The organism is Mammaliicoccus sp. J-M41, assembly GCF_022385935.1.
Lineage (GTDB): Bacteria > Bacillota > Bacilli > Staphylococcales > Staphylococcaceae > Mammaliicoccus > Mammaliicoccus sciuri_A.
Genome location: NZ_JAJNIR010000015.1, coordinates 1 through 55,570, shown reverse-complemented (window position 1 = coordinate 55,570; position 55,570 = coordinate 1). Strand labels below are relative to the sequence as shown.

Here is a 55,570-nt window from a genome sequence, read left to right as displayed (position 1 = left end):
ATAGTAAGCGATAGCGCGCTAGATTATATAAAAAATAAACTGTGAAGTAGAGTCGTACGTTCTCTACTTACACAGTTTATTTTACACTCCCGTTTATTACCACTTTAACTCACATGTTTCTCTATCTTGTGAGTTTACTACCTCTTTAACTCACATCTTTCCTAATCCCAAGACTCTAACCTACACCACACCCACACTACTACTTCTCACTTTTTACCATTTCTGCATATTCGGTATCGGTTATGGCATAAATGACATCGTCTACTACTTTTTCTTTATGAATTCTATTTTTAGGCATGATCCCTATTTTTTTCATGCCGAGTCTTTTCATCACTTCGCCTGATTTAGGATTAATTATACTGTGCATTGCTTTTACTTGATTAAGTCCTAATGTTTCAAATGATAGTGATAGCAATGCTAATCCCGCTTCTGTCATATAGCCATTACCTGTATATTTTAAATTAAGGGCATAACCGAGTTCTCCTCGTTTATGTTCTTGCTCAACTCTTAAATCAATTGTACCTATTAATTTATCTTCGGATTTTAATTCGATACCGTACTTTCCTAATGGTGCTGTCATATAATGTTTTGCAATTACACTTTTAGTTTCTTCTTTAGATAAGTGTGTTGGAAATACATGTGTTGTATTTTCAACATCAGATGCATATTCGAATAATGATTCAACATCATTTAAATTAATAGGTCTTAAAATAAGTCTTTCTGTTTCCAATATTTGATTTTCTGCTAATTCGACTAATACATCCATACTTAACACCTACTTATGATTGATATTCGTTCAACGCTAATGCTAGACAACCGATTATACCTTGGTCATCATTTAAACTTGGTGTAACAATATATTCTTCTACTGGTGGAACTGCAATATAGTTGTTATTTAATCGTTCAAATTGCTCATGCACTTTTTTTAATAAATGTGTTTGATGCATCACACCACCGCCAAAAATGATTTTTTCAGGCGACAACATTAATGCTGTATTTAGTGCTGCTTGCGCAATATAATAAGCAACGAAATCCCAGTCTTGAGCATTTTCATGAATTTCTTTGGCAGAAATACCTGCTCTTTTTTCGATTGCTGGTCCTGAAGCTAAACCTTCTAAGCAATTACCGTGGTACGGACAATTACCTTCAAAGTCTTGATCATCTTTATGAATTTTAATAGACATATGTCCCATTTCAGGATGACTTAACCCTTGTACAATTTTCCCTTTAACGATTGCACCGCCACCGATACCAGTACCTACTGTATAGTAAACCGCTGAGTCAATATTTTTGGCGATTCCTTTTTTATACTCACCGTATAAAGAGGCATTTACATCTGTCGTAAATGCTACAGGTACATCGAAATGTTCTTGAACTGCTCCTTTAAAATCAAAATTTTGCCACGCAATTTTTGGTGTCGAAGTGATATATCCATATGTATCAGAATCTTTATTGATATCTATCGGTCCAAATGATCCTATACCTATACTACTAATTTGATATTTTTTAAAAAATTCTATAACTTTAGGTAATGTTTCTGACGGCTCAGTTGTTGGTATAGAGATGCGTTCTATTACATTTAAATCTTCATCTCCAACTGCACATACAAATTTCGTTCCACCCGCTTCAATCGCTCCTAGAAGTTTCACTTATATCACACTCTTTCCCTTTTTATTTATTTTTCATAAGTCATATTCTGAATCATAACGCATACGTTCATTAGAACCATCTCTTCTTCTTGAAGACGATTAACATAATAATTGCTATAACGGCCATAATGACGAGAACAATATAATAGCCATCATGCCATTCGAGTTCTGGCATATTTGTAAAGTTCATTCCGTAAATACCTGCAATTAAAGTTAAAGGCATAAACACAACAGAATAAATGGTTAATATTTTCATTATATTGTTCATCTTGAATGAGTTCAAAGAAATATAATTATCTCGTATATCACTCGTCATTTCTCGTGATGAATCTACCATTTCCATTTGTTTCATAAGGTGGTCATTAATATGCGTAATATATAAAAATTGTTGTTCATTAAGATGCAACACTTTACCTTCACGCATTCTATATACTAAATCCTTCATAGGTTGAACAGTTCTTTTAATAATCAGCAATTCTTGTCTTAAATCAAATGTGTCATCGATTAACGTCTTAGTTGTAATATCTAAATTATGACGATCTTCGAAATTAAACACCTTATCTTCAATGTCGTAAATAAACGGAAAATAGTTATCTACTATATCATCTAGAATATGTAATAGTATATCTTTAGGTTCATTTATTTCGATTGTTTCATTAAATAACTTTCTCTTGATTGTATCGATTTCTTCATAACGTTCTCTATGGAATGTCACAATAAAATCATCACCGATAAAGATATCCACTTCTTCAGATTCTAAAGTCTTTAGATCCAATGCATGGAATACAATAAATTGATAATCATCATATTGTTTAAACTTCGGTCTTTGTTGAACTTGCGTTGCGTCTTCTACTGATAAAGGATGAAAATTAAAATAATCAACTAATATTTCAGATTCTTCTTTAGTTGGTTCATTTAAATCAACCCATATCCATTTTTTCTCTTCTGAAATATCTTTAGGTGAATTGGTTTCCTTTAGTTCGCCATTTAAATTGACATAATAAGTTTTAATCATTTTTTTTACACCATTTTTCGCTTTACTTTATTTCATATTATACAACTAAAAAAGCAGTGAGCAAATATACTCACTACTAAAAATAAATTATGAAAATACTACTGTCTTATTACCATTTACGATGACTTTATGTTCACAATGCCATTGCACCGCTCTCGCTAATACTTGAGATTCAACATGTCTACCTGTATGTTTCATATCTTGTGCAGTATATCTATGATTAACTCTTACAACATCCTGCTCAATAATTGGTCCTGCATCTAAATCTTCAGTCACATAATGACTCGTCGCCCCTATTAATTTAACACCTCTTGTATAGGCTTGTTTATAAGGGTTCGCACCAATAAATGATGGTAAGAATGAATGGTGAATGTTAATAATTTTCAAGTGATGTCTATCAACAAATGTCGGTGATAATATTTGCATGTATTTCGCAAGTACTAGTAAATCAACATTGTAGCTTTCACAAATGCTTGTAATTTCATCTTCACTTTCACGCTTTGTTTCTTTTGTTACGCTGACATGATAAAAAGGAATGCCCATATCCTCCACAAATTTGCGATTATTCTCGTGATTGCTGATGACACAACTGATTTCGATTGGAAATTCTTGTCGATTCGCACGTAACATAATTTCACTTAACGCATGGTCTTCTTTAGAAACAAGTAATGCTGTTTTCACTTTTTCTTCAGCATCAAAGATTTGAAAATTAATCTTTCTATTTGTCAGTTCATTCTCTAAAAGCGATTTAACTTCATCGTTTTTATCAAATTCTATACGTAAATATAAATGATTTTCTTCTTCTTGAATGTCTGTATAATGATCTAAATGAAATATATTTGAATTTGTATCTTTTATAATAGTGGATATTAATGATGTAATGCCAATTTCATCTTTACAATCAGCCAATAATATATAATGCTTACTCATGTGCCTCATCCTTTGATTAATTTTGGAAATATTCTTACAATATCAACTATTATAAAATTTAATTTAAAAGAAAACAATAGATTACATCATCAGATTCTAATGTAAACGTATTCATTTATTGTTTTTCCCAATACATGAATTGGTCTAGTTGTAATGATGCTAACGTTTCACGAATTAATCTTTTGCGGTCATAGTAATTAAGACCATGAGATTTAAGTTTTGTAATCTTTCCTTCTTGAACATATTCACCTTTATACAATTTTTTATCCTTTGATACTTTAATGGTCGACTTAGCACCTTCTTTAGGAGAAATAAATAAAGGATCAAATATTTTATAAACTAAGTTCCCAAATGTTTGATTATATTTTGTTTTTCCTAAATTAGTTGAAACAGCACCGGGATGCACTGCCGTAACATGTAAGCCATCTTTCGAAAATTTCTCATGTAATTCTTGCATAAAATATAAAGTCGCAAGCTTAGATCTTCCATAAGACTTAATCGGATTAAATCTTAAAGGATACTTAAAGTTTCGTCTTCCAAGATGTGCAAATAAATATGCACCAGATGATACGATAATAATTTGTTTGTCATGGCTATTCATAATTGAACCAAATAATATATGCGTTAACATAAAATGTCCTAAATAGTTCGTACCAAACATTAATTCGTAACCATCTACAGTTTTTTGTCTTGTTAAAGACATGACGCCTGCATTATTGATGAGACAGTCGACATAAGGATATCGTTCTAAAACAAGTGTCGCAGCTTTCATAACATTTGCTAAATCTGATAAATTACACTTAATAACATCTACTGTTATATGTTGATGTTCCGCTTCTAAAAGCTTTTTTAAGTCATTGCCTTTATCAACATTTCTACATAATAAAATAATAATGTCATAATCGTGTGCTAATTCAATAACTGTTGATTTCCCTATTCCTGAAGTTGGTCCAGTGATTGCTAGAATTCTATTCGACATTGTTTATCTCCTTATTTTTATTGCTTTTTCACATAATTTTGATGTACATAAATCAGTTCTTTAGCCATCTCTTTAATGACTTCAGTAGAAATAAGTTGATCTTCAGCATGAGACAATAACAAATTTAAAGGAACCGGCTCACCTGAAGCTTCTGCTTGGATCAGATCCTTATGCACTTTATGTCCTTCAACTAAAAATTGATTCCCTTCAGAAACTAAGTTCTCAGCTGTTTCAAAATTGCCTTCTTTTGCTTCTTGAATTGCTTGCATATAATTACTTTTTGCCATTCCTACATTTGTAATAATTTGAAAGGCAATTTGTTCATATTTTTCCATTTCCTCACCTTATTTCATTAAGCTTTCGGCATGTTTCAATACACCTTCTCCATCCATCATGCCATATTGTTGCATATCAATTACATCTACTGGTACTTTTCCATTTGCTACTTTTTCTACTTGTGCTTTTTGAAATCTTACTTGTGGTCCTAATAGAATAACATCTACTTCATCAACTTTTGTTTCTGCTTCTGATAAGGCTAACGCCTCAACTTCGTATTCTTTACCTTCTTTATTTGCAGTATCTTGCATTTTTTTAACTAACATACTTGTAGACATACCCGCTGAGCAAACTAATAATATTTTTTTCATGTTAATCTTTCTCCTTTATATTAAATTTAAAATGTGCCCAAGGTTTTAAATAGTTGAGCAGTGGTAAATCATGTGGCTCAATTCTGCCAATCACATTGACTTTTCCAGTATTGAGCATCGGCTTTAATGCAATTTGTAATTCACCTTTATATTGACCATATTCTTCATTGTCTATTAATATGTCACCACGTTTAATGGCAACTGTATGATGTGCTGGAAATGATTCATTTTTATACTTTACACGACTTTGTGTTGAACGAATCATATACTCACTGACATCACCTCTATAAAAATGTGGCTCTTCGATTGCAATTTTCTTCTCTAAATCAGAAATTTCATCAAATAACTTTGCATCAAATGTAATAGGTTCATTTATCAAACGACTCAAAATCTCTAATTCCGCTTCTGAAGGGTAACAATTACTGATGATGACATCATCTATCAACCCAGTAGCCCATAAATGTTGAGCTTGGGTCGTTACTGGTAAACCTCTATGATCTTCTAAAGTTGGCAAACCTTCAGTAACTGGCCACGGTCCAAATTCAGCTACTTTACTTGAAACAAATGCTGCTGTTCTTAACCCGTATTTTTTGAATTTTTTACTACCTTCTAAAAAGAATGATTCGGATATTCCTGCATATCGATGAGGATAAAAATTATGGCATCCTACTAAACAAGCGCGATTCGGCTCAAAATCCATCACATTATCAATATAGTGATTCATCACACTCATATTCAGCTCAACCTTAATGCCATAAGGATTATAGGTCATATCACTTGTTTCTTTCGCACCTACCCCTTCATCAAGTCTTATACCATCTACACCTAAATCATTGAAAAAAGATAAATCATTTGGTTCGATACCGAGTACTTTGAATGTGCGAGGTGCCACATCTATAAAAATTTCAAAGTTTAAATTTTTAGCATAACGAATTGTTTTTTCAATGACTGGTAACAATGTCGCTTTATTTTCATCGGTAAGTTGCAATAAATTTGTAAATATTCTCGTAAAACCGTATTGATGGGCTTTTTCGATATATTGAATATCTTCATTTTCATTTGATTTTCCTGGATATAAAGAAATTCCTAACCGTTTCATCAAACTTCACTTCCATTCGCAATATATTTCTTTTTTTATAATTTTGAATATTTTATCTATTTAGTTTATACTATAACAAAATTGAAGCGCTTACAAACGAAGGGGGATTTTTTATGAATAACTTTGCGACATGGATAGAAGGCAAACTTTCAGGTCCAATGACAAAGCTTTCTAACCAGCGTCATTTACTCGCCATTCGTGACGGGGTTATTTCAGCACTTCCATTTATTATATTCGGCTCATTCTTCCTAATATTTGCGACACCACCGTTACCAGAGTCGTGGGCAATTACTCAGTGGGCAACAGAACACGCTGAGCAAATTTTAATTCCATATAGAATGACGATGTTTATCATGAGTTTGTATATTGTGTTTGGTATAGGTTACAATCTCGCCAAATCCTATGACTTAGATCCATTGTCAGCAGCACAACTTTCCACCGCTGCATTCTTATTAACAATCGCACCAACTATGGATAAAAAATTAGGTTTCGTGTTACCAATGACCAATTTAGGTGGTCATGGACTATTTGTTGCAATGTTTGTTGCGATATTCTCAGTAGAAATATATCGATTATGTAAAAATAAAAATATTACGATCAAGATGCCACCTCAAGTACCGCCATCAGTAAGTCGCTCATTTGAATCTTTAATCCCAGTAGTATTTGTACTCGGTGCGATGAGTATCATTACAGTAGTATTCCAACTTGATTTACATACACTCGTTGATAAAATCGTAGGTCCGCTTGTCTTTGCAGGTGATACATTACCTGGTGTACTAGTACCTGTATTCTTAACAACGTTCTTCTGGGCATTTGGTATTCATGGTATGTCAATTGTCGGGACAATCGAACGTCCACTATGGGAAGTATATTTAGCTAAAAATGCAGAAGCACATGCTGCCGGTGAACCATTACCGCATATAGCACCAGAAACATTTTTCCAATGGTTTGTTTGGATAGGTGGCGCAGGTGCTACATTAGGACTTGTCATTTGTATATTATTATTTGCAAAATCTCAGTTCTTAAAGAAATTCGGTAAAGCTGTATCAATACCATCATTATTTAATATTAATGAACCAGTAATATTTGGATTGCCAATCGTATTAAATCCAATCATGGTTATACCATTTATTATCATTCCATTAGTATTAACCGTCATAACCTACTTAGCAACATTATTTGGACTCGTAAATGCCACAAGCGTAATGGCACCATGGACATTACCAGCTCCAATAGGTGCATACTTAGCAACAGGAGGCGATTGGCGAGCAATCGTACTCGTACTATTTAATATCGCCGTATCAGTCGTCATCTATTTCCCATTCTTCAAAATGTACGACCGTAAAATGGTCTTAGAAGAAAGCGGCGAATCAAAAGAACAAATCGAACAAGATATGAAAGAAGGCAAATAGTAAGAAAATTTGTTTATTATCTATATCAAGACGACACTTTTCATCAAACTTACGTTGCCAATTGGCAATGATAATAGGATTAATAATCCTAAAGTGATTCGCAGTATCTTGATAAGACAGCATATTATCTTGTCTAAATTTTAAAACAGATAATTTAAATTCGCTAGTATAAACAGTGTTTCTACTTTTTAATTCTAAACCTTCTTCTCCGAACTCTTTATATTGATTGACCCATATCCGAAGGACAGACCAACTTGAAACCCCATATTTTAAAGCAATTGCTCTATAACTTTGATGTCCTTCTAAATATTCCTTTACAAGTTTTAGTTTGAATTTGAATTCATATTTTTTCCTCATAAAAATGCACCCCAATAATTTGATTTGTTTAGGTCAAATATTTGGGTTCACATCACTCGTGAGTTTACTACCTCTTTAACTCACATGTTTGGCAATCTTATGAGTTTATTACTTCTTTAACTCACATCTTTCCGAATCCACATCCATACTCAATACACCTTCTCTCCCCATACTCCATATTCAACAACACTCCACACCTAAATCAAACTTCCACTCCCCATATTCCTCATTCCAAAAAAAGCCTGGTACAGCTATTGAACTGTACCAGGCCGGTCCTTCTACATTAAATAATAATATCAATAAAGAACCATATGATCATGACTACCATAATCAATGCTTTTGCTATTGAGCTTGTTAAGAATCCAAGTAATGATCCTACGCTTGCATTTGTTGCGGCTGCGATATCACCTTTTTGAATGATTTCTGTTACAAATACTAATACAAATGGAACGATTATAATTCCAAATGGAGGAAATACGAAACAACCGATGATGACACCGACTGCTGCCATTGTTTCTCCTAATTTAGAACCTCCAAATTTCTTAACGAAATAACTATTCATAATGATATCTGACAAGATCATAAATATTGTAAATACAATCATTACTACCCAAAATACCCAAGACAATTTGCTTGAATCAATTGCAAAGTGATAAATGAAATACCCTACCCATATAAATAATACGGATGGAATAATAGGTTTCACTAATCCTATAAATGCAATTACAAACATTAAGATAATTAATATCCAACTTATTGCTGTCATTTTTATATCTCCTAACTTACTTTAGTTTCGTTATGTGTCGTATGTTCTACTGTGAATATAAGTAATACAAATGCTACTGCTATTGATAAACTTGAAACAAAGAATACATTCCCTAGTCCAACGAGATCACTCATAATACCACCTAATAAATTTCCACCTAACTGACCGATTACCATAGCATTGGCAAACAATGTTGATGCGTAACCTGGAAATTCTGGTAAAATATCTTGGAAATAACTAATACCTAAGCCTAGTAAAATAGCTAAGAAGAATGCTAATGCTAGTTGTCCTATCAACATTGCTACGAAACTATCAAACACTCCGATGCTAAAGTAATATCCGAATCCAAAAATTGACCCTACCATTAATAATGTTTTTGTTTTGAACTTACTTGCAATAATACCAAGTATAATCATAAACGGAACTTCTAATCCCGCACATAAACTTGCTAAATAGCCGACATGTGATTCATTATCTTTAAGATATTCTGTTACATATAACGGCATATTCAACGTATACATCCACTGACCAACATGTAACAAAATGAATGCTAAGAATGGTATTAATAATGTCGGTTCTTTCATTAAGTTTGGTGCTTTCTTTTCTGTAAAATTACCGATAGCATTTTTAATAACTTTTTTCGGCTCTTTATAAAATATAATTAATAATACTAAAACTGTTAAAAATAGTGCCACTGTTCCACCAAACAATCCATCATATCCAAAGGCACTTAACAATACTGTCCCAATTAAAGGACCAAATAAAAATCCTAATGAAAATGTAGAACGTAGAACTGTATTAGCAAATATACTTCTATCTTTATAAGCTGATTCATTAATTGATTCACGTGCTGAGGCATACATTTGAGGCATTGCTGGTGCAGCTAAACCTTGGAACATTGCGTAAAGTGCGATAAACACCCAAATTGTATGTATGTAGAAATAAATGGAGAAACATAGTGCACCCATAATAAGTGCGGTAATGATAAGATATTTACGATTAATTTTGCCACTATCTGAAAATCTAGCAACAATAGAGTTTACTGTAAATGATGCCCCTGCTGCAAGCGCCATTAACAAACCATATTGCCCTTTCGTCATGCCTAAATGCTGTGTCGCATACAACACTAGGAATGGAACAGTAATCGCAACTGCCATACCAAGTAAACCCATATTTGCGGTAAAGAGTTTATAATTTTTTATTTGAAATAATTTCAAAAACATGAATTCACAACTTCCTATATTTTATTATATGCTTGTACTTTAAAGCTTATCCTCTGCTACGTCAATGCTTTATTGCTATAATTCACATTAACCGGTAAAATCATTATTAAATATTGTAAAAAGGAGTCATTCTCGTGGATTACAAAGTAGATTATATATCAGTCGGAAAAATTGCTAATATCACATTTAGCGATCAAAAATCAAAAAAGACTGCCATTTTCAAAGAACCTTTTAAAGATAAGATGTACTTAACACATACAGGCTTTGTTGAAGACGAACAGCAATACAAAGGACATGGTGGACCTGAAAAAGCACTCTGTTTTTACAGCAAAGATAATTATGCATATTGGGATGACATTATTGATTTGTTACCAAAGTATGCAATTTTCGGAGAGAATATAACCGTTTCAGGTTTAACAGAAGAAGATTTAAACATTGGTGACACGTACGAACTTGGTGAAGCGATCATTCAAGTTTCATGTCCAAGACAACCTTGTGCTACAATTGCACAACGTTATGGCATTAAAGATTTAGTTAAACACATGGCTGATAGTTATCGAACAGGCTGTTACTTCAGAGTATTAAAAGAAGGATACGTTTCACAGAATGACAATATGAGATTAATTAAGCAAACTGAGCCTAAACTATCGATTTATGAATTGAATGAAACACGATTTAAAGATAGTAAAAATCTACAACGTATCGACAATATTTTAAATCACGAAGCGATTAATGATGAAACTCGAGAAATATTTACGAAGTTAAGAAAGCGCCTGTCATAGAAATCAATATAACGAAAGCAGAAAAGAAATCCGTAAAGATTTCTTTTCTGCTTATTTTTTTCCTATTTCAAGCTGATTAATATAATTCTTTAAGACTTCTATGAATGATTTCACTTGTGGTAATTGTAATACGTTATGTTCATAACATATATATGTAGACCTTGTCAGCGGTTTACGCATGACATTCAATTTCTTGATTTCAAATTTATCTGTATCGATATCACCTATAACGAGTTCAGGTAAGACTGTTACACCTACACCATTTAATAGTAATGCTTTACATGTAGCAATTTGATCGACTTTAATCAGTGCATGATATTCTTGTTGTAAATAATCTGAATACCACTCTTCTATTTGTTTTAAGTAAATTGGTTCTGCTTGAAACTCGATCATTGGTAAAAGGTGTAGATCTTGTTTTCTATTTTTAGGATATATAAAGTAATGCTGCTCATTAAGTAGAAGATCATTTTGAACATTCATGACTTCGTTTCCTCTTACGACCATGATATGAAAGTCATTCTGATATTGTTTAATGTGTTCACTTGAACCGATTTGTAATTGTATATCCACATTAGGATATAAGTGCGTGTATTCCCCTAATACTTGCGGGAGAATAGTCTGTCCGATTAATGAAGATACACCTATTGAAATGCTACCATTTACTTCGCCTATTTTAGAACTGATTTTATCTAATAATAAACGTTCTTCTTTTAACATTTTTCGAGCGTGCTCAATTACAAGTGAACCTTCATTTGTTGTTATCAATTGCTTCTTTGTTCTTATAAAAATATCTATACCGAAAAAGTTTTCAATTGTTTTTAACCTTTGACTCACTGCCGGCTGAGATATATAGAGAATGTCTGCTGCTTTCCTTAATGTCTTTACGTCTTCTAATGTTACCAGTAACTTATAATCGTCTACTTTCAATTGACACACACTCCTTACTTTCATTATATTATAACACGATTTGCCTACACGACCATTCCTACAACTTTAGACCGAAATATAAATTTTTTTATTTCATAAATTGAAAGTCGATTCATAATTCGTTATAGTTGAGCATGTACATTAAATAGGAAGGATCATATCATGCTTATTATCGAAATTATTAAATATGTTTTTCTTGGGCTACTTCAAGGTGTAACTGAACCGATTCCGGTTTCTTCAAGTGGACATCTCGTTATGGCACAAGAATTTTTAGGATTACATACGGACGGTTTAACTTTTGAAATTGTTGTGAATACCGCTTCATTAATTGCCGTCCTTATCTTATTTAGAAAAGATATTATCACGCTTATTGTTGATACACTTAAATATATTAAAGGTGACCGTACCGAATCTATTAAGAAAAATTTCCAACTTGCGATGTACTTAGTCATTGCAACGATTCCTGCAGGTGTTCTAGGTATTATCTTTAAAGATATTATTGGGGATACTAAAAGTGTGATTATGGTAGGTATCATGCTTATCGTCACTGGTATCGCATTGTGGTTTATTAAGAATAAACGTGGACAAAAGCTTGAAAAAGATTTGTCTCTTAAAGATGCTATTATCGTAGGTCTATTTCAAGCAGTTGCTTTAATACCTGGACTAAGTAGAAGTGGTGCAACGATTGTTGGTGCATTAGGTGTAGGTATGAACCAAAAAACAGCATTTAAATTCTCATTCTTACTATATATTCCAGTAAGTCTAGGTACAGCTTTACTTGGTATTAAAGATATTGTTGAAACACCACCCGATACATCATTGATGATTTCATATGTATTTGCATTTATTGCATCTCTTGTAGCAAGTTATTTCTCACTTAAATGGTTACAAGGCATTATGGAACGTGGTCAATTAGGTATCTTTAGTAAATATTGTTTCATCGTAGGTCCATTAGCAATCATACTTGCGCTAATCTTCCTATAATAAAAAAACGGGGAATTCCAACTTTAAAGGGATTCCTCGTTTTTATATAGAAATATGCCATAACATTGTAGTTAAATCACTTCGCATTCATAATTTCGTGAAAACAATATCTGATTTTCTTTTCAATTCCTTTGAAATCCGTCTCTAATTTAAACATAATTTCATGAGCTGTAACATATGCCTTATGGAATTGGGCTTTGGATATTTTCTTCTCTTTGAGCATTCTTTCTAAATCATCTTCATCAACAAGTTCATATTCACCCGACTTCGGTATCACTAATACATCAAGACATAAATCTAATGTTCTAGCATTGCCAAGTTGTGTGATATTCCTCAAATTCACATCAAAGTAGTATTGTACTGGTTTATTCTGTTTATCGTACATTACAGTGATACTATATGGCTTCTTTTCAGGTAAGATTTGCATCCACTTATATCCATTATCCGCAACTGTAATTTCCCTGCCGACCACATTTACTTGTAAAGGCTCTTTTACTTGTACCATTGTTACTAATCCAACTAGCCCTTTAAAATGATTGGTGTCCAATACAACTTCTTTATATTCGCGATTAAGGAGACGTCGCCAATGACGTTTGTCAATATACTTAACTTTCATAAGTTACCAACTCCTTTTTTACATTATATAAAAAACCATGTCTAATTCAAAGCATTCAATATAGAATTTCATAAATTAAATTACTATTCTAAAAAAACACTACAAGAAACTTCACTGTTTCTTGTAGTGTTTAAACAATTAAACATTAATATATAATTTAAAAATACAAAATGAATTTATATTTTTATATCTAGGAGTTCTTACTATTCTTTTGATAAATAATGAGATTTACCTTTTAAGAATAAACTTAAAATTAAAGCAATCACACTGAATAATGTTGCTATCCAGAATGCATCGTTAATACCTTGTACTGTTGCAAGTTTATTGAAGTAAGTAAATAGTGCAGTTGTACCTGCTTCTTGACCGCCAACAGAATCTGATAAAGCTTTAATTTGTTCTTGGATCATAGGATTTGTTGAATCCATATTATCTGACATATTTGCTAAATGTGATGTCGTATTTTGAGTCATTACTGTAACAAGAATGGCAGTACCGATTGACCCTGCTAATTGTCTTACCGTATTACTAATTGCATTACCATGCGGAATTAATCGTTGTGGTAATGAATTCATACCTGCTGTCATAATTGGCATCATGATGAAACTCATACCAAATGAACGGACAATATAAATAACAAGTATTGTTGTATATGGTGTATCCATATTTAACTGTGTCAATTCCCAAGTAGCGAATGTCATAATTGTTAAACCAATTAAAGCGAGTGGTTTAATACCAAATGAGTCTAACATTTTACCAGCTATAGGACCCATGAAGCCCATTATAAGTGAACCTGGTAATAGTAATAACCCTGAATCTAGTGGTGTAAAACCACGTAAGTTCTGTAGGTAGATTGGTAATAAGATCATACCACCGAATAAACTCATTGTTACGATAACGTTAATGATCGTAGTTAATGTAAAGCCTGAATATTTTAATGCTGACATATCAAGCATTGGATTTTTCATTCTCACTTCACGAATAACGAATAATGCTGTGAAGATAATACCGATAATCAATGATAATGAAACTGTTAATGAAGTCCATCCATCGTTACCCGCTTCACTAAATCCATAAAGTAATAATCCAAATCCTAAAGTACTAAAGATAATACCTTGAACGTCTGGTTTTGGATTAGAAGTTTTTTGATAAATTCTAAACCAGAAGAAACTAATAAATATTGCAACTAAACCAATTGCAAACATACCATAGAACATGACATTCCAATGATAGTTTTGTACGATCCAACCTGATAATGTTGGTCCGATTGCTGGTGCTAAAATAAATGCAATACCTAAAGTACCCATTGCCGCACCACGTTTTTCTGGTGGGAATATTGTCATAAATACGTTTGAACCTAATGGCATTAACACACCTGCACCAACTGCTTGGATAACACGACCTGTCATCATCATTGGGAAGTTAAATGATAAAGCACATATAATTGATCCAATTGTAAACAACGTCATTGCAATAAGAAATAGTCTTCTGTATGAATATTTACTTATTAGAAATGCACTGATTGGTATTAAGATACCATTCACTAACATAAATCCTGTCATTAACCATTGTCCTGTAGACGCTGAAATACTGAACTCATTGTTAATAACCGGTAAAGCAACATTTAATAATGTTTGGTTTAAAATAGCAATAAACATACCAAACATCATCGCAACTAAAATTTTGTTTCTTGAAATACCTTTGCCATATACGAAATTGACATGATGTTTCTTAATTTGTTCATTAATTGGTTCGTCTTCATTTAATTCCATACCACGATCAGATAATTCAGTATGCTCATGTGATTCACCTGATTCTTCATCATGATCTTCAGAAGACGTATTAATAGAAGTTGTTTCGTTCACCTCTGAGTTAGATGACTTATGTTCAGCTTCCATTTTTTCAATATTTGAACGTTCTGGTTGATGATTGATATTATCATCTTTTGATTTCAATTGTGTTTCTTTGTTTTCTGTTGTTTCATCAGTTACTTGCTTAGAAACTGATTTACTTTTTTTGCGTTTTAAAACAAATGCATTAATTCCAATCCATAATAGGATTGCTACAATTATATAAGCCACCGTAAAGGTTGATGTCATAATACACCCTCCTTAATTCTTGTGGATTCGAACTTCAACATTCATTCCTGGAACAACATTTGTTGATGGCTTAGAATTAAATGTGATTTTCACTGGAACAACTTGTGTCACCTTTGTATAGTTTCCATTACTATTTGATGAAGGCATCAATGAGAAACTTGATGCAGTTGCTAATCCAACTTGAGACACTTTACCTTTAACACTAGCTTCTTGTCCGTCGATATACACGTCAACAGCTTGTCCTTTTTCAACATCTTCTACATCTGTATCGTCAATGTTTGCAGTTACATATAAATCATCAAAGTTATATGCATATGCGATTGGTGATCCAGCTTGAACTAAACTGTTTTCTGTTGCAGAAGTTTTTACGATTGTACTTTTAGATGGTGCTTTAATGTCCATTTCTTGAGACTGTCCATCTTCACCTTTACCAGCTACTTCTCCGATTTTGTCGCCTTTGTCATAAGTTTTACCTTCTTTAGCGTCGAAGCTTGTTAAGTTACCTGATACTGGGCTAGCAATTTTGATTTGCTCACCGTCAACTTTTGCATTTTCTGTTTTTACATAATCTGTTGCTTCACTATAATAATGGAACCCTACTAGACCAATAGCCACTAAAATTACTATAGTGATAACATTTACAAGCACTATTTTTTTCATTACTTTATTTCCTCCAAATTTCAATGATTTATTCATTATACGGCTCTGTAATCATGATTTAAACCAACAAATTAAATAAGTTTGTCGGGTTAAAATAGCGGAAAAAATCAGATAATTATTCATAATATCTACATATTTAAATGGTATATGAATGTATCTTTGAACGGCTTTTTGTTAAAATATTAGGTATGTATTTATTCGAGGTGACCTATGAAAAAACATGCGAGACAACTAATCATAAGTAATATGGTTTACTTATTAGAACATTATCATTTTGATGAAATCACAATAAAAATGTTATGTGCAGAATGTGGCATCAATCGTTCAACATTTTACGCACATTTTAAAGATAAATATGAAACGTATGAAGAAATCAAACAGTTTCATATGACGAACTATGAAACATTAATGGATAATATAGAACAATCTATTCTTGAAAACCCCGATAAAAGAAGAAAGTATGTTAAACAGTACTTTACGAATGTCTTTTATTACATATCAAGACATCAAAGATTTTTCACAAGCGTCTTTGTCGTCCACCCAGAAAAAGAACTCATCATCAGCTTTATCAAACTCATTAAACTAAGATTTGAAAAATTGATTACACGAATAGGTACACTTCAAGACGTCAATTTCTTCCTTGACTATACAGTCGGTGGACAAATCGCTACCATTTATAGTTGGCTAAAAAACGGATGTGTAGAAAAACCAGAAAAAATGGCAGATATTATGTATCGGAATATTATTAAGATTAATAGATAAGGGTACGATATCTCAGTCTTCGTGCGATACTCCCTGCACTTCCTACTTATCAAAAAAGACATTCACCTTCACGGTGAATGTCTTTTTTATATACTGTTAAAAGCTTGATAAACCTGTACTTTCTTGAATTCTATATAATACTTTTTTCCATAGTGCTTCGTCTTTGAATTCATCATATTGTGCAGTCATGTCATGTTCACTATTATTCCAAGATTGTTTAAAGTTATTGGATAATTTTTTAAAGGCTGCATCACTTTGTTTTCCTTTAATGATAATATCTGATTCTAAATTAAAGTCTCCGATGTTTCTTCTTGTTAAATTGGATGAACCTAATATCATCGTGGCACGATTGTTTTCATTTTGCTCAAACAACATATATTTAGAATGATATTGTTCTCCATTTGAACGAGCCCATCTTACTTTAATGCTTCCTTTTGAGCGATTGATTAATTCACTTGCAACTGGTTTATTTGGTACGCCTGGCTTTTCTTTACCAAATGCTTCTTTATTAATATCAAGTATAAGTTTGATATCCACATTTCTTTTAGAAGCTTTAATCAATTCATCAATCACATCTCTGTCTGAAAGATAAAACATACCTATTGAAATATGGTCTTTAGATTGTGCTTTTTTAATATTTTGAATGACTTGATCTTTAATTTTACCTTCAGTCGCTAGTTGCACACTATACTTGGCGTTATCATTCCAGCTATTGTTTTTAATTTTGAAATCACTTGGTGAGTATCGACCGCCACTCATATTCGCAACTGCAATTTCTGATTTAATAATTGCATTTTGGATTGGACCTGACACTCTGACACCAACATTTTGATGATAACCACTTGGATCATGTGGATTACTAGATAAGATCATGCCATGTTTTTCTGTAACTAAAGTCTTTCTATGATTTGCTTTCATATTTAAAATATTTAAATAGCCTCTAACCGTAACATCTGGTGCTTCAGGACTTAATGGATTACTTAACTTACCATTTTCACTATTACCAAACCATTGGAAAAATGTTCGATACATGCCTGAATAAATCGGATTAGAATCTCTTAATTCATTAAGATTTGTATAGTAAACATCTATATTATTGGCTTTTAGATCCTTAATATGATCTGGCGTGTATGAATCGTAGAATGAATTAAGTGGGTCAGTAATCACAATAATTCTCATATCTGGGTTTTCTTTTTTCTTATCAATTAATGATTGTGTAAGACGTTGAGATATTTTTGGATAAGTCTTGTCTCCCGTTTGATAATGATTAAATAAGAACATATCCATAATAATAAAATCATCCGCTTCTTTAATCGTCTCATTTACTTTATCAAATATTTCTTGATTGTACTGCATCTTATTCCCGTTTTTATAAGTGACATCTGTTAATAGTTCCACATGGTCTGTCATCGTTTCTGAACTCACTTTTGAAACGCCATGTGGTAAAGGTTTAAACACATGATAAATACTCATAGCTATCACAATTCCAATAATCAATAAAAGGAATCCATAAATATATTTCTTTTTATTTTTACGCTTTGATTTATCATTTTTCTTTTTTCTTTTTACAGACTGACTTTTCTTTTTGATATTTTTCTTTTTATTAGCCAAGTGTTTAATCTCCTCCTTTTTATTTATTATATCAAAACTAAATTGACATCGATGTATTACTTTGGTATTTTTAATTAATATTGAATTTTTCAGAATTTTTAGAGTATATAAACAGGAGTGAAGTAAATTGACAGAACAATTAAGACCTTTCCGTGCCGACCATGTAGGTAGTTTACTAAGAACCGAGCCTTTAAAGAAAGCTCGTCAACAATTTTCACAAGGTACGATTACACAAGAAGATTTAAAGAAAGTTGAAGATCAAGAAATCGATAAGATTATTGAAAAACAATTAGAAGTCGGACTGAAAAGTATTACAGATGGTGAATTCAGACGTTCTTATTGGCACTTTGATTTCTTAGAAAACTTAACAGGCGTAGAAGATTATGAACCAGAAATTGGTTTAACATTTAATGGCGTAGAAACTAAAAAACATGACGTAAGAGTTGTAGGAAAAGTTCAATACAACCCAGACCATCCTCACTTCGCACATTTTGATTATTTACATAAGCAAGTAAACGGAAGAGCTGTAAGTAAAGTATCTATACCAAGTCCAAACCAGTTATTCCATCCAAACATATTAAACCATGAAATCTATCCAGATATTTATGAATATGCGAAAGATGTTTCAGAAGCTTATCGTCAATCTATTCTTAAATTCTATGAATTAGGTTGTCGCTATTTACAAATTGATGATGTATATTGGGCTGGATTAGCAGCAACAAAACAATTAATTAAAAATAGAGAGCGTTCTGAAGAAGAAAAAGCAGAAGCTATCAAACTAGCAGCAAAAGTTGTCAACGATGCATTAGCTGATTTACCAGAAGACTTATTGATTACAACTCATATTTGTCGTGGTAACTATCAATCATCATGGGCAATTACGGGTGGTTATGAACCAATTGCGAAAGAACTATTTACTGAAAAGCTACAAGGCTTCTTCTTAGAATACGATGACAATCGTTCAGGAGACTTTGAACCATTAAGACACTTTGATAGAAACGATGCATATATTGTATTAGGTTTATTCACATCAAAAACTGGTGAACTTGAAGACAAACAAAATATTCTTGATCGTTTAGACGAAGCAACAAAATACGTTTCAAAAGATCAATTATGCTTAAGTCCTCAATGTGGTTTCGCTTCAACAGAAGAAGGTAACATCTTATCTGAAAATGAGCAATGGCGTAAATTATCTTATGTCATCGAAACTGCTAAAGAAGTATACGGAGAACTATAATTACGCAAAAAATCCCAATCCGACACATTCGGATTGGGATTTCTTTATATTAAACTTTAAATTGTTTCGAAAGCATATTTTTCAATTACTTCTTGATGTTGTGGATACTGTTCAATTAATTGAGCCTGCGTAAACAGTTCAAATTTTTCAAACTGGAATCCTGGTGCACACATACATCCTACAAGTGCATAGTCATTGTCACCTTCAACAGTTGAAGCAAATATCACGCCTTTTGGTACGAGGGCTTGTAATACATCTCCCTCTTCAACATTTGGACCGACTTTAACTTTTTCATAATGTCCATCCGGATAAATCATATGCACAGTCAATGTTTGCCCTGCATGATAATACCATACCTCATCAGATTCTATTCTATGAAAATGCGAAATATTATTTTTTTCTAATAGAAAATAAATACTTGTATATAACGCGTTGCCATCATTTAAAGCATGTTCTGATTTAATCGTTTCATGATAGAAACCACCTTCAGGATGTGGTATTAAATTGAGTGCACTTATCCATTTCTCTTTATTCATCTAAACACTCCATTACAAGTCAACATTGTGGAATACTTGTTGTACGTCTTCTAAATCCTCAATTGCATCGACTAATTTTTCAAACGTTTGTAAATCTTCTTCTGATAATGTTACTTCTGATTGAGCTAACATTGAAAGTTCAGCTACATCAAAATCTTCTACGCCATTTGCTTTAAGCACATTTTGAACTTGTGCAAATTGATCTGGTTCTGCGTATACAATTGTTAACTCTTCTTCTTCGATAACATCTCTTACATCTAAATCTTCTTCTAATAATAGTTCGAAAACTTCATCAGCAGATTTTCCTTTAAATGCGAATACAGCTGTATGGTTGAACATGTAAGCAACTGAGCCTGATACACCCATATTACCGCCATTTTTACCGAATGCTGCACGTACATCACTTGCTGTACGGTTTACGTTATTTGTTAATGCATCAACAATTAGCATTGAACCACTTGGACCGAAACCTTCATATCTTAATTCATCAAAGTTTTCTTCTGATCCGCCTTTAGCTTTTTCAATTGCTCTATCTATAATATGTTTAGGAACAGAATAAGTTTTAGCTTTTTCTAATACAAATTTAAGATTTTGGTTTGATTCTGGATCAGGTTCACCTGATTTAGCAGCTACATATATTTCTCTACCAAATTTAGCATAGATTCTACTTGTATTTTTGTCTTTTTGGGCTTTTTTATCCTTAATATTATTCCATTTACGTCCCATATTTCCATCTCTCTTTCAAGTGAGTTATTTAACATACTTATTATACAATAATGATTACATCTGGCAAAGTTTACAAATCAAAAAATGTCTGAGACACGATGATTGCCTCAGACTTGTTATGTTTAATCTTTTAAAATACTTGCGAGTCTTAAAATGTGCATAATGATGTTGAGTAAATTAATAAACAAATTAAAGCCCATCTCTCTTGGAGAGAAGTTCCCTAGTTTCATACGGTTAAAATCATACACAGTATAAAGTAGAAACAGTCCAATACCTATTACAGATAACACTGTATGGAAAATAGGATTATGGATGAATATACCTAATAAACTTGCGAAGATTAACGCGATTAATGTTACAAATAAATATTTTCCTAAACCTGAAGCATCATCAATCATAAAGTAACCGAGTATACCAAAAGCAGCAAATGCACCAATTGCTAAGGCAATATTGCCATAAAACGCTTGTGTACCTAATGTGCCTAAATAATACATAAAGGCCGTATATGAAATCACGCCGATAAAGAATGCATATATATTTGAAATTAAACCGCCAAATTTTCTAGACGATTTTACAAATAATGAAATCATAATGAGTACAAACAATCCAATTGTAATTGGTAAATGTAATGCAGGTGGTACGAATTGACCTACATATGTCCCAACTCCAAAGATTACCCAATAATATAAGAAGTATAGCCATGTTTTTCTAATGGCTGAACCATGAGTATCTGTATGTTGATAAGATGCATATTGGTTATCATAATTCATCTTTAATCATTCCTTTTTATAACGTAATACCAACATTTTACATACTATTTCTCTATATATCAAACGTCATGTCTTCTATAATTTGTAACATTCATCATACATACATAAATTACCATATTCCATATAGATACGCTCACAACGGTTTTGGCGCACTTCAAACAATGTAAAAAAGCAAATATTAATTATTGTGTTTTTATTACAAAGTGATTACATCAGGTACATACAATATTATTTTTGTTACCATTACGTGTATAGAAGAAAGTTCATTTTAGTATTCTGTTTTTATATATTATATATACCTAAGGAGGATAAGCCTTTGAAAAAATTTGCATTCGCAGTAACAGCTGTTTCTGGTGTTGCAGCTATAGCAGCTCATAACGATGCCGAAGCTTCAACTCAACATACTGTAAAAAATGGTGAATCTTTATGGATGATTGCAGACCAATATGGTGTATCTGTTAATCAACTGAAATCAAGTAACAATATTTCAGGAAATATGATTTTCCCAGGGCAAGTCATTACTGTAAACGGAAGTAGTTCAACGGGAGGAAGCGGTTCTCAAGAAACAGAAACTTCAGGCTCTACATACACAGTTAAAAGTGGTGACTCATTAGCAGTAATCGCACAACAAAACGGTGTTACAGTTGACCAACTAATGAAATCAAATAATTTACAAGGTTATATTATCTATCCTGGTCAAACTTTAAAAATTGCTGGTGGAAGCGGTAGTGATACTACAACTACTCCTTCAAATAACACACAACCTACTCAAACAGGTGGCAATAAATCATTCAATGACCAAAACTTATATGACTGGGGTCAATGTACATATTACGTATTTGATCGCAGAACACAAGCTGGTAGTTCAATCAGCACATACTGGGGAGATGCTAAATATTGGGCAGGCGCAGCACAAGCTGACGGTTTCCGAGTAGACGGCACACCTGAAGTAGGTTCAATTATGCAAACTACAGCTGGACAATATGGTCACGTATCATATGTAGAATCTATTAACGCAGACGGAAGTCTATTAATTTCAGAAATGAACTATAATACGCCTCCAGGTGTTAAAGATTACAGAACAGTCCCAGCATCTCAAGTATATAACTATTCATATATTCATTAATAAAAAAACCAGTTCAGAAGACGAACTGGTTTTTTCTATGCAGAAAATTAGATTGTAGTAGTTTTTATTATCTGGGCTAACTATCATTATTCTGAATTGTGGTAGTTAGAATCGGCTAACTTCCATTATTTCGAATTCTGGTAATTAGATGAGCTCTCTCTTACGGACATTTCTCGGAATTATGTCCCTAACTCAGAACATCTCCCCACAAAAAATTCACCTATCACTAAATTTCTCCTCCCCTTCTCAATTTTCCCATACAAAAAACATCCAACCTTAAAGAGTTGGATGTTTAAATGATTGCTTATACGAATAACATACAAATGTGGTAAACGATGAAAGCTAAAAGAATTGATACTGGTAAAGTTATAATCCAAGTAATAATCATTCTTTGTGCTGTTGTCCATTTAACACCTTTAACACGTTGTGATGAACCTACACCTAAAATAGATGAAGATACTACGTGTGTTGTTGATACTGGTAAGTGAATGAATGTAGCACCGAAAATAACGAATGCTGATGATAAGTCAGCTGCTACACCGTTAGCTGGACGGATTTTCATAATGTTTCCACCAACTGTTTTGATAATTTTCCATCCACCTACTGCAGTTCCAAGACCCATTGCAGTAGCACAACTTATTTTAACCCATAATTCAATATCTGTTGTAGATTGCATATTAGCTGAAATAAGCGCCATTGTAATGATACCCATTGCTTTTTGAGCATCGTTTGTACCGTGTGAGAATGCTTGTAATGCTGCTGTACCAATTTGGATAAATCTAAAGTTTCTATTTGTTCTTGTTAAATTATTATTTTTAAATACGACTTTGAAAATAGAATATACAATGAAACCAACGATAAACGCTAAAATTGGAGATGCAATTAAAGCTAATATAATTTTTGAAAATCCTTGGTAATGTAATATTCCAAATCCTGCAGAAGCAATAGCTGCACCTGCAATTGACCCTATTAATGCATGTGAAGATGAACTTGGAATCCCGAAATACCAAGTAATAAGGTTCCACGCTATAGCAGAAATCAATGCTGCTAAAATAACGACTGAACCATTTTCTAATTTAAACGGATCGACAATATCTTTAGCAATTGTTTGTGCTACACCTGTTGCCATTAATGCCCCAACAAAGTTCATAACCGCTGCTAAAATAATCGCATGTCGTGGTTTAAGTGCTTTTGTAGATACTGCTGTAGCGATTGCATTGGCTGTATCATGGAAACCATTAATAAAGTCAAAAAGTAACGCACACACAACAATAGCTACGGTAATAATGAGTAAACTATCCATTTTTTAAAACTCCTTAGCTATTTTTCATAATAATTTGTTCTAATTTGTTTGCTACTAATTGACATTTATCTGCTACATCTTCAAGAGATTCATAAATATCTTTAATTTTTATTAATGTTACTGGATCTGTTTCACTGTTGAAAATATATTTAATTGATTGTCTTAAAATACCATCACAATTCGTTTCATATTCTTTAATGTTGATAGAATGTACACGAATGTGTGAGAATTTCTTCTCAGCTACTAACGTTACAGCAATCTCAATTTCTTTAATTGCTGCTTGTATATTTTTCACGAATTCTGCCATGTATTCATCTGAATAACTGATAGAGTACATTTCAAACATTGCTGAAGTTTCTTCCATTTCATCTAATACATCATCTAATGCATCACATAATTCTAAAATGTCTTCTCTTTCAATTGGTGTAATGAAAGTTTGATTTAAATCAGTAATCATTTGGTGCATAAGATCATCACCATTAGACTCATAGGCTTTAATTTTATCTGAATAAGCTTTTAAGTCGAAATCTGAATTAAAATCCATTTCTCCAAATTCAACTGATGCACGACTTAAATTCTCAGCTATAGCTTCTAACTGAATACCAAACTTATCCTTCTTCTTATTAAACATTAGTAATCCTCCCAAAATTTACATCATAATTTATGTAATTACTCTTTCATTGTACTCTTTCAAAATGAATTCGACCACAGTTTATTAATTTATTTTTGAAATTTTAACTTGTCTGTAAACTTTACGTAAACACAAAGTTCACATTGGTATTTTATAACACAAAAAAAGGCTAATGACAAGCACTAGCCCTTTTTTAAATTTTTTTATTTTTAAAGTACTCTTTGAATCACGCGTTTAGAGTGGATATATGCTAAGAAAGCAAACAGAATATAGATTAATGAATAAAGTGACATTACGATCAGCACTGGTGTATAGAATGATTGTCCCATAAAGAACCAAGCTGATTTAGCCGCGAAATATCCGTGACATAATCCAATGATTAGTGGTAACGCAAAGTTAAATCCAATTTTCAGTGCAATACCTTTAGACATATCTTTAGATGTATAACCTAACTTTCTTAAAATAATGTAGTTTGACGTTTCATCTTCAGTTTCATCAATTTGTTTAATGTAAATGATACATCCTGTAGATAGTAAGAATGCGATACCTAAGAACCCAAGAATAAATAGCATAACTCCGAGGCTACTTTTAGAGTCATTATAAATTTCATGATATGACATAGATGACTCGGTTTTACTTTGTACTTTACTAAAGATTTTTTCTGCTTTCTTAACATCTTTATCATTTGTTAAGTTCACACCAAATTGCTGATTCATGTCATCATTTCTAGCTTCATGTTTTTTCATTTGGTCGAATGTATGATCTGACACAACATAAACAGGTGCATTATAAGAAACCATTGAAGATAAATAATTTTCTTTACTAATAGATTTCACTTTAAGATGATGTGTTTGATTACCCATTTTGTAGGACATTTTTTCTTGATCATTAACTGTAGTCACTTTATCAAGAAGATCATTAAACCCTACAACTGCAACTTCATCGTCTTTCAATTTCAGATCTTTAAATTCAGATGCTTTAGCAACTGTTGATGGTGAATTTGGTTCTGCTCCAGTTGTCTCATTAGCACCTTTAAGCACTTTTCTATCATCAATAATATAACGTGTCACATCATAATTACGTTCTTTATATTGAATATGCTCAGCATCTAATGCTTTTTTAAATTGTTGATTTGCATCTTTATTTACAAAAATATAATCATCTGGTGATGTACTTCTTGCTGTTTCTTCGGCATTGTAGTACTGAACGTAACTCAATGCTAGTAGGCCGACTGACATAGCTGACACTATTGCGATAATTGTTAGTGATAAAGCATTTGTTTTCATTTTGTGCATAATAGACGAAGTTGAAACAACATCTGTCACGCTCAGCATACCTTTTTTATATTTACGAATGGTATTAAATATTAATGAGATTGAACATCTGAAGAGCAAGTATGCACCCACTATTGTTAAGAATAAAATGGTAAGCATTCTTATATATAATGTTGCCATTCCTGCATCGCTAAGATTATCGAACATGACACTTGATAAATAATAACCACTTATAATCATGACGATGCCAATTGCACCAAAAATCAATTCATATAGTTTAATTTTCTTAATTTTAGTATCTGTTGCATTGTATTCATGCATAAGTGCTAAAATTGTCTTTCTTTTTATAAATATTGCATTTTGAAAAGCGATAATGATATAAATCGCAATCATGAGTATAATTGTTTGAACGAAAGCTTCAATGCTAAAATTCAAATGTGCTTCTTGTTGGACGCCGATGATTTTATATAAAATCATCAATAATATTTTAGAAGAGAAAAATCCTAAAATAGATCCAATCACAGCTGTTAATGTGAATAATACAAAGTTTTCTAAAGCAAATATTTTAAAGACTTCACGCTTTGTCATACCAATTAATTGGTACAATCCCATTTCTCTCGATCTTCTCTTAATAAAGAGTTTGTTGGCATAAAGAAGAAATATAACGATGATAATCGTCAATATTGTTACGCCTACTTTAATAGCTGCGCCAACTCTAATACCTGATTGAACACTATTTAAATCTTCAGAGAACCTTAACGTGACAAATCCGAAAAAGAGCATGACACTCATCGTTATTGAAAAGACATACATACTATAATGTCGAATGTTACGTCTTAAATTCTTAATAACAATTTGATTAAAGCTCATTTACAACACCACCTAACACACTTTGTGTTTTGATGATTTCTTTGTAAAATGTCTCTCTATCATCGTCTCCTTTATAAAGTTCAGAGTAGATCTTTCCATCTTTCAAGAAGATGACTCTGTTTGAATAACTTGCTGCTGATGAATCGTGTGTAACCATAACGATTGTTGATTGTGTCATTTGATTCATTTGATTTAATTTATTCAGTAAATCTGAAGCAGATTTAGAATCTAATGCACCAGTTGGTTCATCAGCAAATATAATGGATGGTTGTGCTATAAATGCTCTTGCAGCTGATGTTCTTTGCTTTTGACCACCAGAGATTTCACTAGGATATTTATTTTGTATATCTAAAATACCTAACGCCTTACTAATTTCTTCAAATCTTACTTGCGCTTCTTTTTTAGAAATTTTTTGAATGGTTAAAGGTAACATGATATTTTCTTGCACGGTAAGTGTATTAAGCAAATTATATTCTTGGAATATAAAGCCCAGCTCTTTTTTTCTGAAATTAGACATTTGTCTATTGTTCATGTTCTGTAGTTGATGACCATTAATTTCAATTTGCCCTGTTGTCGCATAATCAATGGAACTTAATACATTTAACAGTGTCGTCTTTCCTGACCCAGATGGCCCCATAATACTAATGAATTCACCTTTTTCAACAGTCATATCTATTTGTTTCAACACTTCTTGTTGATTTTTTTTAGAACCATAAACTTTAACGAGTTGTTCAGTTTTTAATATGCTCATATTCAAAACTCCTTTGTAATTTGTTTATGATTCCATCTTATAGCCTTTTTTACAATTCTTCCTTTGATTCATCGTACATTTTCATGTTTGAAGTGACATTTTTGTCACTTGTTTGTTCTACCGTTGTTAATTCATTTGGTTGTGGGAAAATAAGCAATACTGTCGTTCCTTCACCATAAGTAGATTTCACATTAACTTTAATACTTAATCCTTCAGTAATTTCTTTAACTAAATATAGCCCCATTCCTGTGGCTGTAGACTCACGTCTATTTGTCGTTGAAGTAAAGCCTCTTTCAAAAATACGTGGTAAGTCTCGCGCTTTAATACCTCGCCCAAAATCTTGAATTTTCAAGTATGTTTGACCATTTTGTTCATAAGTTGAAATGATAATATCTTTATTCTCCGTATATTTCAGAGCATTACTTATGAGTTGTCTAATGACAGTTCGACACCATTTTTCATCTGTATAAACTTTTTCATCTTCAATTTGAATATCATACCCTATGCCTTTAGCCATGCTAATATTACGTGCATGTTGAATTTCTTTTATAACCATCTCTTTTAAAGCATAATGTCCAAAATAAAAATCATTACTTTTAGAACTTAAACGTCTAATATAAAGTTGCTGATCCAGTAAGTAGTCGATTCTGCTCCACTCATATAATAAATTCTTTTTTAAATCCTGTTCCTCGATTTGGTCTAATAATAACTTCATTGCAGTGATGGGTGTTTTGACTTCATGTATCCAATCTAGCAAATCATTTTTAGTCGCTTGTATTTCTTTATTTTGATTATGAATGGTACGTCTCGTACGCTCCTCATAAAGTTGAATATAATCAAAAACGATCTTTTCATATGTTGATTGATTCAATTCTTTATGTTCAATTTCTTTAATCGGCATATCATTTTTTAATGCACTATAAAATCTTGTTTCTCGCGTGTAAATCAACCATATAAACACGATAAAAATAATCAAATTTATACCGATTAAATACAAAGCGCTTTTAAAAGAAAAGGCCACATCTAACCAGCTCGTAAGCAGTATAGTAACTTGCATGACTATATACAGTAATATCCAAATCCATCTTTCTTTCAGAAACGATTTGATCATTTTATCCCTCCGGCTCGTGCGCAATATAGCCTTTACCTACTTTCGTTTCAATTAAATCATTGAAGCCAATTTCAGTAAGTTTCTTTCTTAAGCGATTAACATTAACAGTTAATGTATTGTCACTCACAAATTGTTCATCATCCCATAAAGCAGTGATAATCGTATCTCTACTCACGATTTCATTTTTATGATTTAGTAAAATCTCTAAAATAAACATTTCATTTTTAGTTAACGAAATTTCAATATCATTCTTTTCAATAATATGTTTACCATAATCAACGCGTGCTTTATGCCATAACTTAATTCTAGGCTCATCTTTATTATATTGATAAACCCTTCTATAAATTGCTTGAAGTTTGGCAACTAGCACTTCTGTGTGAAATGGTTTCTGTATAAAGTCATCAGCACCTAGTTCCATACTCATGACTTGGTCCATCGGGTGATCCCTTGAAGATAAAAATACAATTGGTATATTAGACTGTTTTCTTATCGCACGACACCAATAGAACCCATCATATTGAGGTAACTGTATATCTATAATAACCATGTCCGGTTGCAATGCTTTATATTCTTCAAACACGGCTCCAAAATCATTTATGCCATGTACTGACCAATCCCATTTTTCTAGTTGTTGTTTCAAAGCATTAAATAAAGTTTCATCGTCTTCAATTATTAGTAATTCCATACTATCCCTCTACTTTGTATATTTTTTAACTTCTCCTGCTATACTACGTAGTTGAAAATCTTTAATTCTACAATCAACTTCGAACCCCTTCATCGTTACATTATGAATAGGAGCTTGTGATAAATAATATATACTCCAAGGTAATCTCGGTACGTAATTAAATAAATGAACCATAAATTCATTTGTTAATCTTAACTTTCTAAATTCTAACATGCCATTATCTTCATATAAATCTACAGTAAGTGAACCACCAATAACTTTGAACTGTATAATATCTTCGTCAATATTTGGATGCACTCTTTTTAATTTTAATAATGGTTTACTGCGATGTTGGAAATAAACATAATAAATATCTCCAATTAATTCTGTTCTCACTAACGTTCCACTTGTTTCTTGTAACCATTGGAAATAGTATTTCACAACATCTTCTAAATCCCATTTATAAGGAATTGGCATTCTATCAACACTTCTAACATCATCTATTTTAGACTTCTGTAATTCTATCGATACAGCTGGTCGCTTAATAGATTGTTCTGTCACTTGAACTTCAATTCCCGTTGAACTTAATATTTCCATCGTTTCTATATCAAAAGGAGAACCTTTAATGTATATAATTTTTTTAACATTATTGACTTTACATGCTTTTGCCATATTATGACTCGCGATAATATTTAAATTACGTGCAGTACTTTGAGTTAACTTCGCTGATTTCTTGTTTGGATCTAAATAATAAATTGCAATATCTATATCTTTTAAAGCTTCAATCATATCTTTAAGTACAAAAATATCGCACTTTCTCCATGTAACTTCATCATCTAACATCATATCTGATTCATACTTTGTAATCGTATATAGATTGCCGACATCTTTTAATGTACTGATTAAATGCTTGCCTATATACCCTGATCCACCTGAGATGAGTACATTCTCTTTCATTTTAAGCACTCCTTTATATTCGGACTTTACATATGTGTTATACTATTTATAACTTATTATTTAATTACCATAAATATACCACTGATTGTAATTTATAAATAGAAATAGGAGACATTTTATGAAAGAAATCATACGCGAAATTCGAATAAATGATGTTGAAAACTTTAATAAATTGTTAGATAGTGTGATTAATCAATCCGAATATTTACTCTTTAATCCAGGAGAACATCAAATATCTATACAAAACCAAACTTTATTTCTAGAAGAAATGATTACGACAAGTAACTCTACAATCATTGTTGCAGAATTGAATGATACATTAATTGGATATGTAACGATCCAAGGTGGCAAAACCAATCGAAATCGTCATGCCGCGAAAATTGCTATGGGTCTACTTCCGACATTTAGAAATAAAGGAATTGGATTTAAACTACTTCAAGAAACTGAAGCTTGGGCAGTGAGAAGACAACTGCATAGACTCGAGTTAACAGTCGTTACGGAGAATGAACCGGCATACCGATTATACGAGAAATTTGGTTTTAAAGTAGAAGGAAAGAAAGAACAAACATTGTATTTTAATGATAAATATTACGATGAATTTATGATGGCAAAATTATTATAAAAAAAGGCAAACTCATCACGTATTTCGCGTAGTTTGCCTTTTTTATTATTTATCTTTTTTTATCACAGTTTCAGAATCTTGATTCGCATTGTTTTCATATGGAGACTGTTTCGTATTAGCCCCTAGAAACATCATGACGTTATTATAATTCTTCTTAGATTCTTTCAAGTTCATATGGAATTGGTATTGATGACGTAAGCCGTGCGTACCATCAAAGAATGTTGTAGTCGTTTGAACACCTTGCTTTTTAAGAACTTCATCAAACTCTCTATTTTGTGGATCAAATGGGTCAGCATCTCCCACTGTTAAAAATGTAGGTGGATACTCTTTTGTCACTTGATCAACGGTAGATAGTTGATTAATTCTTGCAAAGTTCTTTTCCCATTCTTTAGTACCCGTATAACTTGTCATAAATAAATCAATTCTTGGAAATTCTGTAGATCTCACAGTTTGCATATTATATAACCCACCAAAAAGAATGGCAGCTTTTAAATAATCTTTTTTAATACTTGGCTTCATACGCATTTGCTGTTGCAATTTATCATTTGTTTGTAAAGCCACATATTGACTGGCAATTTGTGCACCTGCAGAGTCTCCGCCATATATAATTTGTCTATAGTCGATATTAAATTTATTTCTATGTTTTAATGTATATTTAGTTGCTTGATCTAATTGCTGTATTGGTGTCGGATACTGGTAATCAGGTGCTAAAGCATAATTTACATTTACGATGATATATCCTTTTTCAGCAATTTGTGCTAAGTATGGATTCTTATGTCTTTTGTCTCCCGCTATAAAACCACCACCATGCGTCCAAAATATGACTGGCAGTTTCTCACCTTTTTTCATTCTTGAAGGCATAATAATATCCATTTGACTATTTGGTGCACTATGACCATAAGATACATCACGTATCAATTTTACTTTCTTATTGTTTAGTAATAATTGATTGGCTCTTTGAGCTTGTAATTGTGCTTCCCTTTCTTTATGTTCCTGATATTTGTTATAACCGTAAAACCCACTTACAACAACGATGATCGCTACAATCAATATAAACAATCGTCGTTTTTTTCTTTTCATATGTTCACTTCCTCATGTAAGAAGATAGTTTAACATATTCAATTATTTTATGCGATATGTTTTTTGTTATCACTTTTTCGTCTAATATATTTAACAACAATGGCAGCACAAATCACTAAACCTATAACACCCATAGCTGGATATAATTTATCAATCAGTGATGAGAAACCTACAAAGCTTAAGCCATAAGCGATTACCATAGATATCGTCAGTAATACAACGTATTTTTTAGAAAATGGTACAGTAAACCTTGCTGTAAATGAGTACATAAGTCCTAAAATCGTGTTGTACATAACCATAAGCATAATTACTGATAATGCAAAACCAATAATAGGTGAAATTGTTCTAGCGAGTTCTAACGTTGGTATCTCGATATCTTTAATATTAGGATATTCAACTAATAATCCAGCATTGATAAGCGCTAATAATATTAAATAAATAATACCACCAATAATGCCACCTAATCCTGAAATACGACGTTTATCAGCATCGCCACCGATGGCAACTAATGTACTAAATCCAACTGAGAACGCTAAACCACCATAAATAAATCCTTGAGCTATTCCCCAGAAAAGACTTGGTGATTCAACTGTATCATTAATTTCAGAAATACCTACTTGACCATTCACAAAAAAGTAACCTGCGATTATTAATATGACAATGATTAAAAACGGTGTGACGACACCTAATGCTTTTATAATTTTATCGAAGTCTAATAAAAGCGTGATATAAATAAAAATACACATAATTAAAGCACCTAACCAAGTTGGCACCCCAAAACTTTCATTAAATGCTGATCCAGCACCAGCTATCATCGTTACTGATATACCAAATAAGAAAAATATTAATACATAATCTATAACGATACCTGCTTTACCGAATAAATAATTAATCGTTGAGCTATGGTCATCTGCATCGAGTGCCGTACCAATCTTAGCTACTTGTCTACCAAAAAACGCCAACATTATACCAGATATAATAACTCCTATATACCCGTATAAACCATAGTGGGTAAAAAATTTCATTACCTCTTGCCCTGTCGAGAACCCTGCACCAACAACGACCCCAACATAAGCAAACCCTATTTTTGTTGCTTCTTTCAAATTTGACACAAACTTTCCTCCTCATAATTTTGTTCAACATAATGATGTATACCCACTATTCACGAAAGTATTCCAAAAATTAAGAGCAAGACTATAAAAATCCTGCTCTTTTTCAATATATTTATGAATTATCTTTAATTGATTGACTATAATTCGCTCTTGTAACTGTCAATCCGACAATGATTACTAAAGCGAGTAATACAATACCAAACCAGTATGACTGATGAATACCTTGCGTCATAGCATGATTGATTTGATCAACTGTAGGATTCTTAATACCTTCTAATGCTGCTCTTTGTCCACCGTTCATAATACTTACAAAAATCGCAATACCTAATGCGCCACCTATTGGCTGTAACATATTGGATACAGCTGTACCGTGTGGATACATTTCTTTTGGTAAAGCGTTTAATGCATTTGTATTTGCCGGCATCAATACTGCAGAAATACTAATCATTAAAATAATATATACAATAACAAATATCCATACTGAAATACCTGGATGAATCGTTGAATAAAATATTGAGACACATAATAACACAATTAATCCTGGTACAACTAGTTTTCTTGGACCAACTTTATCAAATATGGCACCCATAAATGGTGATAAGAAACCATTTAATAAAGCACCTGGTAATAAGATTAATCCAGCAACTTTAGCACTGAATCCCATTGGACCTTGTAAGTACATAGGCATTACAATTTCAGAAGCAAACATTGTCATAATCACAACAACGAAAATAATAACACCCTTTGTATAGTTATGGTATTTAAATACTTTCAAATCTAATAAAGGTTCTTCTAATTTAAGTTGTCTAAAGACAAATAGTATCATCGCAATAATACCAATGATAAGCGTGATGTAAATTGATGGACTTGAGAAGCCACCTTCAGTAGTACTTACTGATGAAACACTATATATAATAGTTGCAATACCAATTGTTGATAAAATGATTGAGAATACATCAATTTTCGGTCTTGTAATTTCACCAACATTTTGTAAATATCTATATGCGAATATAAACGTAAATAGCATGAATGGGATAACGATTAAAAATAACCATCTCCATCCTAAATAATCAACAATAACACCAGATAACGTTGGTCCTAATGCAGGTGCAAACATAATGACTAATCCGAATTGACCCATAATTTTCCCGCGTTCGCTCTCATTGTATAGCATGAGCATTGCATTCATGACAGTTGGAATCATAAGTCCCGTTCCAGCTGCTTGAATCATTCTACCTACTAATAACATTGGGAAGTTAACGGCTAACCCAGCTGTTAAAGTCCCGATAGAAAATATTGTTACTAACCCTAAAAATAACCGCCTCGTTGTAAACCATTGATTTACGACTGCAGACAATGGCGTTAGTACACCCATTACTAACATGAAACCAGTTGCCATCCATTGGACAGTTGGTGCATCTACATCAAATACTAACATTAATTCTTTTAATGCAATATTTAAGAGCGTTTCATTTAAAATCATGAAAAATGTACCAACTAAAAAGACAATCATAATTATTTTTCTTTTAAACTGATTCTCCATTTTTTTTCTCCTAAATTTTATTTTGTAACTTTTCTATAATGCCATAAAAAATAAACCTAGTCAAAAGACTAGGTTTATGCATTTTGAGATTTGGATAGTTGTGAAAAATCTACCACTACTTGATCCATTCTCTTAGCTGTTTCTTTCATTATATTTCTAGCAACTTTATTTTCTGGGTCTATCTTAAGTATTTGCTTACTTATATCAAAAGCTTGTTTGTCAGAAAGTAAAGGTTCCGGTATAGCATGTAATAGAAGCATTTGTAATAAACTTTTAACTTCTTTATGATCTGTTAAAATCATCGATCTTTCAGCATGATAATATGCTGAATGAAATGCGCCATCATGTTCACTATATGGATAAACGTGTAACAAGAACGCTAAGTCATGAAGTTCACTTGTTTCTCCCTTCTTAATACAGTCTAATATAAATGTATAAAACATCGTACTTTCTTCTTCGTGAGCTGCTGAAATAAAGTGTTCTTCAAATTCTAAGAAATCCACTTCGGACATCAATCTATATGCAGTATCAAATTCGCCACTTAATATATGACCTTTAATCAAATCCTTCATTCAATGTCCTCCTTTTCTCTCTATGCAACATTCACATTCATTTCAATGATAAATTTTTAAAGTCAAAAATATTATAACATGTTTTGTAATAAATTACCTTTAAAATAGAAAACCAACTTAAATTTTAAAATATAAATGATGGTGATACTTGCATCGGTGATTAAAGCGAGCATCACAATTTGGGCATACCTCTTTTAACATATAATCATTGATGGATATCGTTTCTTTACAAACGCCACATAGTATCGCGTGTTCATCAAATTCAGACTGATCCCATCTCTTAATGTCATGCTTTTCACATTCATTATGGCACTTGTAACAAGGATAGAATTTATTACAACATTTAAATTTAATCGCGATGATATCTAGCGGCGTTTGATAATGTTCACATCTAGATTCATTATCTACAGTTAAGCCATGTATTTTCACCATAGTATCCTCCAAAAAATTTACTTTAAGTGAACATCTCACAAATATAGCTATTTTGTCAATTTATAATGATTTGACAGATACCATAAATTTTAATAAGATTAACATATGAACATATATTCATATGTTAGGAGAATAATATGACTACAAATACTATTTTAGATGATGAAACACTATTACTTGTATCACAAACTTTTAAAGCATTAAGCGATCCAACTCGCGTAAAGATATTACATTTATTATGTACCGGAAGACATTCTGTAGGTTGTATAGCTGAAACACTTTCACTCAGTCAATCTTCCGTGTCGCACCAATTAAGATTTTTAAAGAATCTTAGACTTGTTAAATTTGAACGTGAAGGTAAAAGTATTTATTACTCAATCGATGATGATCACGTTATCTTATTATTAAAACAAGCCATCGAGCATGCCAAACATTAACAATTTAGGAGGTGTTTTCATGGGACATGAACATCATGGACATGACCACAACCATGTTCATACAAATAATAAAAAAATACTACTCATTTCATTTATTATCATTGCCGTATTTATGATAGTAGAAGTGATTGGTGGATATATTACAAATAGTTTAGCTTTACTATCAGATGCTGGACATATGCTAAGCGACGCCATTTCACTCTTTATTGCATTAATGGCATTTAAATTCGGTGAACGTGTTTCCAATAAGAATAAGACATATGGCTACAAGAGATTTGAAATTTTAGCAGCTTTAATTAATGGTGTCTTGTTAATTGCTATTAGTATATATATCTTTTATGAAGCTATTTCTAGATTTATAGATCCGCCAGAAGTCGCTTCCACAGGCATGTTAATCATAAGTACAATCGGTTTACTTGTTAATATTTTCATAGCTTGGTTAATGTTTAAAGGGTCTGATACGAAAGACAACTTAAATATGCGTGGTGCATTCATTCATGTACTCGGAGATTTATTAGGTTCAGTTGGCGCAATCGTAGCAGCACTCATTATGATTGCATTCGGTTGGAAATTAGCTGACCCAATAGCAAGTGTTATTGTGGCACTATTAATTATTAGAAGCGGATATGGTGTTACGAAGTCTGCATTAAATGTACTGATGGAAGGCACTCCATCAAATATCGATGTTCATGAAATATCTGAAACGATCAAGTCGCACCCAGATATAATAGAAGTACATGATTTGCACATATGGTCCATTACAAGTGATTTAACAGCCTTAAGTTGTCATGCAGTTGTAGATAAAGATAAGACTGTGGAGGAATGCGACAGTATAATAGAAGAAATCAATCATAAACTTATTCATAAATCTATACATCACGCAACAATCCAATTAGAAACACCAGATCATCAGCATGACAGTTCCCTACTCTGTTGCATGGAACAAACAGAACACGTACATTAAAAAAACAGAACACGTACATTAAAAAAACAGCCACAACATCAATGTTGTGGCTGTTTTCTTCTATATGAATGATTCAAATATTAATTGTTTGCCTGGTACTTTCTTATCATCAAATCCTTCTAAGAATGGTTGATTATCATAAGGTACTTTGACTCTTTCTACGTTTATGGCACCATCTTTAACTTCTACAATGCCATACACAGCGTATGCACCGTTATTTAACCCTACTGATCCTGGATTAAAATATATTGTTTCTATATCATCAAAGTGATGTAACACGTGATTATGTCCGAATGTAACAAAATCTGCATCTACGCCGTTAAATAATCCGTGTACATGTTCTAACGAAGGATCTACGATTGGTTCAAATGGATCTTCACTAATATGCTTATCCATATTTTCTTCGAGTATTCGATAATGTGTGAAATAAAATTTTAAACCGTCTATTTCTTTTGTAACTTCACGTTTAAGTTCATTTAAAAAGGTATAATATTTACTATCTAAATGTTCTACTATCCATTGATGATGTTCATAGAACTTACTTTTCAAACTTTCTGGATATGGTTCGTTGTTAACGACTGACATAATCGCTTCATCGTGATTACCTGCAATGTATGTCATATCTTTTCTGCTTGTAACTGCTTCAAGAACTTCGTTTGTACAATGGCCAACACCAATATTATCACCTAAGTTATAAATGTGATCTATATCCGTGCGATTATCGATATCTGAAAGTACCGCGTTTAATGCATCGATATTTCCATGTATATCTGTCAAAATTGCGAATTTAACCATCATAAGACTCCTTTATGATTATTGATTAAATTGATCAACCGCTTCTTTAATTTCAACATCTCCTGAAACGACTTGGAATTCTTGACCAATTTTCTCATCATTGTTTAATACTTCAACCAAGACAGTCGCTACATCTTTACGAGGTATTTTACCACGTTCTACTTCTTCAGCTAATGTAACTGTTCCTATAGCATCATCATTTGTTAATGCACCAGGGTGAACGATTGTATATGGTATATTAGCATTTCTTAAATGTTCATCTGCATAGTGTTTAGCTATTGTGTAAGGTTTTAAATCTCCTTCAAAAGCTGATCTTCTTGTATCAAATGAAGATACCATTACAAAATGTTTCGTACCTGCTATTTTACTTGCTTCAATAGATTTAACTGCGCCGTCTAAGTCTATAATAATTGTTTGGTCTGCACCAGTATGTCCACCTGAACCTGCTGTAAACACAACTTTATCTGCATCTTTTATTTTTTCAGAAATGTCATTGATATCGTCATATTCAAGATCTAGTGGTGCTGTTGTTGCACCTAAGTCTTCAAAGAAACTTGCTTGACTGTTTTTTCTAATACCTGCAACAACTTCATTGCCTTCTGCTACTAAATCTTTAACTAAATGTCTTCCTATTTGTCCATTAGCACCTATTACGAAAATCTTCATTATAAAACACTCCTTTAAATTTTTTCATGTATAAAACGATAGTTGTGTAATCTATCTGGCGTGATTAACCTTGAAGTCACTTCATATGGCTTTTTATAGTTCATATCAGAAACAACAATTGAACCATCATTTTTTACTTCTTCAACTATTGCGACGTGCCCTAGTTCACCATAATCTGTTTGTAAGATTGAGCCTTCACTAGGTTGTCCGTTTACTTTATAGCCTTCTTCTTTTGCACGGTCATCCCAATGTTTAGCGTCACCCCATGATGAACTAATTTTTTTATCAATTTTCAATCTTTCTTCAAATACATAAAATGTACATTGACCTTCTTGATAGTAATTACCAAGTGAACGGTCATCTGTTTTATCATTCTTTTTAATTTGTTCCGTACGAATCGCTACTTCTTTTTCTTTCATCTGCTTCTTTACGTCTTCAACATAATGATTTAATAAATCGAATCCACCTTGGCTTTTAAAAAGCATAACCATGGTAATAATAGCGACCCATGTTGCAAGGTAAACGATGAAGCGGAATAACTTTTTCATAGCTCACTCCTATAACTAATGTACCTCAAATATATGAGTTAAAACGTAGGATATCAAATAAAGTGCTTATAACTTTTTTGAAAAATTCACAAATGCAAGAAAGTTTTTGACAATTAAATGACATTTACATAGTTTTTTATGGTACCCTAATGATACAAAAAGACAAGAGGTGAATCATATGTTCAAGTTCCAATTGGATTACTTTAGAAATGGACAGGGATTCCATTTAAAAACTATTCTATTTTCTATTTTAGCATCAATCGTTATGGTTCTCATAATGTTAATACCGGGTGTATTATTCTTAATCGGTGGTGTCTCACTCGCTTCATCACAAGACTTCTCAGGTGAACCTTCTGGCGGAGGATTAGCAATATTCTTTGTCACTATGGTACTCGGCTTTTTATTAACACTTGGTTTATATATCTTTGTTTTAATTCCTTTAGCTTATGGCATGATTAAATACTATAAAGATACAGACTTAGGTATTGGGCCAAACTTTAGTGATTTATTTATGTTCTTACGAAAAGGAAACTACGTTAAAACATTAAAACTTACAGTTATTATAGGTGTTATCAGTGTTGCAATGTACATAGCGATTTATATTGTCGTATTAGTTGTTGAACTAATCTTCTTTGCAATATTCGGAACATCTATGGCTATTATGCAACCAAGCGGTTCAAGTGAAGCTTTCGGCGCAATGTCTATATCATTTGTAATTATCATGTTATTTATGATTTTAGTTCTATTCGCAGTGTTTATTCCATTATATTATGTAGTGATATTTATTATGAACACAGTACTTGTTCATATTGATCAAAGATCGTTACCAACATTCACTAAATTCTCAATTGGTTGGAATATTACAAGTAAAGGTCCTAATAATGCTTGGAAATTATTATTCAGTAACTTACTTTATGTTGTTGTTGCATATATTGTTTTAGCTATTATTGGTATCGTTGTTGCAGTTGTTGTTTCATTTATGCCAGCAGTATTACAAGTTATATTCGCGGTACTTGGATATATTGTGTACTTTATCTTTATGTTTATTGTTTCATACTTCATTTACGGAAGTGTAATGAACTTCTATCATAAAAATAAAAATGCACTTTACCCTCCAAATAACCAGTAATCCTAATTGATTACATATAAAGCGCTCAATCTAGATTCAATAGATTGAGCGCTTTTTTTATATTAAATCTTTAATACTATATAAAGATTGTAATTCAAAGTCGGGTTTAACCTCTATATATTCAAAATCACTAAAGTTACGATTAACCCATGCCGTTTGAAATCCAAACTTTTGTGCGCCAACAATATCCCATTTATTTGATGATACAAATAGTACTTCATCTTTATTATATGGAATATTTTCTTCTAACAAAGCGTATCCATTAGAATCTGGTTTATACACCCCAAACTCTTCAAGAGACAAGATAAACTTAAAGTAACTCTTGATATTTGAATAATCTAATACTTGTTCTATCATTTCTTTATTACCATTACTAAATATGATTTGATCAACTTCTGATAATTCTTTTAATGTGTGCGCAACTTCTGGAAATGGCGTTAATTGATTATATGCTGCCATACATTCGTTAATTTCTTTCAATGAGTAATCAAAATCATTTCTGCTGAGTACGTACTCAAGTGAATCACGAATCACTTTACTAAATGGTTTATATTCATCCACTAATTGTCTCACTTGTGTGTACTCAATTAGTTTATATCGCCATGCTTTAGCAATTCTATCTCCATTTCCCGGGAATAACTTTTCACATTTTTCTCTCACACTATCTATATCAAAAAGCGTGCCATATAAGTCATAAACTACTGTTTTAATCATTTCATCACCCCTTTAAAACATCACTCATTGTATTATATCCAAATGTATATAAAACAATCACATAAAATATATTGCTAACAACCTTATTGTTCATAAAATAAAACCATGCTCCTTTATATCGGACATGGTTTCATATATTGATTTAATTAATTAAAAACTTTTGACTTAAAAAGTCAGCGACACCATTTTCTACATTTGTACGTCTCGTAACTTCACTACCTAACGCTTTAATATGATCAGGTGCATTTTTCATCACAATTGGATTATCTACAAATTCGAGCATTTGTCTATCATTATCACTATCACCAATCGCAAACGTTTCAGTATCATCTGCAATTCCTAAATAGTCTAAAGTAGCTTGAATAGCTGTTGCTTTGTTAACGCCTGTAGGCATCGTTTCTAAATTACAAGTTGTTGAATGAGAGATTGAAATATCTAATTCTTCTTTCATAGGTACGATAAGTTCTTCCCATTTTTTAATTTCTGACTCGTATTTTTTGAAGAAATAAAATTTAGAATAAGCATCTTCAGGTATTTCATCAACCCAATTGATTTTTTCACTTAAAGCTTCTTGTCGAGATTTCCATTCGTTACGTTCTACATCTCCCAATTCATCTGTTTGGATTTCAGAAAGTAATAACGTTTTATCACGTTTTAAGGCGATACGATTTTTATAGTATGGAAATAGCTCATAATAAATTTGATGTTGTTCTGCTAAATCTACAAGTTTACGCACTGTTTCCATAGGCAGTTGGTGTTTAAATATTTCTTCTCCATTAATATATCCTACTGCACCATTTGAAGATAAAATACCATCAACTTCAAAATTCTCTGGTACTAAATATGGAATTTCATCATATGCTCTTCCTGTCGCAATAAATACTTTAATGCCTTTTTGTCTAACTTCTTGAATAACATCATTTGTATGATTCGTTACTCTGTTGTCTTCATTTAAAATTGTCCCATCCATATCTAAAAAAACTGCTTGAATCGTCATGTTGAATCCTCCATATCATTTATCAATGTCTATTATTTCATGCTCACAACATAAAGGCAATTTTTTAAAATGCATATTACTTTTTAGATAAAATTGGTCTATCATTTTTAAATGTAACATCCACATCAATTCCAAATAAGTTACTCATATTATCACTATTTAATAGCGAATGAATATCACCTGATTGGAATACTTCTCCATTTTTCAATAAAAGTATGTTTTTAAAGATTGGTAAGACTTCTTCTAAATGATGTGTCACATAAATAATCGTTGGTCTATTACTATCTTGACCGATATACTCAATTCTTTCTAACAGATCTTCACGTGCTACAAAGTCTAATCCATTAGTTGGTTCATCAAGAATAAGCAACCTCAGTTCTGACATTAACGCTCTACCTATCAATACGCGCGTTTGTTCTCCTTGAGATAGCGTTTCAAACCTTCTATTTATATAATGTGTAATACCTAGCGTTTCACAAATATGTTTCGCTTTTTCTTTAATTTCTTCAGTAGGTTCTTCATAAACACCAATTGACGCATAAGCACCACTAATAACAGTTGTATAAGCATTGTCCTGTTGTCTCATTTTCTTAAATAAAGATGATGAAACATAACCAATTTGCCTTCTAATAGCATCAGCAGAATAACCTGGTCTTCCTTGTTTCATGTCTAGTATTTCAAATTCACCAGATGATGGTGCTGTATATGCGTTAATAATATCGAGAATGGTAGATTTACCAGCACCATTTAATCCGTACAAGACCCAGTGTTCTCCATCTACTATTTCCCAAGAAATATCTTTTAATATGTATTTGCCTTCTCTAATCCAATTAATATGTTTCAAATCAAGAAGCATACTTACATCCCCTTTAATATAAGAATTTAGAATATTCACTTATTGTACATGAAACATCTCTTATATTAAAGATGATAGGATAGGAAGGCTTAATTTTATAATGATTATTCTGGATTAATATCGAATCTTAATCCATCTGGTGAAATCAATACTTCAGATGCTCTGTTCGGTATTTGCATATCAATATTGGCAAGTCCGTAACTATGATCTAAATCTTCGCGTTTTTTATTAGATTGCCAAGTATTAATTGCAATATGGTGATGGTAATCTTTCGTTGACATGAATAATGCATTAGGGAAGTTACCTACAACAATTTTTAATCCTAATGTATCAATATAAAAATCTTTGCTTTCATTGATGTTGCTTGTTTTTAAATGTAAGTGTCCAATCTTAGCACCTTCAGGCATACCGTTCCAACCTTCAGTTGATGCATGTTTGACTAAAGCTTCTGCGTCTACCTCATGTGTATCCATATTGACATTGCCATCATTCCATACCCAAGTTTCTGGATCTCTATCTCTATAAATTTCTAAACCATTGCCTTCTGGATCATTTAAATACAATGCTTCTGACACGATATGGTCCCCAGCACCTAATCTTACATTTAATCTTGAAGCATGTAATAAAAAGTCTGCTAAATCAGCAGTTGTTGGTAATAATATTGCTAGATGGAATAATCCAGCTTCTCTCATACTTGGTTCTCTACCATCTACTAATAAATTTAATGTAATAGTATGACCTGAGTTACCAATCTCAAATACTGTTTGTTTGTCATCTTTACTTTTTATATTTAATCCTAGAATACTGTCGTAAAATACTGTCATTTTTTCTAAATCTTTAACATTTAATGTAATGCCTTTAACTAAATTTGCATCTTTACCATGAAACATAACTTGCACCTCTTCTTATTTATTAGTTAACTATAGTATACTTTATATACTATAAAAAGTATACTACTTTGTTTTGAAAAGTAAAAAAACCTATACGATACAATTTTACATTGAATCCGTATAGGCCATTTTATTATAATTCCATCTCTAATCTCACCATATCTTTGCATTGTATACCATTCTCAAAGATATGTTCTTCGTAATACTTTACAAAATAATCAATATCTATTGATTTCATTCTAAATCCAGCTTGTTGATAAAGTTTCAATTGCCCAATACCTGAGTTACCTGTTCCAACAGTTATTGTATGACAATGTAATTTTCTCGCTTCATTAATCAAATGGTCAATTAATAATTTCCCTATACCTTGATTTTGAAATTGAGGATCAACTGCTAAATTAACTAACTCATATGTATTGGGTCTCGTTAATAACCCAACTGCAATTCCGATATCTTGATGATCTTGTTGATAAACATATACTTGACCTCTAGAAGCATAATCACTAACAGCATGTTGATTGTCATCTGCTAAAGCTAATAATTCATAATGTCTATCATTTAACTGCTCACATAAAGTTATCATTGTATCACCTTCATTGTTTAAGTTATGAAACTTTCTTCTTCCTAATAAACCAAATGCCAAATACAATTATACCAATTGCAATAACTGCGTACATAAAGTTAGAATAAACATCCATATAATTGACGATTTGATGCCAATTATCTCCTACTTTAGCACCTACCAGTACTAATACTAAATTCCATATCAATGTACCAATTGTCGTTAATACTAAAAATAACCATTGATTCATACCGCTCATACCAGCCGGAACGGATATTAAACTTCGAATAAGTGGAATAAATCTACAGAAGAATACAGTCCATGGTCCATATTTATCGAACCAAGCATCCGCTTTTCTTACATCTTCTTTCGTTAACCTAAGATATTTACCCCATTTCTCGATAATTCTTTCGATTCTTTCAACATTTAGAATACGACCAATCCAATATAATATGACCGCACCGCCTACAGAACCTATTGTAGATGCAACGACTACACCTAAGACTGTTAGATCTGACTTCGTTGTCATGAAACCTCCAAATGTTAAAATAACCTCTGATGGTATGGGTGGGAAAACATTTTCCAATAATATCAATAAGGCAATACCAAAATAGCCAAATTGTTCCATTACACTTGTAATCCAACTCTCCATTAATTTGCTCCTTTAAGTTGATATCTTTCTCATTTTATTGCTTTGTAAATAAAAACTCTCAATAATAATAAATAAAACATAATGATGAAACTTAATTATATAATATATAACGCTGAATAAGTGTAAGACTTAAGTATGAACATGACAATTTTTATTTATATGCATTGTCATTACTTTTTATTTTACAATAAAATGATTCATAAAAAAATTCACACCCATTTATATATGAGTGTGAATGAAGTATTTATAATTTAACTTTTTTTAATCTTAATGCATTTGTTACGACACTTACAGAGCTTAATGCCATTGCAGCACCTGCAACCCAAGGCGCTAGAATACCTATTGCAGCAATTGGTATGCCTGCTGTATTATAGCCGAATGCCCAGAATAAGTTTTGTTTAATATTTTTAATTGTTGCATGACTTATTTTAATTGCTTTTGGGATAAGTAATAATTCTCCACCAAGAATTGTTACATCTGCCGCTTCAATCGCAACTTCAGTGCCAGTCCCAATTGCGATACCAATATCTGATATTGCTAACGCTGGCGCATCATTAACTCCATCACCGACCATTGCAACCTTTTTGCCAGTACTTTGAATTTCTTTAATTTTATCAGCTTTTTCATTTGGTAATACTTCAGAAATGACTTTTTGAATACCTACTTGATTTGCGATAGCCTGAGCTGTTCTTTCGTTATCACCAGTAAGCATCACGACTTCTAAGCCTTCATCTTGAAGCAGTTTAATCGCTTCTGGTGCACTTTCTTTAATTGTATCCGCAACTGCGACAATACCTTTAAATGTACGATCAACAGCAACTAACATAGCTGTTTTACCTTCTTGTTCTAAATTAGACATGTCTTGTTCAAATGATGTCGTTTCGATACCATGTCTTGTCATTAATTTTCGATTGCCGACTAATATTTCTTTATTCTGTATAGTTGCTTGAATACCATATCCAGGTATTGCATTAAAATCGTCTACATCATTTAATGCGACTTCTTGTTCTGTAGCGTATGCAACAATTGCTTCAGCAAGAGGGTGTTCTGAACCTTTTTCTGCACTTGCTAATAGACTGAGTGTTTCTACGTCACCAGTATAATCCGTAACTTCAGGTTTACCTTTTGTAATTGTACCAGTCTTATCTAGCACGATTGTATTTAATTGGTGTGTACGTTCTAAATGTTCGCCACCTTTGAATAATATGCCATTCTCGGCAGCTTTACCCGTACCAACCATAATGGATGTTGGTGTAGCTAATCCAAGCGCACATGGACAAGCAATGACAATCACAGCAATTGCTGCTACTAATGCACGTTCAAACTGACCTGGATCTACTAATGTTAGCCATATGATAAATGTTAAGATTGATAACCCAACAACAATCGGAACGAAATAACCAGAAATAACATCTGCTAGTCTTTGGATAGGTGCTTTAGATCCTTGCGCTTCTTCTACAATTTTAACAATAGAAGCAAGTGCCGTATCTTCACCTACTTTTGTTGCTTTTACATGAATTAAACCATTCTTATTAATCGTTGAACCAATGACTTCTTCATTTATCGTTTTTTCAACAGGAATAGATTCACCTGTAATCATAGATTCATCTATTGATGTACGCCCTTTTTCAATAATACCGTCCACCGGTATCTTTTCACCTGGTTTGATGTTCAATATATCACCGACAACGACATCATCAATAGGTATCATGATCTCTTTATTATCACGAATAACTCTTGCTTCTTTAGCTTGTAAATTTAATAAAGATGATAAAGAATTCGTTGTTTGACTTTTAGCGCGTTTTTCTAAATATTTCCCAAACAAGATTAAAGTAATTAACACTGCACTTGTTTCAAAATATAAATGCGGCATATAAGATGGATTACCAATTGTTTTGATAGCTTCATATAAACTATAAAAATATGCTGCACTTGTTCCTAATGCCACTAATACATCCATATTAGCACCACCATTTTTCAAGTTCTTATAAGCGCCAACATAGAACTGCCAGCCAATGATAAATTGAACAGGTGTTGCTAGTATAAATTGAAACCAAGGATTCATTAAGATATGAGGCATAGGCATATTAAATAAATGCACAAACATCGTCAATAAAAGTGGCAACGATAAAATAGCAGAAATAATCAGTTTAGTTTTCATTTTTTGTACTTCTTGTTCTTTATGCGTTGTTTGATTTTGAACATCACTTTTAGTAGCAGCGTCATAGCCTAAATTTTTAATTTTATTAATAATACTTTTAACATCTATAATTTCAGGATTGTATTCGACATTAGCTTGTTCAGTCGTTAAATTAACTGTTGCTTGTGTGATACCTTCTTGTCGATTGAGTACTTTCTCAATACGGTTAGAACATGCTGCACACGTCATACCATAGACATCTAATTCAGCCTTTTCAGTTAAGACACCGTATCCGAGATTTTCAATTTTATTTGTAACATCCGATAAATTTGTAGCGTCATTATTGAAAGTGATGGATGCTTTCTCAGTTGATAAATTCACTTGAGCATCAACGCCATCCATTCTGTTTAACACTTTTTCAATACGATTGGAACATGCTGCACATGTCATACCCGTTACACCAACAGTAACATGTTTAGATTCACTCATTTCGTTTACCTCCTTACTTAGAAAATTGTTTAAGTACACTCATTAATTCATCTATTGTTTCTTCGCCTTCACCATTTTGAATAGCATCCGTCACACAATGTTTAATATGTCTTTCCGTTACCGCAAATCCAACATTTTTTAAAGCAGACTGTATCGCACTAATTTGAACTAATATATCCACACAATATCTATCTTCCTCAACCATACTTTGAATACCACGCACTTGACCCTCAATACGTTTTAGTCTATTGATCACTTTATCTTTTTCCTCTTTAGTTCTAGGTGTTACAGTATGTTCATGTAAATATTCACTCATACAATCACTTCCTCTCTTCAATTAATACTATACCCCCCTATAGTATATTTTTCAATATAAAAGCTCAACAAAAATTATATGCGCTGTTGAATAGAGAAAGTTTGTTAATATGTTATGGGCCACCTTAGTTACATTTCCACGGGCTTTTGTTACTATGGGCTGCCTTAGTTACAATTCCCCAGACTTTTGTTACTATAGACCCCCTTAGTTACAATTCTCCAGACTTTTGTTACTATGGACATGGACCTCCTTAGTTACAATTCCTCCGACTTTTGTTACTACTGCCATCATACACGCCTAACCATATATAATATATTCAAAATTTACAAAAAAACACCTGAGCGAGTAGCTCAGGTGTTCAACATCAATCTATTCAACTGTAACTGATTTAGCTAAGTTACGTGGTTTATCTACGTCACAACCTCTGTGTAATGCAGCGTAGTAAGAGATTAATTGTAATGTGATTACTGATACAAGTGGTGATAACATTTCATGAACGTGTGGTATTACATACGTATCTTGATCGTGTTCTAAACCTTCCATAGAAATAATACATGGATTAGCACCACGTGCTACAACTTCTTTAACGTTACCACGAATTGATAAGTTAACTTTTTCTTGTGTAGCTAATGCAATGATTGGTGTACCTTCTTCAATTAATGCAATTGTACCGTGTTTTAATTCTCCTCCAGCAAATCCTTCTGCTTGGATATAAGAAATTTCTTTAAGTTTCAATGCACCTTCAAGACCTACGTAGTAATCCATTGTACGTCCAATAAAGAATGCGTTACGTGTTGTTTCTAAGAAATCTTTAGCGATTTGTTCCATTTTAGGCGCATCGTCAACAATTGCAGTGATTGCAGTTGTTACTTTCGCTAATTCAGGAATAATATCTACGCCAGTATTTTTGTTATGTGCATTCGCAACTACTTGAGAAAGAATTGCTAATACTGCGATTTGTGCTGTATATGCTTTAGTTGATGCAACAGCGATTTCAGGTCCAGCGTGTAAAATTAATGTATGATCCGCTTCACGAGATAAAGTTGATCCTGGTACATTTGTAATTGTTAATGCTTTGTGACCTAAACGTTTAGCTTCTACTAATACTGCACGGCTATCTGCTGTTTCACCTGATTGTGAAATAAAGATGAATAATGGTTTTTCAGATAATAAAGGCATGTTGTAAACAAACTCTGAAGCTACATGTACTTCAGTAGGAACGCCTGCCCATTTTTCAATGTATTCTTTACCTACTAAACCAGCATGGTAACTTGTACCACATGCAACGATATAAATTCTATCTGCTTGTGCAACATCTTCAATAATTTCTTTATCGATTTTAAGGTTACCCTCTTCATCTTGGTAATTTTGAATAATGTTACGCATAACACCTGGTTGTTCGTGAATTTCTTTTAACATGTAGTGATCGTAAGTACCTTTTTCAACGTCTGAAGCATCGATTTCAGCTTTATAGCTATCTCTTTCGATTACGTTACCTTCTTGGTCTTTGATGATCACTTCATCGCGTTTTACGATAACAATTTCGTTGTCGACTAATTCTTTATAAGTATCTGTTACAGCTAACATAGCAATTGCATCTGAAGCAATTACGTTAAATCCATCACCGATACCAACTAATAATGGTGATTTGTTTTTAGCTACATAGATTGTGTCAGCATCTTGTTCATCTAATAAACCTAATGCATATGAACCGTGTAATAATGATAATACTTTATTGAAAGCATCTTCTGTAGTTAAACCTTCGTTTGAGAAGTGTTCAATTAATTCAACAATAACTTCAGTATCAGTATCTGATTTAAAAGTGATACCTGATAAAAATTCATTTTTAAGTTGTTCATAGTTTTCAATAACACCGTTGTGTACTAATGTGAAACGACCTGATGTTGATTGATGAGGGTGAGCGTTCTCATAGTTTGGCACACCGTGAGTTGCCCAACGTGTATGTCCAATACCAATATTTCCATCAAAGTCATCAGAAGCTGCTTTACGTAATTCAGCAATTCTTCCTTTTTCTTTAAATACTTTAATTTCTTCTTCATTTCTTACAGCAATACCAGCTGAATCATAACCTCTATATTCTAATTTTTCTAATCCTCTAAGTAATAATTCTTTAGCATTTGCTGTACCTATATATCCTACTATTCCACACATAATCAAAATTCCTCCAATTTTAAATAAGCGGTCAGACTTTTAAAATTTTAGTCTAGTCGCTTTCAATACTCTGTTCAATTTATGGCTATTTCAATGGCTTTGGACATACAGTCACCTATATGCTTTAAACATTGAACTTCGAATGAGCCACATCCGGGATAGCATCCGCCGATAATTCGATAACTATCCTCCTCGTCAACAAAGTTCATAACACTCATTCAGCATGTATCTGATTATACATGCCTCTTCAATCGCGTATGTTCTTTGTTCAGGCGCTATAAGTTTCCTTATTTCGATAAACCTCACAATCCTCCTTAAGAAAGCTCTCTTCATTCTACAATGAAATTGTATGTTGTGCAATTATAATACTATATTTAGTGCAATTTTCTCATAAAAATATAATAATAACAGTTGTAATAAATAAAATAAAAAATCTGAGACACATAAAAGTTGTCTCAGATTAATAATATATTTATTCAATTCCCATCTCTTGTTCTACTACTTCTGCAATGCTGTTAACAAATCTTTCAGCATCTTCTTCTGTTTTAGCTTCAACCATTACACGAACAAGTGGTTCAGTACCTGATGGTCTTACTAATATACGACCTTCGCCATTCATTTCAACTTCAACTTTAGTCATAATCTCAGAAACTTTGGCATTTTCTTCAACACCATATTTATCAGAAACTCTAACGTTTACTAATTTTTGTGGATATTTTTTCATTTTGCTTGTTAAGTCACTTAAACTTTTGCCTGATCTTTTAACGATACTTGCAAGATGCGCACCAGTCAGTAACCCATCACCAGTCGTATTATAATCCATCATAACGATATGACCTGATTGCTCTCCACCAAGGCTGTAAAAACCACGTCGCATTTCTTCTACAACATATCTATCTCCAACTTTAGTTTTGTTAGATTTAATACCTTTTTCTTCTAGTGCTTTATAGAAACCTAAATTACTCATTACTGTTGAAACGACCATATTATCTTTTAATTCACCATTTTGTGCCATATCTTCAGCTAACACATACATGATTTGGTCACCATCAACGATTTGTCCTTTATCATCTACAGCAATGATTCTATCCCCATCACCATCAAAAGCTAAACCAAGGTCTGCACCATGTTCAATAACAGCTTTAGCTAATTCTTCTGGGTGTGTAGAACCAACATTTAAGTTAATATTATAACCATCTGGCTTACAACCGATTGTTTCGCTAGTTGCTTCTAAATCACCGAATAAATATGGCGCAAGAGAATAAGTAGCACCATGTGCACCATCTAGGACAATTTTCAATCCATCTAAATCTCCATCAACAGTTGATTTAATATAGCTTATATATTTTTGAGCACCTTCAAAGTAATCAGAAATATGATTTAATTGGTTACCTGTTGGTCTTGGTAAATTGTCTTCTGTAGAATCTAATAACTTTTCAATTTCTAATTCTTCATCATCCGTTAATTTGAAACCATCTGGACCAAAGAATTTAATTCCATTATCTGCTACCGGATTGTGTGACGCACTGATCATAACACCTAAATCTGCATCCACTTCTCTCGTTAAATAAGCTACACCTGGAGTTGAAATAACACCTAATCTCATGACTTCTGCACCAATTGATGAAAGACCAGCGATTAGAGCTGCTTCTAACATTTCGCCAGAAACACGTGTATCTCTACCTACTAATACTTTAGGATTTTCACTACCATGTTTCTTTGATAATACATAACCACCAAATCTACCTAATCTAAATGCGATTTCTGGTGTTAACTCAGAATTAGCTACACCTCTAACACCATCTGTACCAAAATATTTGCCCATTATAATTCTCCTTTAATTCCATTAGTTTTTAGAAGTTTCTATTTTTGCTTCGACATTTTTAAATTCTGCTTCGTCCACACCATCAGGCAAGCTAAGACTTACTTTTTTAGATGTATCACCGTCAACATTTGAAATATCGACAGGTACATCTATTGATCCTATACCATCAAGAACGTTTCTCGAACCATATATTTTAACTTCGGTTTTATCTAAAGTAATATCATCAATATTTATATTTTTAGATGCACTACCTTTTGTAACAGGATTTAATATCACAGTTTTACTAGATCTTGCAACTTTAATATTGACGTTAACAGTATCTGGTCTAATCTGTACGTCTAGTTTATTTAAATTGCTATCGAGTACACTGATACCCGCTTTTTCAGTCGTATCATCTGTTAATTGCTTCGTTTCATCTAAAGTAGCTTTAACATAAGCAATTTTATTAAGTTCTTCTTGTCCACCTGTAATCGTTACTTGTGATGGATTAACAGTTTCTCCTACTAGCTCATATCCAGAAGCAATTCTGTTTTGGTTAATCTCTGCTTCAATTGGATATTTTTTAGAAACTTTGTCTTGTAACGTTACATTTGCGCTTTTAGGCACAACTGTCGCTTTAAGTTCATCACTAAGTCCTTTAATTTTAAAGTTTTCTTTATATTGTCCTACTGATTTGTTTTTCAAATCCAATTCTACTTTAAAATTCAATAATTTTTCAGCTTGTAATATTGTAGATTGTGGACCAGAAACTTTTACATCCACAGTTTTAGGTGCTCCTGATAAATATAATTCTTTCGTATTATAAATTGTATCTACCGGAACATCTTCTATTACATGATCTGAACTTTTCAAAGCATTTTCCGAAAACAAACTACCGAACACATTATTTACTGATAAGAACATGAGTAGCGCTAAAATTAAAGCTACAAATCGTAAACCCCATTTAGATTCTAGCATCTACTTCACATCCTTTCTGTTTTGAACAGAACCAAACCAATGCTCAACTAGTAACTCTCTAAAGGCTTCACTTGATATTTCTTTTCTTAATCGACCATCAATTGTTACAGATATTGAACCTGTTTCTTCTGATACTACAACTGTAAATGCATCTGATACTTCTGAAATCCCTACAGCTGCTCTATGACGCGTTCCTAAACTTTTAGAAATTTTTTGACTGTCAGATAACGGCAAATAACTTGCTGCTGTAGCAATTTTTTGTTCACGTATGATCATCGCACCATCATGTAATGGTGTATTTGGAATAAAAATATTTGTGAGTAATTCTTGAGAAATATCAGCATTAATAGGTATACCTGTTTCTATGTAGTCTTGAAGACCTGTTTCTTTCTCGAATACAATTAATGCACCTATTCTTCTTTTAGCCATATACTGAACAGCTTTATCAACACTATCAGTTAACCTTTCTTGTTCTGCTGATGTCGCTACATTTACTCGTTTAAATAGACTTCCTCGCCCTAATTGTTCCAACGCTCTTCTAAACTCTGGTTGGAATATTACAATGATTGCTAAAAATCCCCATTGCAATACAAAATCAAATAAAAGCGTAGTAGTCGTCAAATTCAAAAAATTACTTACTGTTCTACCAATTATGATGAAAAATATACCTTTTAATAGTTGTATCGCTTTTGTACCTTTAACGACAGTTATAATTAAGTACAATACATACCATACAATAATTAAATCAAGTATACCTGTTATAACTTTTAAGGCACTTAATTCACCAAAAATGTCAGGTAACTGCATAGTATCTCCTCCGTGTTTCATTTACCTAGTGCTTATTATAACAATTTTTGAGATATATTGTTAATTTAATTATATATAAAACAAAAAAAGCCTCTATAAAAGAGACTTCTTTATTAAAGTATATTTTATCTATGATTGTCAATTATAATAATTTCTCTCCAAAGAATGATCCCATTAACCCAATTGCTTGGTGAGCCGTTTTATTATATTCATCGATTAGAGGATTTACTTCGACTAAATCAGCAGATACGATTAAATTTGACTCATGGAGTAACTCCATAGCTAAATGACTTTCTCTATATGTTGCGCCTCCTGGTACTGTTGTGCCCGTACCAGGCGTTTCGACTGGATCTAATGCATCAACATCCAATGAAAGATGTACACCATCCGTTTTATCCTTTAAGTAATCTATCGTTTCAGATATAACTTGATTCATGCCAAGTTTATCTATATCTGCCATTGTATATGTACGTATACCTGATTTTTTAATATATTCCTTTTCACCATCATCTAAATCTCTCATGCCAATTAGAACGATATTTTCAGGTTTTACTTTGTTCTTATATCCACCGATATTCATTAATTCTTCATTACCTTCACCTATTAAGACTCTTAATGGCATTCCATGAATATTACCACTTGGTGAAGAATCTAATGTATTTAAATCTCCATGTGCATCATACCAAATAACACCGAGATTACTATAGTGTTTACTGATACCAGCGATTGATCCAATTGATAATGAATGATCCCCACCTAAAATTAATGGAAAGTTACCATTATTCATCGTTTCATTTACGGATTCATATAAGTTATTTGAAAATGAAATTACTTCATCTAAATTTCTTAAACCTTCTTGTTCGCTTTTATATTTTTTCATATCAATATTAGGTGATTCTACATTACCTTTATCTATGACATGGTGACCTATATTTTCTATTCTTTCAATCAAACCAGCATATCTCAATGCATCTGGTCCAAAATTAACGCCTAATTTTCTTTGACCAAAAGCAGTTGGTGCACCGATTATTTCAATGCTCTTTTTCATAATTTCAAATCCCCCTTAATTTGCATTACTATTATATTCTAGTATATGTAAGCACTTACATCAAGCTATATAAGGGTTTGTGGATAATATTAATATATTCCAAATATTTATACGTATATACATCGTTTTATGCATATTTTCATCAATAAAAAAGAGACATTAGATTAACTAATGTCTCTTACTTATGAGCCATAGAGGATTCGAACCTCTGACCCTCTGATTAAAAGTCAGATGCTCTACCAACTGAGCTAATGGCTCTTAATGGCTGGGCTAGCTGGATTCGAACCAGCGAGTGACGGAGTCAAAGTCCGTTGCCTTACCGCTTGGCTATAGCCCAAAAATGGTGGAGGGGGGCAGATTCGAACTGCCGAACCCGAAGGAGCGGATTTACAGTCCGCCGCGTTTAGCCACTTCGCTACCCCTCCAGCTTATTAAATTAAATGGTGGAGAATGACGGGTTCGAACCGCCGACCCTCTGCTTGTAAGGCAGATGCTCTCCCAGCTGAGCTAATTCTCCATAAAAAATGACCCCTACGGGATTCGAACCCGTGTTACCGCCGTGAAAGGGCGGTGTCTTAACCGCTTGACCAAGGGGCCATGGCTCCACAGGTAGGACTCGAACCTACGACCGATCGGTTAACAGCCGATAGCTCTACCACTGAGCTACTGTGGAATAATAAAATTAAATATTTGCCCGGCAACGTCCTACTCTCGCGGAACGTAAGCCCAACTACCATCGGCGCTAAAGAGCTTAACTTCTGTGTTCGGCATGGG

General features: G+C 32.5%; 57 protein-coding genes, 6 tRNA genes and 1 rRNA gene. 10 read left to right on the top strand and 54 right to left on the bottom strand.

What is annotated here, in order from left to right; translation table 11 throughout:
- Positions 1 to 199 precede the first annotated feature (199 nt).
- The 8 genes from LQ686_RS07630 to LQ686_RS07595 form a co-directional block, all read right to left on the bottom strand.
- Positions 200 to 766 (bottom strand): GNAT family N-acetyltransferase, encoded by a 567-nt coding sequence (locus tag LQ686_RS07630; protein WP_025904334.1) that lies wholly within the window; start codon positions 764 to 766, stop codon positions 200 to 202.
- A gap of 13 nt (positions 767 to 779) precedes the next feature.
- Positions 780 to 1,649: an ROK family protein gene (locus LQ686_RS07625; protein ID WP_025904333.1), complete on the bottom strand. Its 870-nt coding sequence runs from the start codon at positions 1,647 to 1,649 to the stop codon at positions 780 to 782.
- Positions 1,650 to 1,719: 70 nt separating this feature from the next.
- A complete protein-coding gene (gene corA / locus LQ686_RS07620; protein WP_025904332.1) occupies positions 1,720 to 2,664 on the bottom strand; it encodes a magnesium/cobalt transporter CorA in 945 nt (314 codons plus the stop codon).
- A gap of 87 nt (positions 2,665 to 2,751) precedes the next feature.
- Entirely contained in the window at positions 2,752 to 3,594 is an 843-nt protein-coding gene (gene purU / locus LQ686_RS07615; protein ID WP_025904331.1) for a formyltetrahydrofolate deformylase, read from the bottom strand.
- A 115-nt stretch (positions 3,595 to 3,709) separates the two neighbouring features.
- The gene (locus LQ686_RS07610) at positions 3,710 to 4,573 is read right to left on the bottom strand and encodes an SDR family NAD(P)-dependent oxidoreductase (protein ID WP_025904330.1); all 864 of its coding nucleotides are present in this window, start codon (positions 4,571 to 4,573) and stop codon (positions 3,710 to 3,712) included.
- A 17-nt stretch (positions 4,574 to 4,590) separates the two neighbouring features.
- Positions 4,591 to 4,908 (bottom strand): PTS sugar transporter subunit IIA, encoded by a 318-nt coding sequence (locus LQ686_RS07605; protein WP_025904329.1) that lies wholly within the window; start codon positions 4,906 to 4,908, stop codon positions 4,591 to 4,593.
- Between the two features lie 9 nt (positions 4,909 to 4,917).
- Positions 4,918 to 5,220 carry a PTS sugar transporter subunit IIB gene (locus LQ686_RS07600; protein WP_025904328.1) on the bottom strand — a complete coding sequence of 101 codons (303 nt, stop codon included), beginning with the start codon at positions 5,218 to 5,220 and terminating at the stop codon, positions 4,918 to 4,920.
- Between the two features lies 1 nt (position 5,221).
- The gene (locus LQ686_RS07595; RefSeq protein ID WP_025904327.1) at positions 5,222 to 6,319 is read right to left on the bottom strand and encodes a DUF871 domain-containing protein; all 1,098 of its coding nucleotides are present in this window, start codon (positions 6,317 to 6,319) and stop codon (positions 5,222 to 5,224) included.
- Between the two features lie 113 nt (positions 6,320 to 6,432).
- Here LQ686_RS07595 and LQ686_RS07590 point away from each other — a divergent pair, with 113 nt between their 5' ends.
- Positions 6,433 to 7,731 (top strand): PTS sugar transporter subunit IIC, encoded by a 1,299-nt coding sequence (locus tag LQ686_RS07590; RefSeq protein ID WP_107577108.1) that lies wholly within the window; start codon positions 6,433 to 6,435, stop codon positions 7,729 to 7,731.
- Here the strand turns inward: LQ686_RS07590 and LQ686_RS07585 are convergent.
- From LQ686_RS07585 to LQ686_RS07575, 3 genes are all read right to left on the bottom strand, one after another.
- Positions 7,690 to 8,088 carry a helix-turn-helix domain-containing protein gene (locus tag LQ686_RS07585; RefSeq protein ID WP_239733247.1) on the bottom strand — a complete coding sequence of 133 codons (399 nt, stop codon included), beginning with the start codon at positions 8,086 to 8,088 and terminating at the stop codon, positions 7,690 to 7,692. The two genes, LQ686_RS07590 and LQ686_RS07585, sit on opposite strands and share 42 nt — an antisense overlap.
- Positions 8,089 to 8,371: 283 nt before the next feature.
- The gene (locus tag LQ686_RS07580; protein WP_025907349.1) at positions 8,372 to 8,854 is read right to left on the bottom strand and encodes a DUF456 domain-containing protein; all 483 of its coding nucleotides are present in this window, start codon (positions 8,852 to 8,854) and stop codon (positions 8,372 to 8,374) included.
- Between the two features lie 11 nt (positions 8,855 to 8,865).
- Positions 8,866 to 10,077, bottom strand: a complete 1,212-nt coding sequence (locus LQ686_RS07575; protein WP_025907351.1) for a sugar efflux transporter — start codon at positions 10,075 to 10,077, stop codon at positions 8,866 to 8,868.
- Between the two features lie 134 nt (positions 10,078 to 10,211).
- On the opposite strand from LQ686_RS07575, the gene LQ686_RS07570 reads away from it, so the two are divergent.
- On the top strand, positions 10,212 to 10,859 hold the full coding sequence (locus LQ686_RS07570) for an MOSC domain-containing protein (protein WP_107565406.1): 648 nt from the start codon (positions 10,212 to 10,214) through the stop codon (positions 10,857 to 10,859).
- Positions 10,860 to 10,910: 51 nt separating this feature from the next.
- Here LQ686_RS07570 and LQ686_RS07565 read toward each other — a convergent pair whose 3' ends face one another.
- Positions 10,911 to 11,786, bottom strand: a complete 876-nt coding sequence (locus LQ686_RS07565) for a LysR family transcriptional regulator (protein ID WP_025907355.1) — start codon at positions 11,784 to 11,786, stop codon at positions 10,911 to 10,913.
- Between the two features lie 162 nt (positions 11,787 to 11,948).
- On the opposite strand from LQ686_RS07565, the gene LQ686_RS07560 reads away from it, so the two are divergent.
- Complete coding sequence (locus LQ686_RS07560) at positions 11,949 to 12,770, top strand: undecaprenyl-diphosphate phosphatase (protein WP_025907358.1); 822 nt, start codon at positions 11,949 to 11,951, stop codon at positions 12,768 to 12,770.
- A 76-nt stretch (positions 12,771 to 12,846) separates the two neighbouring features.
- Here LQ686_RS07560 and LQ686_RS07555 read toward each other — a convergent pair whose 3' ends face one another.
- From LQ686_RS07555 to LQ686_RS07545, 3 genes are all read right to left on the bottom strand, one after another.
- Positions 12,847 to 13,386 (bottom strand): ribonuclease FAU-1 family protein, encoded by a 540-nt coding sequence (locus LQ686_RS07555; protein WP_025907360.1) that lies wholly within the window; start codon positions 13,384 to 13,386, stop codon positions 12,847 to 12,849.
- Positions 13,387 to 13,589: 203 nt separating this feature from the next.
- Positions 13,590 to 15,482, bottom strand: coding sequence for a DHA2 family efflux MFS transporter permease subunit (locus tag LQ686_RS07550; protein ID WP_025907362.1), 1,893 nt, complete (start codon positions 15,480 to 15,482; stop codon positions 13,590 to 13,592).
- Positions 15,483 to 15,494: 12 nt separating this feature from the next.
- On the bottom strand, positions 15,495 to 16,142 hold the full coding sequence (locus tag LQ686_RS07545; protein WP_107590981.1) for an HlyD family secretion protein: 648 nt from the start codon (positions 16,140 to 16,142) through the stop codon (positions 15,495 to 15,497).
- 210 nt (positions 16,143 to 16,352) lie between these two features.
- On the opposite strand from LQ686_RS07545, the gene LQ686_RS07540 reads away from it, so the two are divergent.
- Complete coding sequence (locus LQ686_RS07540; protein WP_025907366.1) at positions 16,353 to 16,904, top strand: TetR/AcrR family transcriptional regulator; 552 nt, start codon at positions 16,353 to 16,355, stop codon at positions 16,902 to 16,904.
- A 96-nt stretch (positions 16,905 to 17,000) separates the two neighbouring features.
- Here LQ686_RS07540 and LQ686_RS07535 read toward each other — a convergent pair whose 3' ends face one another.
- Positions 17,001 to 18,515 carry a phospholipase D-like domain-containing protein gene (locus tag LQ686_RS07535; RefSeq protein WP_107565405.1) on the bottom strand — a complete coding sequence of 505 codons (1,515 nt, stop codon included), beginning with the start codon at positions 18,513 to 18,515 and terminating at the stop codon, positions 17,001 to 17,003.
- Between the two features lie 127 nt (positions 18,516 to 18,642).
- Here LQ686_RS07535 and LQ686_RS07530 point away from each other — a divergent pair, with 127 nt between their 5' ends.
- Positions 18,643 to 19,752, top strand: coding sequence for a 5-methyltetrahydropteroyltriglutamate--homocysteine S-methyltransferase (locus LQ686_RS07530; RefSeq protein WP_025907369.1), 1,110 nt, complete (start codon positions 18,643 to 18,645; stop codon positions 19,750 to 19,752).
- 56 nt (positions 19,753 to 19,808) lie between these two features.
- On the opposite strand, the gene LQ686_RS07525 is transcribed toward LQ686_RS07530, so the two are convergent.
- The 3 genes from LQ686_RS07525 to LQ686_RS07515 form a co-directional block, all read right to left on the bottom strand.
- Positions 19,809 to 20,288, bottom strand: a complete 480-nt coding sequence (locus LQ686_RS07525) for a cupin domain-containing protein (RefSeq protein WP_025907371.1) — start codon at positions 20,286 to 20,288, stop codon at positions 19,809 to 19,811.
- A 12-nt stretch (positions 20,289 to 20,300) separates the two neighbouring features.
- Positions 20,301 to 21,014 (bottom strand): YebC/PmpR family DNA-binding transcriptional regulator, encoded by a 714-nt coding sequence (locus tag LQ686_RS07520; protein ID WP_025907373.1) that lies wholly within the window; start codon positions 21,012 to 21,014, stop codon positions 20,301 to 20,303.
- A gap of 122 nt (positions 21,015 to 21,136) precedes the next feature.
- Entirely contained in the window at positions 21,137 to 21,784 is a 648-nt protein-coding gene (locus LQ686_RS07515; protein WP_037589997.1) for a Bax inhibitor-1/YccA family protein, read from the bottom strand.
- Between the two features lie 316 nt (positions 21,785 to 22,100).
- On the opposite strand from LQ686_RS07515, the gene LQ686_RS07510 reads away from it, so the two are divergent.
- Positions 22,101 to 22,910 (top strand): LysM peptidoglycan-binding domain-containing protein, encoded by an 810-nt coding sequence (locus tag LQ686_RS07510; protein ID WP_107565404.1) that lies wholly within the window; start codon positions 22,101 to 22,103, stop codon positions 22,908 to 22,910.
- A gap of 304 nt (positions 22,911 to 23,214) precedes the next feature.
- On the opposite strand, the gene LQ686_RS07505 is transcribed toward LQ686_RS07510, so the two are convergent.
- The 7 genes from LQ686_RS07505 to LQ686_RS07475 all read right to left on the bottom strand — a co-directional run bounded on the left by LQ686_RS07505 (position 23,215) and on the right by LQ686_RS07475 (position 30,471).
- Positions 23,215 to 24,213 carry an inorganic phosphate transporter gene (locus LQ686_RS07505; protein ID WP_025907379.1) on the bottom strand — a complete coding sequence of 333 codons (999 nt, stop codon included), beginning with the start codon at positions 24,211 to 24,213 and terminating at the stop codon, positions 23,215 to 23,217.
- A 13-nt stretch (positions 24,214 to 24,226) separates the two neighbouring features.
- Positions 24,227 to 24,844, bottom strand: a complete 618-nt coding sequence (locus LQ686_RS07500) for a DUF47 domain-containing protein (protein ID WP_107565403.1) — start codon at positions 24,842 to 24,844, stop codon at positions 24,227 to 24,229.
- Between the two features lie 209 nt (positions 24,845 to 25,053).
- Positions 25,054 to 26,988 carry an ABC transporter permease gene (locus LQ686_RS07495; protein ID WP_107565402.1) on the bottom strand — a complete coding sequence of 645 codons (1,935 nt, stop codon included), beginning with the start codon at positions 26,986 to 26,988 and terminating at the stop codon, positions 25,054 to 25,056.
- A complete protein-coding gene (locus LQ686_RS07490) occupies positions 26,978 to 27,739 on the bottom strand; it encodes an ABC transporter ATP-binding protein (RefSeq protein WP_025907385.1) in 762 nt (253 codons plus the stop codon). The genes LQ686_RS07495 and LQ686_RS07490 overlap by 11 nt, the downstream gene beginning before the upstream one ends.
- 49 nt (positions 27,740 to 27,788) lie before the next feature.
- Positions 27,789 to 28,850 (bottom strand): sensor histidine kinase, encoded by a 1,062-nt coding sequence (locus tag LQ686_RS07485; RefSeq protein WP_107565401.1) that lies wholly within the window; start codon positions 28,848 to 28,850, stop codon positions 27,789 to 27,791.
- Between the two features lies 1 nt (position 28,851).
- Positions 28,852 to 29,535, bottom strand: a complete 684-nt coding sequence (locus tag LQ686_RS07480) for a response regulator transcription factor (protein ID WP_107565400.1) — start codon at positions 29,533 to 29,535, stop codon at positions 28,852 to 28,854.
- Positions 29,536 to 29,544: 9 nt separating this feature from the next.
- Positions 29,545 to 30,471 (bottom strand): NAD-dependent epimerase/dehydratase family protein, encoded by a 927-nt coding sequence (locus LQ686_RS07475; protein ID WP_107565399.1) that lies wholly within the window; start codon positions 30,469 to 30,471, stop codon positions 29,545 to 29,547.
- Positions 30,472 to 30,589: 118 nt separating this feature from the next.
- On the opposite strand from LQ686_RS07475, the gene LQ686_RS07470 reads away from it, so the two are divergent.
- A complete protein-coding gene (locus tag LQ686_RS07470) occupies positions 30,590 to 31,093 on the top strand; it encodes a GNAT family N-acetyltransferase (protein ID WP_025907393.1) in 504 nt (167 codons plus the stop codon).
- Between the two features lie 45 nt (positions 31,094 to 31,138).
- Here the strand turns inward: LQ686_RS07470 and LQ686_RS07465 are convergent, their stop codons facing one another.
- The 5 genes from LQ686_RS07465 to LQ686_RS07445 form a co-directional block, all read right to left on the bottom strand.
- A complete protein-coding gene (locus LQ686_RS07465) occupies positions 31,139 to 32,173 on the bottom strand; it encodes an alpha/beta hydrolase (protein WP_107565398.1) in 1,035 nt (344 codons plus the stop codon).
- 47 nt (positions 32,174 to 32,220) lie between these two features.
- Complete coding sequence (locus LQ686_RS07460) at positions 32,221 to 33,285, bottom strand: YkvI family membrane protein (RefSeq protein WP_025907397.1); 1,065 nt, start codon at positions 33,283 to 33,285, stop codon at positions 32,221 to 32,223.
- A 112-nt stretch (positions 33,286 to 33,397) separates the two neighbouring features.
- On the bottom strand, positions 33,398 to 34,828 hold the full coding sequence (locus LQ686_RS07455; protein ID WP_107565397.1) for an MDR family MFS transporter: 1,431 nt from the start codon (positions 34,826 to 34,828) through the stop codon (positions 33,398 to 33,400).
- Positions 34,829 to 34,902: 74 nt separating this feature from the next.
- The gene (locus tag LQ686_RS07450) at positions 34,903 to 35,400 is read right to left on the bottom strand and encodes a hypothetical protein (protein ID WP_107565396.1); all 498 of its coding nucleotides are present in this window, start codon (positions 35,398 to 35,400) and stop codon (positions 34,903 to 34,905) included.
- A gap of 117 nt (positions 35,401 to 35,517) precedes the next feature.
- A complete protein-coding gene (locus LQ686_RS07445; protein WP_107565395.1) occupies positions 35,518 to 35,832 on the bottom strand; it encodes a CHY zinc finger protein in 315 nt (104 codons plus the stop codon).
- A gap of 137 nt (positions 35,833 to 35,969) precedes the next feature.
- Between LQ686_RS07445 and LQ686_RS07440 the strand changes: the two genes are divergently transcribed.
- Together LQ686_RS07440 and LQ686_RS07435 are read left to right on the top strand one after the other, a co-directional pair.
- Entirely contained in the window at positions 35,970 to 36,269 is a 300-nt protein-coding gene (locus LQ686_RS07440) for an ArsR/SmtB family transcription factor (RefSeq protein ID WP_025907403.1), read from the top strand.
- A gap of 19 nt (positions 36,270 to 36,288) precedes the next feature.
- Positions 36,289 to 37,233 carry a cation diffusion facilitator family transporter gene (locus tag LQ686_RS07435; protein WP_025907406.1) on the top strand — a complete coding sequence of 315 codons (945 nt, stop codon included), beginning with the start codon at positions 36,289 to 36,291 and terminating at the stop codon, positions 37,231 to 37,233.
- A 60-nt stretch (positions 37,234 to 37,293) separates the two neighbouring features.
- Here LQ686_RS07435 and LQ686_RS07430 read toward each other — a convergent pair whose 3' ends face one another.
- From LQ686_RS07430 to LQ686_RS07420, 3 genes are read right to left on the bottom strand one after another with little or no spacing between them, the layout of a single operon-like run.
- Complete coding sequence (locus LQ686_RS07430; RefSeq protein ID WP_107565394.1) at positions 37,294 to 38,028, bottom strand: metallophosphoesterase family protein; 735 nt, start codon at positions 38,026 to 38,028, stop codon at positions 37,294 to 37,296.
- Positions 38,029 to 38,046: 18 nt separating this feature from the next.
- Positions 38,047 to 38,694 (bottom strand): SDR family oxidoreductase, encoded by a 648-nt coding sequence (locus tag LQ686_RS07425; protein WP_025907410.1) that lies wholly within the window; start codon positions 38,692 to 38,694, stop codon positions 38,047 to 38,049.
- 14 nt (positions 38,695 to 38,708) lie between these two features.
- Complete coding sequence (locus LQ686_RS07420; RefSeq protein WP_025907412.1) at positions 38,709 to 39,242, bottom strand: CHAP domain-containing protein; 534 nt, start codon at positions 39,240 to 39,242, stop codon at positions 38,709 to 38,711.
- Between the two features lie 178 nt (positions 39,243 to 39,420).
- Between LQ686_RS07420 and LQ686_RS07415 the strand changes: the two genes are divergently transcribed.
- A complete protein-coding gene (locus LQ686_RS07415; protein ID WP_025907415.1) occupies positions 39,421 to 40,371 on the top strand; it encodes a hypothetical protein in 951 nt (316 codons plus the stop codon).
- Between the two features lie 57 nt (positions 40,372 to 40,428).
- On the opposite strand, the gene LQ686_RS07410 is transcribed toward LQ686_RS07415, so the two are convergent.
- The 20 genes from LQ686_RS07410 to rrf form a co-directional block, all read right to left on the bottom strand.
- On the bottom strand, positions 40,429 to 41,085 hold the full coding sequence (locus tag LQ686_RS07410; RefSeq protein ID WP_239733246.1) for a haloacid dehalogenase type II: 657 nt from the start codon (positions 41,083 to 41,085) through the stop codon (positions 40,429 to 40,431).
- A gap of 142 nt (positions 41,086 to 41,227) precedes the next feature.
- On the bottom strand, positions 41,228 to 42,082 hold the full coding sequence (locus LQ686_RS07405) for a Cof-type HAD-IIB family hydrolase (RefSeq protein ID WP_107565393.1): 855 nt from the start codon (positions 42,080 to 42,082) through the stop codon (positions 41,228 to 41,230).
- Between the two features lie 76 nt (positions 42,083 to 42,158).
- The gene (locus LQ686_RS07400; protein ID WP_239733245.1) at positions 42,159 to 42,938 is read right to left on the bottom strand and encodes an ABC transporter ATP-binding protein; all 780 of its coding nucleotides are present in this window, start codon (positions 42,936 to 42,938) and stop codon (positions 42,159 to 42,161) included.
- A 104-nt stretch (positions 42,939 to 43,042) separates the two neighbouring features.
- Positions 43,043 to 43,828 carry a VOC family protein gene (locus LQ686_RS07395; protein ID WP_037560313.1) on the bottom strand — a complete coding sequence of 262 codons (786 nt, stop codon included), beginning with the start codon at positions 43,826 to 43,828 and terminating at the stop codon, positions 43,043 to 43,045.
- Between the two features lie 133 nt (positions 43,829 to 43,961).
- Complete coding sequence (locus tag LQ686_RS07390) at positions 43,962 to 44,411, bottom strand: GNAT family N-acetyltransferase (RefSeq protein ID WP_025907422.1); 450 nt, start codon at positions 44,409 to 44,411, stop codon at positions 43,962 to 43,964.
- Positions 44,412 to 44,433: 22 nt separating this feature from the next.
- Positions 44,434 to 45,042, bottom strand: coding sequence for a DedA family protein (locus LQ686_RS07385; protein ID WP_025907425.1), 609 nt, complete (start codon positions 45,040 to 45,042; stop codon positions 44,434 to 44,436).
- A gap of 244 nt (positions 45,043 to 45,286) precedes the next feature.
- Positions 45,287 to 47,671, bottom strand: coding sequence for a heavy metal translocating P-type ATPase (locus tag LQ686_RS07380; protein ID WP_107565391.1), 2,385 nt, complete (start codon positions 47,669 to 47,671; stop codon positions 45,287 to 45,289).
- A 13-nt stretch (positions 47,672 to 47,684) separates the two neighbouring features.
- Positions 47,685 to 47,987 (bottom strand): metal-sensing transcriptional repressor, encoded by a 303-nt coding sequence (locus LQ686_RS07375; RefSeq protein WP_025907429.1) that lies wholly within the window; start codon positions 47,985 to 47,987, stop codon positions 47,685 to 47,687.
- Positions 47,988 to 48,356: 369 nt separating this feature from the next.
- Positions 48,357 to 50,159: a glutamine--fructose-6-phosphate transaminase (isomerizing) gene (gene glmS, locus LQ686_RS07370; RefSeq protein WP_025907431.1), complete on the bottom strand. Its 1,803-nt coding sequence runs from the start codon at positions 50,157 to 50,159 to the stop codon at positions 48,357 to 48,359.
- Positions 50,160 to 50,631: 472 nt separating this feature from the next.
- Complete coding sequence (gene glmM / locus LQ686_RS07365) at positions 50,632 to 51,984, bottom strand: phosphoglucosamine mutase (protein ID WP_239733244.1); 1,353 nt, start codon at positions 51,982 to 51,984, stop codon at positions 50,632 to 50,634.
- A gap of 21 nt (positions 51,985 to 52,005) precedes the next feature.
- Positions 52,006 to 52,941: a CdaR family protein gene (locus tag LQ686_RS07360; RefSeq protein ID WP_239733243.1), complete on the bottom strand. Its 936-nt coding sequence runs from the start codon at positions 52,939 to 52,941 to the stop codon at positions 52,006 to 52,008.
- Entirely contained in the window at positions 52,942 to 53,748 is an 807-nt protein-coding gene (gene cdaA, locus LQ686_RS07355; protein WP_025907437.1) for a diadenylate cyclase CdaA, read from the bottom strand. It abuts the gene before it with no gap.
- Between the two features lie 142 nt (positions 53,749 to 53,890).
- The gene (gene rocF / locus LQ686_RS07350; RefSeq protein WP_107565389.1) at positions 53,891 to 54,796 is read right to left on the bottom strand and encodes an arginase; all 906 of its coding nucleotides are present in this window, start codon (positions 54,794 to 54,796) and stop codon (positions 53,891 to 53,893) included.
- Between the two features lie 185 nt (positions 54,797 to 54,981).
- Positions 54,982 to 55,054, bottom strand: a tRNA-Lys gene (locus LQ686_RS07345).
- 4 nt (positions 55,055 to 55,058) lie between these two features.
- Positions 55,059 to 55,133: transfer RNA gene (locus tag LQ686_RS07340), tRNA-Gln, on the bottom strand.
- A 4-nt stretch (positions 55,134 to 55,137) separates the two neighbouring features.
- Positions 55,138 to 55,221 (bottom strand) — tRNA-Tyr (locus LQ686_RS07335).
- Between the two features lie 16 nt (positions 55,222 to 55,237).
- A tRNA-Val gene (locus tag LQ686_RS07330) sits at positions 55,238 to 55,313 on the bottom strand.
- An 8-nt stretch (positions 55,314 to 55,321) separates the two neighbouring features.
- Positions 55,322 to 55,393 (bottom strand) — tRNA-Glu (locus tag LQ686_RS07325).
- A gap of 1 nt (position 55,394) precedes the next feature.
- Positions 55,395 to 55,469 (bottom strand) — tRNA-Asn (locus LQ686_RS07320).
- Positions 55,470 to 55,488: 19 nt separating this feature from the next.
- Positions 55,489 to 55,570: ribosomal RNA gene (rrf, locus tag LQ686_RS14350) — 5S ribosomal RNA — on the bottom strand; the annotation flags it as partial.

Bases quoted from the DNA above. Each gene is read 5' to 3' on its own strand.
- LQ686_RS07610 (WP_025904330.1), bottom strand. From the start codon at position 4,573: ATGTCGAATAGAATTCTAGCAATCACTGGACCAACTTCAGGAATAGGG.
- corA (WP_025904332.1), bottom strand. From the start codon at position 2,664: ATGATTAAAACTTATTATGTCAATTTAAATGGCGAACTAAAGGAAACC.
- glmS (WP_025907431.1), bottom strand. From the start codon at position 50,159: ATGTGTGGAATAGTAGGATATATAGGTACAGCAAATGCTAAAGAATTA.
- LQ686_RS07440 (WP_025907403.1), top strand. From the start codon at position 35,970: ATGACTACAAATACTATTTTAGATGATGAAACACTATTACTTGTATCA.
- LQ686_RS07495 (WP_107565402.1), bottom strand. From the start codon at position 26,988: ATGAGCTTTAATCAAATTGTTATTAAGAATTTAAGACGTAACATTCGA.
- LQ686_RS07380 (WP_107565391.1), bottom strand. From the start codon at position 47,671: ATGAGTGAATCTAAACATGTTACTGTTGGTGTAACGGGTATGACATGT.
- LQ686_RS07555 (WP_025907360.1), bottom strand. From the start codon at position 13,386: ATGAAAGTTAAGTATATTGACAAACGTCATTGGCGACGTCTCCTTAAT.
- LQ686_RS07550 (WP_025907362.1), bottom strand. From the start codon at position 15,482: ATGACATCAACCTTTACGGTGGCTTATATAATTGTAGCAATCCTATTA.
- purU (WP_025904331.1), bottom strand. From the start codon at position 3,594: ATGAGTAAGCATTATATATTATTGGCTGATTGTAAAGATGAAATTGGC.
- LQ686_RS07590 (WP_107577108.1), top strand. From the start codon at position 6,433: ATGAATAACTTTGCGACATGGATAGAAGGCAAACTTTCAGGTCCAATG.
- LQ686_RS07395 (WP_037560313.1), bottom strand. From the start codon at position 43,828: ATGTTTCATGGTAAAGATGCAAATTTAGTTAAAGGCATTACATTAAAT.
- LQ686_RS07575 (WP_025907351.1), bottom strand. From the start codon at position 10,077: ATGTTTTTGAAATTATTTCAAATAAAAAATTATAAACTCTTTACCGCA.
- LQ686_RS07595 (WP_025904327.1), bottom strand. From the start codon at position 6,319: ATGAAACGGTTAGGAATTTCTTTATATCCAGGAAAATCAAATGAAAAT.
- LQ686_RS07505 (WP_025907379.1), bottom strand. From the start codon at position 24,213: ATGGATAGTTTACTCATTATTACCGTAGCTATTGTTGTGTGTGCGTTA.
- LQ686_RS07585 (WP_239733247.1), bottom strand. From the start codon at position 8,088: ATGAGGAAAAAATATGAATTCAAATTCAAACTAAAACTTGTAAAGGAA.
- LQ686_RS07475 (WP_107565399.1), bottom strand. From the start codon at position 30,471: ATGAAAGAGAATGTACTCATCTCAGGTGGATCAGGGTATATAGGCAAG.
- LQ686_RS07385 (WP_025907425.1), bottom strand. From the start codon at position 45,042: ATGGAGAGTTGGATTACAAGTGTAATGGAACAATTTGGCTATTTTGGT.
- LQ686_RS07455 (WP_107565397.1), bottom strand. From the start codon at position 34,828: ATGGAGAATCAGTTTAAAAGAAAAATAATTATGATTGTCTTTTTAGTT.
- LQ686_RS07465 (WP_107565398.1), bottom strand. From the start codon at position 32,173: ATGAAAAGAAAAAAACGACGATTGTTTATATTGATTGTAGCGATCATC.
- LQ686_RS07515 (WP_037589997.1), bottom strand. From the start codon at position 21,784: ATGAATTATGATAACCAATATGCATCTTATCAACATACAGATACTCAT.
- LQ686_RS07520 (WP_025907373.1), bottom strand. From the start codon at position 21,014: ATGGGACGTAAATGGAATAATATTAAGGATAAAAAAGCCCAAAAAGAC.
- LQ686_RS07390 (WP_025907422.1), bottom strand. From the start codon at position 44,411: ATGATAACTTTATGTGAGCAGTTAAATGATAGACATTATGAATTATTA.
- LQ686_RS07470 (WP_025907393.1), top strand. From the start codon at position 30,590: ATGAAAGAAATCATACGCGAAATTCGAATAAATGATGTTGAAAACTTT.
- LQ686_RS07360 (WP_239733243.1), bottom strand. From the start codon at position 52,941: ATGCTAGAATCTAAATGGGGTTTACGATTTGTAGCTTTAATTTTAGCG.
- LQ686_RS07420 (WP_025907412.1), bottom strand. From the start codon at position 39,242: ATGAAAAAGTTATTCCGCTTCATCGTTTACCTTGCAACATGGGTCGCT.
- LQ686_RS07450 (WP_107565396.1), bottom strand. From the start codon at position 35,400: ATGAAGGATTTGATTAAAGGTCATATATTAAGTGGCGAATTTGATACT.
- LQ686_RS07430 (WP_107565394.1), bottom strand. From the start codon at position 38,028: ATGGTTAAATTCGCAATTTTGACAGATATACATGGAAATATCGATGCA.
- LQ686_RS07540 (WP_025907366.1), top strand. From the start codon at position 16,353: ATGAAAAAACATGCGAGACAACTAATCATAAGTAATATGGTTTACTTA.
- LQ686_RS07435 (WP_025907406.1), top strand. From the start codon at position 36,289: ATGGGACATGAACATCATGGACATGACCACAACCATGTTCATACAAAT.
- cdaA (WP_025907437.1), bottom strand. From the start codon at position 53,748: ATGCAGTTACCTGACATTTTTGGTGAATTAAGTGCCTTAAAAGTTATA.
- LQ686_RS07545 (WP_107590981.1), bottom strand. From the start codon at position 16,142: ATGAAAAAAATAGTGCTTGTAAATGTTATCACTATAGTAATTTTAGTG.
- LQ686_RS07445 (WP_107565395.1), bottom strand. From the start codon at position 35,832: ATGGTGAAAATACATGGCTTAACTGTAGATAATGAATCTAGATGTGAA.
- LQ686_RS07490 (WP_025907385.1), bottom strand. From the start codon at position 27,739: ATGAGCATATTAAAAACTGAACAACTCGTTAAAGTTTATGGTTCTAAA.
- LQ686_RS07400 (WP_239733245.1), bottom strand. From the start codon at position 42,938: ATGCTTCTTGATTTGAAACATATTAATTGGATTAGAGAAGGCAAATAC.
- rocF (WP_107565389.1), bottom strand. From the start codon at position 54,796: ATGAAAAAGAGCATTGAAATAATCGGTGCACCAACTGCTTTTGGTCAA.
- LQ686_RS07410 (WP_239733246.1), bottom strand. From the start codon at position 41,085: ATGATTAAAACAGTAGTTTATGACTTATATGGCACGCTTTTTGATATA.
- LQ686_RS07525 (WP_025907371.1), bottom strand. From the start codon at position 20,288: ATGAATAAAGAGAAATGGATAAGTGCACTCAATTTAATACCACATCCT.
- LQ686_RS07415 (WP_025907415.1), top strand. From the start codon at position 39,421: ATGTTCAAGTTCCAATTGGATTACTTTAGAAATGGACAGGGATTCCAT.
- LQ686_RS07580 (WP_025907349.1), bottom strand. From the start codon at position 8,854: ATGACAGCAATAAGTTGGATATTAATTATCTTAATGTTTGTAATTGCA.
- LQ686_RS07500 (WP_107565403.1), bottom strand. From the start codon at position 24,844: ATGTTTAATAAGAAGAAGGATAAGTTTGGTATTCAGTTAGAAGCTATA.
- LQ686_RS07375 (WP_025907429.1), bottom strand. From the start codon at position 47,987: ATGAGTGAATATTTACATGAACATACTGTAACACCTAGAACTAAAGAG.
- LQ686_RS07560 (WP_025907358.1), top strand. From the start codon at position 11,949: ATGCTTATTATCGAAATTATTAAATATGTTTTTCTTGGGCTACTTCAA.
- LQ686_RS07480 (WP_107565400.1), bottom strand. From the start codon at position 29,535: ATGGAATTACTAATAATTGAAGACGATGAAACTTTATTTAATGCTTTG.
- LQ686_RS07630 (WP_025904334.1), bottom strand. From the start codon at position 766: ATGGATGTATTAGTCGAATTAGCAGAAAATCAAATATTGGAAACAGAA.
- glmM (WP_239733244.1), bottom strand. From the start codon at position 51,984: ATGGGCAAATATTTTGGTACAGATGGTGTTAGAGGTGTAGCTAATTCT.
- LQ686_RS07425 (WP_025907410.1), bottom strand. From the start codon at position 38,694: ATGAAGATTTTCGTAATAGGTGCTAATGGACAAATAGGAAGACATTTA.
- LQ686_RS07605 (WP_025904329.1), bottom strand. From the start codon at position 4,908: ATGGAAAAATATGAACAAATTGCCTTTCAAATTATTACAAATGTAGGA.
- LQ686_RS07600 (WP_025904328.1), bottom strand. From the start codon at position 5,220: ATGAAAAAAATATTATTAGTTTGCTCAGCGGGTATGTCTACAAGTATG.
- LQ686_RS07405 (WP_107565393.1), bottom strand. From the start codon at position 42,082: ATGACGATTCAAGCAGTTTTTTTAGATATGGATGGGACAATTTTAAAT.
- LQ686_RS07485 (WP_107565401.1), bottom strand. From the start codon at position 28,850: ATGATCAAATCGTTTCTGAAAGAAAGATGGATTTGGATATTACTGTAT.